Genomic DNA, 56737 nt, shown 5'->3' on the forward strand with positions numbered 1-56737 from the left:
CGGGCATCGTGCTGTAACCGGCCGGAAAGGAGCCTTGTATGGACTATCGACCCATGCGCCTGCTGGTGCTGGACGTAGACGGAACCCTCACCGACGGGGCCATCTATATGGGCCCGGACGGGGAGATGTGCAAGCGCTTTTCCGCCAAGGACGGCCTGGGGCTCAAGCTGCTTCAGTCGGCGGGGGTGGAGATCGCCATTCTCACCGGTCGCCGCAGCCGGATCGTGGAAAACCGGGCCGCCGAACTGGGCATTGCCCGCGTGGTGCAGGGCATCTCGGAAAAGCCGGCTGCCCTGCGGCAGCTGGCGGCTGAAACGGGAGTTTCGCTGACGGAAACCGGCTATATGGGGGACGATCTGAACGATTTGTCCGCCATGTGCCTGTGCGGCGTGCGGGCCTGCCCCGCCGATGCAGCCCCCGAGGTACGGGAAATCTGCCAGTTTGTGTCGGATTTCCCGGGCGGACAGGGGGCGGTGCGCCAGTTCTGCGAGGCCTGGCTCAAATCCGCCGGCCTGTGGGAGACGGTCAGCCCCCGCCCGGTCAGCGCCCAGTAAAGAAAGAGAAATGCAGCGCTCTGCCAAAGGCAGGGCGCTATTTCTTTTTCCCTGTAACTATGGTATACTGTCAATATCCACGACCTTAAGGAGAATCCTGCGGATGAACCGAGTTTTGTCTGTCTGCAAGCGGTATCGCCGGCCGCTGGGCATCGCCTTCCTGGCGCTGCTGTGCCTGGGCATACTGGCTTGTATATGGCTTACGGCAGTGCTGCCTGCCCAAAGCAAGAGCCAGAGCGTCAAGCTGAACGATCAGTATGACCAGAGCCTTGCTCTTACCGAGCCGCTGACCCAGACCTTTACCACCGACCGGCCGCTGGTGGGCCTGGGCTTTCAGATGCGGGCGGAGGGTACCTGTGCCGGAACACTGCATCTGGAACTGTACAACGACGATACCGGCGAATTGCTGAGCATCAGCACCGGTGATCTGGCCTATCTTGTGCCGGACGGATACACCGTGATGGGGCTGGACACGCCGGTAGCGGCAGGCACTGCCGAACGTTACCGGCTGGTTCTGACCGCTGAGTACACCGATGGCAGCGCACAGGCCACGGTGGGCTTCGGCACGGACGGCCTGGATGGAACGCTGTATCTGGGGGATACCCCTGTGTCCGGCAGTCTGGCGCTGCTGGCCGTTACCGAGCAGATCGGCGGTTTTGTGTCTGCCTATTTCTGGGCGTTCGGCCTGTTGGCCACCGCGCTGATCTGTCTTTACGCGACGGCAGTTACCGGGCCGCGGCCCTGGCCGCTGCACCGGCTGTGCTTTGTGCTGGTACTGGCGTTCGGGCTGCTGTTCACCATGCTGCTGCCCCCGTATTCGGTGCCGGATGAACAGTATCACATCAACCAGGCGTTTACCCTGGCCTCCCGTATTTCCACCCACCTGGCGCCGGACGGTTATCCCATCGGCGCGGTGCCCATCCAGGAAACCTTCCGCCGGGCCACCGACCAGGGCCCGCTGCTGCAGGATGCCAACACCACCGTCTTTACCTGGCGGGAATATCTGCGGCAGCTGGATTCCAGAAGTGATGAAAAGCTGGGTCAGATCGTTTGTTATAATGAGCTGCAGGCCAGTTCGGACAATACCCTGTACCTGGTCAGCGGGCTGGCGGTGCTGCTGGGCTATATGCTGCATCTGGGCTTTGCCCCCACGCTGCTGCTGGGGCGGCTGGCCAATCTGCTTGCCTTTGCCCTGCTGACAGCCTGGGCAGTCAAACGGGCGCCTTTCGGCAAACGGGTATTCCTGGCCGTTGCGCTGCTGCCCATGACCCTGCATCTGGCTGCCTCTTTCAGTCGGGACAGCCTGCTGCTGGGGCTGGTGTTTGCCTTTACCGCCCTGGTACTGGATGCTGCCTGGGGCCCGGCTGAGCGGATTCGCCCGGTGCATCTGGCGGCGCTGGCGATATTGCCGGTGCTGTTTGCCCCGGCCAAGATGGTGTATCTGCCCCTGGCCGCCCTGGTGCTGCTGATTCCCGCTGCCCGCATCGGCCGGCGGGGGAACTGGTTCAAAGCGGGCGTGCTGGTGTTGGCAGTATTGGCGTTCTGCCTGTCGCCCACCAACCGGCTGACGCTGGAAGGAATCTGGACCACCGATATCTCCAGCGTGTCCGCCGCACCGGCGGATGCGCAGCCCGAGCAGACTGTCTCTCCCGCGCCGGAATCCACAGCGCAGTCTGTGACAGAACCGGAAGCAGAAGCCGCGGAACCCGATGCAGCCGAAGAGGAACCGTCTGCGGAGAGCGGCCCCACCCAGGGGCTTGTGGCTGAGCAGGACAAGGCCACCTACAGTGTGAGCTACATTCTGCACAACCCGGGCACAACCCTGAAACTCTTTGTAAATACTCTGCTGGAGAACACCGATCACTATATCCGCAGCCTGGTGGGCGGCAGCCTGAGCTATTACACCCTGGATCTGGCCTGGGGCTGGGTGCTGGTGCTGTACGGCCTGCTGGCGGCAGCGCTGCTGGGCGGGGGTTCCCCGATGCCGGCGCGGGCCCGGCTCTGGACAGGCCTTTTGTGCCTGTTCTGCCTGGGGCTTACCGTAGGCGGCTGCCTGGTCTGGACCCCGATCTATTACACCACTCTGTACGGATTGCAGGGGCGGTATCTGCTGTGTTTCCTGCCTGCGGCGCTGCTGGCGCTGCGGCCGGCACAACCCCGCCTGGCTGCGGGCAGCGCCCATGGCCTGGTGCTGGCGTTTGTGCTGGTGGACGCGGGGGTGCTGCTGAATGTATTTCTTGCGGTGCTGGCCCGGTAAACGGGTGCATAATAAAAGGAGAAATCTATGTTCGATTATCTTGACGTACCGGTGATTATTCCTTCCCTGGAACCGGACGACCGTCTGCCCACCCTGCTGGGGGAAATGAGGCAGGCGGGCATCCGCCGCATCCTGCTGGTGGACGACGGCAGTTCCCAGAGCTACCGGCACTATTTTGACGAAGCGGAAGAGCAGGGCTGCACGGTGCTGCGCCATGCGGTAAACCTGGGCAAGGGCCGTGCGCTGAAAACTGCCTTCAACCATTGCCTGAACGTCTGGCCGGATGCCCCCGGCGCCATTACCGCCGATTCCGACGGGCAGCACTCGGTGCCGGATATTCTGCGCTTCATGCAGGAAATGTGCGCCCATCCGGACAGTCTGCTGCTGGGCTGCCGGGATTTTGACGACGCGGGTGTGCCGTTCAAAAGCCGGTACGGCAATAAAATCACCTGCTTTATGTTCCGGTCTCTGTGCGGGGTGTCGGTCAGCGATACCCAGACCGGCCTGCGCGGCGTGCCCACCACCTTTATGCGCCGGCTCATGAACGTGGCGGGGGAGCGGTTTGAGTTTGAGAGCAATATGCTCATCGAGACCAAGGACCGGCTGCCCATCCGGGAACTGCCCATCCAGACCATCTACGATTCCAAGGAGAATCACACCTCCCATTTCCACCCGCTGCGGGATTCCGCCCGTATCTATGCCATCTTCGGCAAGTTTTTGTTCTCCAGCCTGTCTTCCAGCGTGCTGGATCTGGCGCTGTTCACCCTGTTGATCTGGCTGCTCAAACCCTTGTTTGCTGACCCGAAAATGGCCATCTTTGCCTGTACTGCGCTGGCCCGGGTCTGCTCGGCCACCTATAACTATTACCTGAACCACCGGGTGGTGTTCCACAGCCAGGCCGGGCACAGGCAAGCCGTGGTCCGCTACTTTATCCTGGCGGTGATCCAGATGCTGGCCAGTGCCGGTCTGGTAAGCCTGATTACGGTTACACTGCTGGGCAATCCGGTGGGCGCGGAACTGCCGGTCAAGATTGTGGTGGATATGGTGCTGTTCTTTATCAGCTTCCAGATCCAGCGGGAGTTCGTCTACAAGAAAAAAGCCTGACAGCGCGAAAGGAGGCCCGCAGCGGTGACCATCTGCTTTTTCTCCGCCCAGTATCTGCCCACTGTGGGCGGCGTGGAGCGGTATACCTTTAACCTGGCCCGCCGGGTCGTGGCGGCCGGGCACACCGCTCTGGTGGTCACCAGCGCGCTGCCGGGCCTGCCCGAGGAAGAGACCGACGAGTATGGCATCCGCATCCTGCGCCTGCCGGTCTGGCCGCTGATGAACGGCCGGTTCCCGGTGCTGCGTCCCGGCCGCCGGATGAAAGCGCTCACCCGCAAATTGTGGAAGCAGCCCATCGACCTGTGCCTCATCAATACCCGGTTTTATGTGAGCAGTCTGTACGCGGCGTACCAGTGCCGCCGCCGCCGGATCCCGGCTGTTCTAGTGGATCACTCCACCGGCCATCTGCCCATGGGCAATGGGCTGCTGAACGCCGCCGGCGCCTGCTACGAGCATATGGCCGCGGCTTTCCTCAAGGCCTGCCGGCCCCGTTTCTTTGGGGTCAGCCAGGCGGTCTGCCGCTGGCTGGCGCACTTCGGTATCCAGGCCGAAGGCCAGCTGTACAATGCGGTGGACCCGGCGGAGGTGCGCGCGCTGGCCAATGCCCCCGACCGGGTGGACTGGCGCGAAAAGCTGGGCCTGCCCGCCGATCAGAAGCTGGCGGTCTATCTGGGGCGTGTTATCCCGGAAAAAGGGGTGGCCGAACTGATCCGGGCTTTTTCCGCCGCCGCGCCTGCGGGCTGCAGCCTGGTGGTGGCCGGCGACGGCCCGCTGCTGCCCCGGCTGCGGGAGAACTGCCCGTCCGGTGTGTACCTGGCAGGTTCGGTGCCCTACGCTCAGGCCATGCAGCTGCTGGCCCAGGCCCAGCTGTACTGCCTGCCCACCTACTACGCCGAGGGTTTCCCCACCACCTTTCTGGAGGCGGCGGCCTGCGGCTGTCCCATTCTGACCACCCGCACCGGCGGCAGCGATGAACTGCTGCCGGACGAGCGGTACGGCGTGCAGCTGGACGGGGTAGAGGAGACAAGCCTGGCAGCAGCGCTGACCCGCTGCCTGACGGATGAAGCCTGGCGGCATCAGGCGGCCCGCCTGACCGGGCAAAGGCTGGAGGAGCGGTTTACCTGGGACGCGGTGACCGCCCGGCTGCTGGAACTGGCCGGCACAAAATGACCCGTTTGCAAAAGGAAGGGAAAGTATGGCAAAGTTATTGATCGTGATTCCCGCTTTCAACGAGCAGGAGAACATCGTGCGGGTAGTGGATGACCTGGTTGCCCGCTATCCGCAGTATGATTATGTGGTGATCAACGACGGCAGCCGGGATCACACCGCGGCCCTCTGCCGCCGCCACGGGTACCGGATGATTGACCTGCCGGTAAACCTGGGGCTGGCAGGCGCATTCCAGACCGGCCTGCGTTATGCCGCCGAAAACGGCTATGACTGCGCGCTGCAGTTCGACGCGGACGGTCAGCATCGGCCCGAGTACATCCAGCCCATGCTGGACAAGCTGGAAGAAGGGGCCGATATTGTAATAGGAAGTCGATTTTTAACTGTGCGTAAACCCAAAAGCCTGCGGATGCTGGGCAGTTATCTGATCAGCTGGGCTATCCGGTTGACCACCGGGCAGGCCATCTGCGATCCCACCAGCGGTATGCGGATGTTCAACCGGGCCATGCTGGAGGAATTCAGCACCAACCTGAACTACGGGCCGGAGCCGGATACCATTAGCTACCTGATCAAAAACGGCGCCGTTGTGCGGGAGGTTCAGGTGGAGATGGGGGAACGCACCGCCGGCAAGAGTTACCTGAACTTTGTGCGCAGTGTGGAATATATGACCAAGATGGGCCTGTCGATTCTGCTGATCCAGTGGTTCCGCAAACGGGATACCGACAGCCCCTATGCTGAAAGGAGCGTGTAAGCAATGTTGGGGATCAGTTGGCAGATCCGCCTGGTGCTGGTGCTGGGCAGCCTGATAACGGTGGCGTTTGTGCTGCGCCGGGTGCGGCAGGCCCGCATGCAGATCGAGGACAGCATCTTCTGGCTTCTGTTTGCCTTTTTCATGTTTATCCTGAGCCTTGTGCCGCAGGTGGCCTATTGGGTGTCGAATGTATTCCGTTTCCAGAGCCCAATTAACGTTGTGTATCTTGCTATCATATTTATACTGTTTGTAAAACAATTCTTTATGAGCATTCAACTCAGCCAGATGGATTCCAAGATACGGGCCCTGACCCAAAAGGTGGCACTCAACGAGGAAAAGATCGAGCGGGAAAAAGACGATTTGTAATGCGGCCGCAAATGTGGTATACTGATTTAGATACTTTAAACCGAGATGGAGCGTGATGAGAATGGCGTTTGAACCCAAACTTACCTATAAAGGCCGTCCCCTGGTCCGCAGCAAGAATGAGATCTACTACGGCAGCCTGAGCGATCCCTATGTGGTGTTCATGCAGGTGCTCACCACCAAAGAGGAAAACGGCGTGCAGGTAGCCGATAAGATTCATGTGGTGCTGCTGTCCACCAACGCTTCCAAGCCCCTGCCGGAGCGCATCATGAAGCAGAGCTCCAAAACCGGGCTGTACACCGCCCTGGAGATCGGCACCATGTGGCTGGAGCGCGCGCTGAAAGAAGAACCCGCCAAAAAGTAAACAAGTGCCTGAACAAACAGAAAACACCCCTGAGATGCCATGCATCCCAGGGGTGTTTTGCTGTGCCGGCTCTTTAGGATAAGACAGAAAGAACAACCATAAAAAAGCTTCTTCCTTTACACAGGCAAAGAAAGAAGCTTTTTCAATATGTTGTCGTGATACGGAAGAATCAGGAGGGCAGAGAACTTTCCGGAAGAGGAGTGCCGTTTTTCAGGTATTCATCCCGCCGGGCCAAAAACAGCCGGGTTTCAATCCAGCGGGTATCCGGGTCGAACCCCCAATCACTCAACAGCTGGCGGCTGCTTTCATCACTGCCCCAGAACAGCAAATACTCATACTGATAACAGATGGTGTCCAGATCCAGAGGCCCGTCCTTGTCCACCCAGAAATAAAGGGTGTCGGTATTGAAAACATAGCGGGCAACAAATGTGTCTGCCCAGGTATCCACCGGGGTATCGCCAGTGTATATTACGTATTTGGCCCCATCCGGAAGCCCGTATTCCTGTTTGAACTCCAGCCAGGGAATCTGTTCGCTCTGATCATAACCGGAGCGATTGTAAAATTTACCAAATCCACCCCACGTGTTGATGAAAGCAAGGCAGAGAACTACGGCAACAGCGGTTTCACCCCACCGGAAAGCCCTCTTTTGTGAGGTGGGGCAGCTTGCCAGATACAGGATTCCACCCCCGCCTGCAACCAGCAGGGAAAAGGTAAGAGAATACCGGCCGATGCTGGCCAAAACCAGCATTTCCGCAACGGGCATCGAGAAGATGTAAGTAAAAGCCAGGCCAACGGTATAAATAGCGGTTCCGCCAAGCGCCGCACAACAGGCAATGGCAGCCTGACCGCCGCGAATCCGCCCGCTGCGCCACAAAATCACGGCCAGAATGCAGACGGCCAGGGGGACAAACCAGTACAGTACGTTCTCGTAGTGGGAGAAATCCTGCCAGTAGGCAACAAAAGACTGCCAAAACTGCGCCAGGTCTTCCGGAGATTTGGCGGCCAGATTGGCCTGGTAGGCAGCAGCATCCACGGCATGTTTGCTTTCCATCCCATCCGGATAGACCAGACGGATATGCTGCCCCCACAAATACCACAGAACTGTGGGAAAAGCCAGAGCGGCCACAGCATCTGCGGCACGGCGGCGCAGGGATGTATGAGGCTTCCACAGAATGGCCAGGATCAGCAGACCGGCCAGTATTGCCAGAAAGACACCGCTGTTTTTGGTTATGGCCAGAAATCCAAGGATAGGTGCGGCAGCAACCGCGGCCAGTTCCGGACGGCTGCTTCTGCGCTGAGCAATTGCGGCGGCGATTGCCGCTACACCCAGCATGGTCAAAAGACCGTCCACCATTAATGAGCCATATACAAGGCCACAGCTCAAAGGAACCAGTGCCACACCGGCCGCGATGAACCCCTGGGCCCTGTTCTTTGCCAGAGCGGCCACCGCAAAGGCACAGGCCACAGCCAACAGCGCCTGCGCCATCAGCATGGTGCCGTCCGAAGTGCCTACAAGGTTGCAGTAAAATTTGATCCACAGAGCCGTAGCGGGAGGATAGTCGAGATACTCCACGGCGGTAGTGGCGGTATTGGCAAGGTGGCCGGTGGAAATCAGCCGCTTTGCCACGATGCCCCAATGGGCAAAATCGTCGTGTCCCTGAAGAAGAGCACCGCGAAAACGCAGGATCGTCCAACCCCAGCACAGGGTGAACAGGATCATGGACGGGCGCAAAAAGGACGTCAGAACCGTGCGGAACCGGCGGACCAGCGCAACAATCAAAATAGCAAGACCGCCCAGATAGAGCACAATCTGTACAGGCATCAGCACATTGAGCAAGCCTGCCAGATACAGGATGCAGCCAATGCTGCAGAAGCTGACAACCGGCGTCAGGGCAACAGGCATGTTCATATACTGATTCAGCCACAGCCACCATCCAGCCATGCACAGAAAAAACAGACCGGCCCGGACCAAGGGAAGAATAGCTGACATGATACACCTCATTCAAACGAACTTAAAACAGCGCGGGCACTGCTTGCACCCGCGCTGTATACAGGAACCTGCCGTATCAAAAACAGGTTCTTATTCCTCGGTGTCCGCGTCGCAGCACTCGCACTCGCCGTCGCAGCTCTCGAACTCGATCTCAAAGTCCGCGCCGCAGTTGGGGCAGCTCAGGTCGCCGCCCAGCAGGGTGTCCTCATCCACCACGCAGGTCTCGCCGCAGTTGGGGCAGGTGAGCTCGTAGGCGGCATCCTCGCCGTCCTCGTCGTCCTCATCCTCGTCCTCGTCGCCGTACACGGCGCTCTCCAGATCGTCCATATCCTCGTCGATGGCGTCCAGCTCATCGTAGGCCTGCTCCAGATCCTCGTACACCTGGTCCATATCGTCGTCCAGCTCGGTGACCTTGGCGCACAGATCGTTCAGCAGATCGGCCATGGCGGCCAGCACCTTGCCCTCCTTGCTCTCGGTGTCCAGCTGCAGGCCCTCCATCAGGCCCTTCAGGTAGGCGGCTTTCTCTTTCAGTTCCATAGTCGTTACCTCCTGCGCGCACAGCGCGCTGTTTGTGTACAAAATAAAATCGGGGCGGCGGCGCCCGGCCGCCGCCCCGGATCTGCAAATGGGATCAGGCGCGCTCCATATACTCGCCGGTGCGGGTATCGATGCGGATCATATCGCCCTCGTTGATGAACAGGGGCACACGGATCTCAGCGCCGGTCTCCAGCTTGGCGGGCTTCAGGGTGTTGGTGGCGGTGTTGCCCTTGAAGCCGGGCTCGGTCTCGGTGACCTGCAGCACCACAAAGTTGGGAGCCTCGATGCCGAACACGTTGCCCTTGTAGCTCAGCACCTTGACCATCTCGTTCTCCTTCACAAACTTGAAAGCGTCGCTCAGGTCATGCTCGTTCAGGGGCAGCTGCTCGTAGGTCTCGGTGTCCATGAAGTAGTACAGATCGCCGTCCTGGTACAGGTACTGCATCTCACGCCGCTCGATGAAAGCGGTGGGGAACTTGTCGTTGGGGTTGTAGCTCTTCTCAGTCACAGCGCCGGTGATCACGTTCTTGGTCTTGGTACGCACAAAAGCCGCGCCTTTGCCGGGCTTCACGTGCTGGAACTCCACGACCTGGAGCACGTTGCCGTTCTCTTCAAAGGTGACGCCATTGCGGAAATCGCCAGCAGAAATCATAAATTGAATCCTCCCAAATATCGTATAAAGTCTAGCGCTTTGGCATATCTACAAATATTTTACCTGATGCACAGGCATTTTTCAACCCTTTCGGGGCAGAAATGCCGGGTTTTTGCGCCAAAGCGGCCGGGTGTTGACGCAGTGCGCCGCGCTGGGGTAAAATGGAAAGGCCGGGCCGCCCGTCGGTGCGGCCCATCCCGGATAAGGAGAGAACCCGCGCCTATGCTGTTCAATTCACTGAAATTTGCGGCCTTTTTCCCGGCGGTGACGCTGGGATATTTTGTGCTGCCCCACCGGCTGCGGGCGGTATGGCTGCTGGCGGCCAGCTACCTGTTCTACATGTGCTGGAACCCCCGCTACGCCCTGCTGATGCTGGCCAGCACCGCCGTTACCTGGGCGGCAGGCCTGGCCATGGAACGCACCGCGCACCGCAAAGCCGTGCTGGCCGTGTCGCTGGTGCTGAACCTGGGTATTCTGTTCATTTTCAAATACGCCTCCTTTGTGCTGGACAACCTGAACGCCGCGCTGGCGGTGTTCGGCAAGGATCCGGTGCTGGGCGGCTTTTCGGTGCTGCTGCCGGTGGGCATCAGCTTTTATATCTTCCAGGCGGTGGGCTATACCATCGACGTATACCGCCGCCGCCTGCCCGCCGAGCGCAGCTTTTTGTATTATGCCCTGTTTGTGAGCTTTTTCCCCCAGCTGGTGGCCGGCCCCATCGAACGCAGCACCAACATGCTGCCCCAGCTGCACGAGAAGCACCGGTTCGACTATGAACGGATCAAGTCCGGCCTGGTGCAGATGCTGGGCGGCTATCTGGAAAAGATGGTCATTGCCGACCGGCTGGCCCTGCTGGTGGATGCGGTCTGGCAGCAGGAATCCCCCGGCGGCGCGGCGGCCTGGCTGGCGGTGTTCTTCTTTGCGCTGCAGCTCTACTGCGACTTTGCCTCCTACAGCGACATTGCCATCGGCGCGGCCCGGGTGATGGGCTTCGACCTGATGCGCAACTTTGACAGCCCCTATCTGGCCCCCACCCTGGGCCAGTTCTGGGACCGCTGGCACATCAGTCTCTCCAAATGGTTCCAGGATTATCTCTATATCCCGCTGGGCGGCAGCCGCAAAGGCCTGGCGCGCACCTGCGTCAATCTGCTGATCGTGTTCCTGGTCAGCGGCCTGTGGCACGGCGCGGCCTGGACCTTTGTGCTCTGGGGCGCGGCCCATGGTGTGTACAGCGTGATTGCCCGGCTCACCGCCGCCCCCCGCGCCCGGCTGCGGCAGCGGCTGGGCCTGCCCGCCGGGCTTCACCGGGTGCTGAGCACCATCTGGGTGTTCTTCTTTGTCAGCCTGACATTGGTGCTGTTCCGGGCGGACAGCCTGCCCGCCGCCGGGCGGATGTTCGCCGGGCTTCTGCGCTGGGACACCCCGCTGGACTGGGCCGCCCTGGGCCTGGACAAGCCGGACTTCGTTGTGGCGCTGGCGGCCATCGCGGTGCTGTTTATCTTTGACCTGCTGCGCGCAAAGGGCGGCCCGGTGCGGGATCGGTTCCTGGCCCGGCCGCTGTGGGTGCAGTGGCCGGTGCTGCTGGCCGGCCTGCTGGCGCTGGCGGTGTTCGGTATGTATGGCGAGGGCTATGTGGAACAGCCCTTCATCTATTTCCAGTTCTGAAAGGAGGGCGCCCATGCTGCGCAATCTGCCCCGGCCGCTGCGTCTGGCCGCCCGCCTGACGGCGTTCTGTCTGTTGGCGGCGCTGCTGCTCTGGTACGCCGACGCAGTGCTCACCGAAAAAACCAGCACCTTCTGGGGCCTGTACGACGAGCCCCGGGATACCATTGATGTGCTGTATGTGGGCGGCAGCCATGCCAATGCCGCCATCTCCCCGCTGCAGATCTACGAGCAGCAGGGCTTTACCGGCTATGTGGCCTACAGCTGGAGCCAGCCCATCTGGACCAGCTACCACTATATCAAGGAAGCCCTGAAAACCCAGAGCCCCCAGGTGGTGGTGCTGGATACCTTCGGGTTGGTTTACGGCAATACCTATATTGAAGCGCCGCTCATCGACGCTACCAGCGACCAGTTCAGCCCGCGCATCAAGCCGGGGCTGAACCGGCTGCTGCTCACGGTGGCCATGAGCCGCTGCCAGGTGACACACAAGCCTTTTTATCAGTACAACTCCCTGCTGCAGTTCCACACCCGGTGGAAATCCCTCACCGCCGAGGACTGGACCTGGCCCTTTGTGAGCCATGCCAGCCCGGGCAAGGGGTTCGGCCCCATCTACACCACCGAGGTATTCAGCCAGAGCCAGCCCGCCGCCATCACCGAACAGGCAGGCTACGCCCCGGCGGAGGAGTATCTGTATAAGATCATTGAACTGTCAAAAAAAGAGGGCTTCCAGCTGGTGCTGATGGACCTGCCCTATATCACCACCGAGACCGAGTACGGTATCTACGCCCGGGCCCGGCGCATCTGCGAGGAGAACGGGGTGCCCTACATCAGCTATCTGCTGGACGACACCGCCGCCGAGGCGGGCTTTGACTACGCCACCGATATGGCCGAACACGCCCACGTGAACTACAAGGGCGCGGCCAAGCTGAGCGCCCACCTGGGGGCCTGGCTGGCGGAGCAGTACGACCTGCCCGATCACCGGCAGGACCCGGCCTATGCCTCCTGGAGTGAGCTGGCGGCGGCGGAGCAGAAAGACCTGCAGGACGGGGATCTGTCCATGACCCACGATCCGCTGGAGCTGCTGCAAAAGGCCCTGGACGAGCGGTACCTGCTGGTGGTGCAGACCCAGGGAGACCTGACCGGCGCGGACGGCGCCGCCGTGGCGGCCGCTTTCGATGCGGTGGGGCTGGACGGCAGTATCTTTGCCAGCTCCACGGCCCATGCTCTGTATGTGTTTGAGGGCGGCGAGATGCTGTACGGCCAGGTGGCCGAGGGCGAAACGCTGGCCTATACCTGGACCGACGGCACCCATACCGTGGAGGCCGACAGCCGCCCGGACAGCGCGTCCTGCCGGCTGGACGGGGAGGAGATCGGCCGCAACCGCCCCGGCGTGAACATTGCGGTGGTGGACCGGGAAACCGGCGAGCGGGTACAGAGCATCAGTTTCAGCACCCTGCACGACTACGCGGCCTATACCGCCTGAGCGGAATAAACCGGCCCCGGGCCGGTGACAGATAAGGAGAAAAACGTCTATGTGGTTTTACGACACAACCGTCTATCAGATCTACCCGCTGGGCCTGTGCGGCGCGCCCGCGCAGAATGACGGGCAGACCGTGCCCCGCATCCGCCGTCTGGAGGGCTGGGCGCAGCACATCGCGGCCTTAGGCTGCGGCGCGGTGCTGCTGAATCCGGTGTTCCAAAGCGACGCCCACGGCTATGACACCCGGGATTACACCACCCTGGACTGCCGCCTGGGCACCAACGAGGATCTGGCGGCGGTGTGCAAGGCGTTCCATGAGGCGGGGCTGCGGGTGCTGCTGGACGGGGTGTTCAACCACGTGGGCCGGGGCTTCTGGGCCTTTGAGGATGTGCGCCGCAACCGGGAGGCCAGCCCCTACAAGGATTGGTTCCACATTGATTTTGGCGGCAACACCGACAAGAACGACGGCTTCTGGTACGAGGGCTGGGAGGGCCACAACGACCTGGTCAAGCTGAACCTGCGCAATCCGGCGGTGGTGGAGCATATCTTCTCCGCCATCCGGGGCTGGGTGGAGCAGTTCGGCATTGACGGCCTGCGGCTGGACGTGGCCTACTGCCTGGATCTGGATTTCCTGCGCCAGCTGCGCCGGTTCACCGATACCCTCAAGCCGGAGTTTGCCCTGCTGGGCGAGGTGGTGCACGGGGATTACAACCGGTGGATGAACGACGAGATGTGCCACTCGGTCACCAACTACGAGTGCTACAAGGGGCTGTATTCCAGCTTCAATTCCATGAACATGTTCGAGATCGGGCACAGTCTGGCCCGGCAGTTCGGACCGGAGCCCTGGACCCTGTACAAGGGCCGCCACCCTTATTCCTTTGTGGATAACCACGATGTGACCCGCATCGCCAGCATCCTGACAAATCCCGCCCATCTGCCGCTGGTCTATGGTGTGATGTTCGGTATGCCCGGCGTGCCCAGCATCTACTACGGCAGCGAGTGGGGGATGCAGGGGAACAAGACCCCCGGTACCGACGCGCCCCTGCGTCCGGAGGTGGAGACCCCGCAGCAGGGCGCGCTGTACGAGGCGATTGCCGCCATGGCCAAGGCACGCGCCTCCAGCGAGGCGCTGCGCTACGGCAGCTACCGGAACGTGGTGCTTACCAACAAGCAGATCATCTTTGAGCGCCGCACCGATGCCGAGCGGGTTCTGGTGGCGGTGAACGCCGACGCCGAGCCCTGGACCGCCCATTTCGACGCGGGCTGCGGCCAGGCTCAGGAGCTGCTCACCGATACGCTGCACGATTTCGGCGGCGGCAGCACCCTGCCCCCCTACAGCGTGCAGTTCTGGAAGATGGAACGATAAAAGACCAATATGGGGGAGACAACGTCTCCCCCATACCCCCGGGAAATCGCGGGCCGGAATTCTCCGGCCCGCAGGATGGGGGGCTGGGGGACTGGTCCCCCAGATCGGCAAAAGAAAAGGGACACGCGTTGCAGCGTGTCCCTTTTGTCTTTACAGCAGCGCTTCCACCGCGTCGGCGGCGCCGTCCAGATAATCGCCCTCGAAGGCTTCGATCACGCCCTGGTCGGCGTTCTGGGCCAGCCGGGGATCGATGGGCATTTTGGCCAGCACCTTCAGCCCGTGCTTCGCGGCTACCTCGTCCACATGGCTCTCGCCAAAGACGCTGATTTTCTTGCCGCAGTCCGGGCAGGTGATGTAACTCATGTTCTCCACGATGCCCAGGATGGGAATATTCATCATCTCGGCCATCTTGACCGCCTTGGTCACGATCAGGCTTACCAGCTCCTGCGGGCTGGCCACCACGATGATCCCGTCCACCGGCAGGGTCTGGAACACCGTCAGCGGCACGTCGCCGGTTCCCGGAGGCATGTCCACAAACAGGAAGTCCACGTCCTTCCAGATGACCTCCTGCCAGAACTGCTTCACCGCCCCGGCGATCACCGGGCCGCGCCAGACGACCGGGTCTTCCTCGTTGTCCAGCAGCAGGTTCACGCTCATCACGTCGATGCCGGTGCGGCTCTTGATGGGCCAGCAGCCGTTCTCATCCGCCATGGCCCGGCCATGAATGCCGAACAGCTTGGGGATGGAGGGGCCGGTCACGTCCGCGTCCAGCACGCCCACCGCGTAGTCGCGCCGGCGCATCAGGGTGGCCAGCATGGCGCTGGTCATGCTCTTGCCCACGCCGCCCTTGCCGCTCACGATGCCGATCACCTTTTTGATGTGGCTCAGCTGATGGGGCGGCTCATGCAGATCCTGGGGTTTATTCCGGCTGGAGCAGTTGGCCGAGCAGCTGCTGCAGTCATGGGTACATTCGCTCATGGTTCTTCTCTCCCTTTTTATGCATTGGGTCTTTCTTTTCCGGCCCTGCGGCCGGGGAAAACAGGATTATACCCGGGCCACAAACCCGGTCACCAGGGATTCCAGCACCTTGGCACGGCGGTTGGCCGTTTCAATTACCTCGTCCCCGTCCAGCTTCTTGTTCTCAACGCCGGCGGCCATGTTGGTGATCAGGCTCATCGCCACCGTGGGCAGCCCGCAGTGGGCCGCCGCAATGGCTTCGGGCACGGTGCTCATGCCCACCGCGTCCACCCCCAGGGTGCGGAATGCCCGGATCTCCGCCGGGGTCTCGTAGCTGGGGCCCATGTATCCCAGATATACGCCGGTGCGCAGGGTCACGCCCTGCTCGGCGGCTACCTGGGCCAGCAGCGCCCGCAGCGCCGGATCGTAGGCGGTGGACATGTCGCAGAACCGCGGCCCTACGCTCTCGTCGTTGGGGCCGGTCAGGGGATTGGCCCCCATAAAGTTGATGTGATCCTCGATCAGCATCAGGTCGCCCACCGAGAAATCCAGGTTCACGCCGCCGGCCGCGTTGGTCAGCACCAGGGCACGCACCCCCAGCGCCTTCAGCACCCGCACCGGGAAGGCAATCTCCTGCATGGTGTGGCCCTCGTAAAAATGCAGCCGCCCCTGCATGCAGATCACCCGCTTGCCGGCCAGCATGCCGGCCACAAACCGCCCGGCATGGCCCGGCGCCGTGGAGGCCTTGAAGCCCGGGATCTCGCCGTAAGGCAGGTACACCGGCTGCTCGATCCGGTCGGCCAGGCCGCCCAGGCCGCTGCCCAGCACGATGGCCACTTCCGGGTCAAAACCCAGCCGCTGCCGGATAACGGCGGCCGCTTCGTCTATCTTTTGCCGCATAAACAGGCTCCTTTCCCGCTTCGCCGGAATCCCGGCGTTTGTATACCGCTTTAGTATACCACAAAGCGTTCCCGGTTACAATCCGCCGCCGCACAGACAGCAAATGTGAAAATTCGTGGTTTTTTGCCGGTCTTTTGATCCGTTCGTCAAGGGGCGGTTTACAGTCCGGCCCTGATTTTGTATAATAATGAGAAAGGCCCGCCCAATCGGGTCTTGCAAAGCGGAGCCCGCAGCGGCCCGCAGGGGAGGCGTTACCAACTATGTCTCAGGATCGCAGACCGTCCGGCGCACCGCCGCGCCGCATGCAGCTCAGTCCGGCCGCGCGCCGTGCCGCCGCGGCCCGCCGCCGCAAGCGTATCCGCCGCAACCGCATCCTGTTCGGCCTGGCCGTGCTGGCGGTGGTGCTGGTGGTCGTGCTGGGGGTGCGGGCATTGTTCTCGCTGGCAAAAGGCAAACCGGACGGCAGTTCGGTGCCGGAATCCTCTTCCGGCAGCGCCGCCGCACCCACACCCACACCGGCGGCCTCCACCAGCGTGGACTTTACCGACGCGCGGATGATCCTGGTCAACAACAATATGGGCCTGCCGGAAGGCTACACCGTAGAGACCCAGACCGCCGACGAAAGCACCGGCAAGCAGCTGCAGACCGAGGCGGCCCAGTCCTTCGCGGCCATGCAGGCCGCCGCCAAACTGGACGGCGTCAGCCTGATCCTGCAGTCCGGTTACCGGTCGGTGGAATACCAGCAGGGATTGTTTGACCAGCAGGTGGAAAAAATAATTAAAACGGGAGAAAATGAGGAAGAAGCAATAATCAAAGCTCAAGAAGTAGTGGCAAAACCTGGCCATTCCGAGCACAGCACCGGCTATGCCGCCGATATCCTGACCGACAGCTACCGGGTGATGGACTCCGGCTTTGCCGAAACCGACGCCTATACCTGGCTGACCGAGCATGCCGCCGAGTACGGTTTTATAGAACGTTACCCGAGAGATAAAAAACCAATTACCGGCATTACTTTTGAGCCTTGGCACTGGCGGTATGTGGGGGCGGAGAACGCCGCCGAGATCAAAAAAACCGGCCGATGCTTGGAGGAATTCTGGGCCCTTTACGGCAGCGATGCCGGTGCCGCTTCCTCGTCGGAAAGCGGGTCGGGATCGTCGGATTTCGGTTCCGGTTCTGACGCCGGCTCCGCTTCGTCCGCCGCCTGATCCCTGCGTTTTTCCCAAACGCCGGTGTGTCATACCCCGGCGTTTTTGTCCTGCCGGAAAAAACGAATCAATCTTTTTACCGAGGAGCATTTATAAGTGGAACGTATTATGCTGGCGCCCGGCGTGTATCTGAACACGATCGAAGCGCAAAAATTCAACCGCTGCAGGATCAGCCTGCATTTCCGGTTCCCGGCCAGCCGGGCCCGTGCCACGGCCCATGCCCTGCTGCCGCTTGTGCTGGACCGGGGCTATGCCGATTGCCCGGATATGACCGAGCTTTCCCGCCGGCTGGCCGCCCTGTACGGGGCTGACCTGTCGGTCAACCTGATCGCCAACGGCGCCGACCGGATCCTGTCGGTGAGCATCAGCGGCATCCGGGACGCGTTCGCCCTGGATGGGGAGGATCTGACCGCCCAGTATGCCGCCATTGCCCTGGGCGTGGCGTTCCGTCCCTATCTGGTGGACGGCTGCTTTGACACGGAAGCGGTGGAGATCGAAAAGGACAAGCTGAAAAAGCGCCTGCAGGCCGAAATCAACGACAAGCGGCTGTACTGCATCCGGCAGGCCCGCCGCAAGTTCTACGGGGACGCGCCGGAGGGCATTGAGCGGGACGGTTACCTGGAAGAGGTGCCCGGCCTGACCCCCGCCGAGCTGTACGAAGCCTACCAGGAGATCCTGCGCACCGCCACCCTGGACGTGATGGTGCTGGGGGCTGACCCGGCGGCCATCTGCGTCCAGCTGGAACAGGCCATGGCCGGCATCGAGCGGGCCCCCGCGGCCCTGGCCGGCTTTACCGCCCAGCCCCGGGCCCTGCCCCGGCATTTCGTGGAAAAATTGCCCGGCGTGACCCAGGCAAAGCTGTGTATGCTGTTTACCAGCGCCGCGCCGCTGGAGGTGGAGGAGATCGACGTCTGCCGCCTGGCCATGAGCCTGTTCGGCGGGTCCGACCGCAGCCGCCTGTTTTTGAACGTGCGGGAAAAGCAGAGCCTGTGCTACTACTGCGGCTCCAGCCTGCAAAGCGCGGTGGGTTGCATGACGGTGGACAGCGGGGTGGAACCGGACAAGGCCGAAGAGGCCCAGGCCGCCATCCTGGCCGAGCTGGACCGGCTCTGCGCCGGCCCCATCGAAGAGGAAGAGCTGGAGGACTGCCGCCGCGGCCTGCTCAACGGGCTGGAATCCCTGGCCGACAGCCTGTCCGGCCTGGAAAACTGGTATTATATGGAGATCTGCCGGGGCGGCGAGGTGCGTACCCCCGCCCAGTCCGCCGCCCGGCTGCGGGCGGTAACCCGGGAACAGGTGCGCGCGCTGCTGGCCCGGTTCAGCTTCTCGGTGGCCTATCTGGTCACCAGCCCGGAAGGAGGCGCCGACCATGCGTGATCTGACCCAGGTGCTGCAAAGCGCCGCCGCCTGCGAAAGCAAGGTGCTGCCCAGCGGGCTGACCCTGCTGGTGAAACCCATGCCCGGCTATAGCGGGGCCCATGTGATCTATGCCACCCGGTTCGGTTCCACCGACGCCAGCTTCACGCTGGACAAAAACGACGGGCGCGGCCCGGTGCGGATCGACCTGCCCGCCGGTGTGGCCCATTTCCTGGAACACAAGATGTTCGAGAGCGAGGAGGGGGACGCTTTCGCCCTCTACGCCAAGACCGGCGCCAACGCCAACGCCTACACCAGCTTCGACCGCACCAGCTATATCTTCACCGCCACCGGCAAGATCGACGAGAGCCTGGACGTGCTGCTGGGCATGGTGGGCAAGCCCTACTTTACCGAAGCCACCATCGCCAAGGAACAGGGCATCATCGGCCAGGAGATCAGGATGTACGACGACAGCGCCGATTGGCGGCTGCTCACCGGCCTGTGTCAGTGCCTGTACGCGAACCATCCGGTGCGCAGCGATATTGCGGGCACGGTGGAGAGCATTGCCCAGATCACCCCGGAGATGCTCTACGCCTGCACCGACGCTTTCTACCAGCCCGCCAACATGGTGCTGGCGGCAGCGGGCAACATCACGATGGAACAGCTGGAAGCCGCCTGTGCCCGCGCCGGGCTGAACGAGCCCCGGCAGCCCTACCCGGTACAGCGCATCCTGGCAGAGGAGCCCCTCACCCCCGCCCGGGACCGGATGGAGTTCTCCATGCCGGTGGCCAAACCCTGCATCGGCATCGGCTTTAAGGAAGCCCCCCTGCCGGACGGGGTGGCGGGCCTGCGCGGCCGGGTGATCTGCGATTTGCTGACCGAGCTGATCGTGGGCGGGACCACCCCGCTGTACCGCCGCCTGTATGACGAGGGGCTGGTGAACCCGGAATTTGACGGCGATTTCCTGTCGTTGGACGGCTGCCTCTGCTTTGCCTTTACCGGCGAGAGCGACGAGCCCGAGCGGGTGCGGGAACTGCTGCTGGATGAGATCGACCGGCTGCGGGCCGAAGGGGTGGACGAGGAACTGTTCCGCCTGAACAAAAACCGGATGTACGGCGAACTGATCCAGGACCTGGAGCAGATCGAAGACACCGCCGGCGCGATGGCCAGCTGTTTTTTGCATGGGCATACCGTGTACGATGAACTGCAGACCCTGGCCGGCCTGACCAAACAGGATGTGGACGAGGCGCTGCAGACCATGCTCAGCCGGGACCGCTGCGCCAGCGTAATCATCCATCCCACGGAGGTAGACCGATGACCAATCTTGTGGAATTTCCCGGCCTGGGGCTGGAACTTACGATCAACCGGGTGGCGTTTACCATCGGGGATATGCCCATCTACTGGTACGGTGTGATCATTGCCGCCGGTCTGCTGCTGGCGGTGGCGTTCGGCATGCACTACGCGCCGGACTTTGGCATCGACAAGGACCGGTTCATGGATGTGATCCTGATCGGCGGCGTGCTGGCCATCGTCTGCGCCCGGGCCTATTATGTGATCTTTGCTCCCTTTAAATATGAAAGCCTGTGGGACATGATCAACCTGCGGGACGGCGGCCTTGCCATCTACGGCGCGGTGATCGGCGCCGCGGTGTTCGGCGGGCTGGCCTGCCGCTGGCGGCATCTGCCCCTGCTGCGGGTGTTCGACGTGGTGGGCATGGGCTTTCTGATCGGACAGGGCATGGGCCGCTGGGGCAACTTCTTTAACCAGGAAGCCTTCGGCACCAACACCACCCTGCCCTGGGGCATGTACAGCGCCGCCACCCAGAGCTATCTGGAGCGCACCCAGGCTGAACTGGCCGCCCAGGGCGTGATGGTGGATCCCACCCTGCCGGTGCATCCCACCTTTTTGTACGAGAGCATCTGGTGCTTTGTGGGGTTGGCCCTGCTGTGGCGCCATATGAAAAAGCGCCGCTTTGACGGCGAGCTGGCCCTGTGGTACGCTGCCTGGTACGGCGCGGGCCGGTTCTGGATCGAGGGCCTGCGCACCGACTCCCTGATGACCCCCTTCTTCGGGCTGCGGGTCAGCCAGGTGGTGGCGCTGGTCAGCGTGGTGGTATCCCTGATCCTGCTGGTTGTGCTGCGCCGCCGGTTCGCCGGGCGGGAATACCGTATCCCGCTGGCGGTGGACCTGACCAAACAGGCTGCCTGGGCCCGCGCCTGGAAAGCCCATACCGGTGAAGAGTGGGTTCCCGCCGAAGCGGACAGCCTGCCCGCCTCGGCCAGCCACGCGGAGTTTGTGGCGGCCACCAAACAGATGAACGATCGGTTCGATCTGAGCCGCATCGAAGCGGCGGTAAAGGAGTGGCAGGCCGCCCAGGCCCCGGCCGAAGCCCCTGCCCCCGAAGAGCCGGAAGGAGAGCAGAGCGATGGCGGCACGGATCATTGACGGCAAAACGCTGGCGGCCCAGGTGAAAGCCCGGGTGCGTGACGGCGTGGAAGACTGCAAGCGGCAGGGCGTGGAGCCCTGTCTGGCGGTGCTGCTGGTGGGGGACGACCCGGCCAGCGCGGTGTATGTGCGGGGCAAGGCCAGGGACTGTGAGGAATGCGGCATCCGCAGCCTGGTGGAGCGTCTGCCCGCCGACACCACCCAGGAAGCGCTGCTGGTCCGGCTGGCCCAGCTGGCCGCCGACGACAGCGTGCACGGTATTCTGGTGCAGCTGCCTCTGCCCGCCCATATCGACGAGCGGGCGGTGATCAAGGCCATCCCCCCGGAAAAGGATGTGGACGGCTTCACCCCGGTAAACGTGGGCCGCATGATGATCGGGGAGACGTGTTTCCTGCCCTGTACCCCCGCGGGCTGCATGGAGATGCTGGACGCCGCCGGGGTGGACCCGGCGGGCAAGCGGGCGGTGGTGATCGGCCGCAGCAACATCGTGGGCAAGCCTGCGGCCATGCTGCTGCTGGCCCGCAACGCCACCGTGACCATCTGCCACAGCCGCACAAAGAATCTGGCAAAGATCTGTGCTGAGGCCGACATCCTGGTGGCGGCGGTGGGCCGGCCCAAATTTGTCACCGTCGACATGATCAAGCCCGGTGCGGCGGTGATCGACGTGGGCATCAACCGGGACGAAAACGGCAAGCTGTGCGGTGACGTGGATTTTGCCGCCGCGGCCGAAAAGGCCGGCTGCATCACCCCGGTGCCCGGCGGCGTGGGGCTGATGACCCGGGCCATGCTCATGGTCAACACCCTGCAGGCGGCCCGCAACACCCTGTAATTTTCCGCGGCAGGCCCGGCAGTACCGGGCCTGTTCGCTTCTTTCAAGGAGGTACGCCTGTGAATTTGTCCGATAAGGCGCTGCGCCGTCTGACCCTGGCCGCGGCGGTGGTGTTCCTGGTGCTGGCTGCCGTGGGCTGCACCGGCCTGCTCTGGTACGATGAGCAGTTTTCCGCGGTGCTGGCCCGACACTCCTGGGGAGAACTGATCTCCCTCACCGCGCAGGATGTGCACCCGCCGCTCTACTACCTGATCCTGAAAGCCCTTTGCATGCTGCCGGACGCACTTTGGCCGGGGCTGTATACCGTCTGCTGCCAGGTAGTCAGCCTGCTGGCCTATGCTGGTGCGCTGCTGGCGGCCGGGCTGTGGGGCGGGCGGCTGTTCGGCGCCCGCACCGGGCTGCTGGCGGTGGTCTGCCTGGGCTGTATGCCCTCGGTCATGGACTACGCCACGGAAGCCCGCATGTACAGCTGGGGCCTCTTGTTTGTTCTTCTGGGGGCGCTGTGCGCGGTGGAATGGCTGCATGCGCCCCGCCCGGTCTGGGTTGTGGGCACGGGGCTGTTTGCCGCGGCCAGCCTGTATACCCACTACTGGGCCGGGGCGGCAGCAGGTATGTGCCTGTTCTGCCTGGCTGTGCTGGCGCTCATCCGGCGTCAGCCGCGCCGCTGCGCCGGGCTGCTGGCCGCCGGCGTGGGGGCGCTGATTCTGTTTGCCCCCTGGGTGCCGGTTCTGCTGAACCAGATGGGCGGCACGGCCTCCGAGGGGGAAACAGTGCCCCTGTCGCTGTATCTGATCCGGGGCTATCTGGAATTTCTGTTTTCCAGCGGCTGGGGCCCGCTCACCCTGCTGAATCTGCTGGCAATCGCCGCGGGAGTGGCTGCTTTCGGGCTGCGGGGGCGGGCGGACGGCCCGGCTGCCGAAGGGTTTGCCCTGGCGGCGGCCGCCGGCCTGACCCTGCTGGTGGGGATGGCGGCCCAGCAGCTGCTGCATCCCACCCGGGTGATTTTCCAGGGGCGGTACCTGGTGCCGGCCCTGGGGCTGCTCTGGCTGGGGGTGGCGGCGCTCTGGGGCCGCTGCCTGCCCCGGGCGCTGGCGGCCGGCGTGCTGGTTGTCTGCCTGGCCTGCGGTGCGATGAATACGGCGGAGCTCTGGGCAGAAGCCGGGCAGGAACGTACCGAATATGCCCGTCTGACCCAGGCCCTGGCTGCGGTGGAGCCGGGGGAACCGGTGCTGGCGGATAATTATTATCGTGCGGCGTTCGCAGCCTGTTACCTGCCGGACAGCCCGATTGTCGGCCTGAGCGGGGAATGGGAATTCCGCATCCGGATGTTCGGCCTGCAGACAGAGGGGGAGGAGGACTGCCGCTGGCTGATCTGCGGAAGCTGGATACCGCAGGAAAAGCTGGATTCCATGGGGCTGACCCTGGCCGGAGAGGGAATATCCTTTACGGCCAAGGAAGACGAGTACCGCTTCCTGCCCCTGAAGTCGGCTCAGCCGTGACAAACCGCGCAAAACCGCGAAAAAATCCCGATTTTCCTCTTGCATTCGGGCGGGGCTTGTGGTATAGTATTAAAGCCGCATGGTCTGGGCTGATGAAAAGTGGTGCCCCGCACCCGCCCTTGCACCAGCGAGTCTCAAAGAAATGAGGATACCAACATGTACGCAGTTATCGTTACCGGTGGCAAACAGTACCGTGTGCAGCAGGGCGACACCATCTTCGTGGAGAAGCTGGCTGTGGCTGAGGGCGAGACCGTCAACTTCGACCAGGTTCTGGTCGTGGGCGAGGAAGGCAGCGCCAAGGTGGGCGCTCCTGTCGTGGACGGCGCTTCTGTTGTGGGCAAGGTCATCAAGAACGGCAAGGGCAAGAAGCTGAACATCATCACCTATCGCCCCAAGAAGGGCAGCGCCCGCCGTATGGGCCATCGTCAGCCCTACACCAAGGTGGAAATCACCGAGATCAAAGCCTAAAGAAGGAGGAAATGCACCATGGCACATAAAAAAGGCGTAGGTTCTACTAAAAACGGCCGTGACTCCGAGTCCAAGCGTCTGGGCGTGAAGCGTGCCGACGGTCAGTTCGTCCTGGCCGGCAACATCCTGGTTCGTCAGCGCGGCACCCACATCCATCCGGGTGAGAACGTGGGCAAGGGCAGCGACGACACCCTGTTCGCTCTGGTGGACGGCAAGGTCAGCTTTGAGCGCATGGGCCGCGACCGCAAGAAGGTCAGCGTCAAGCAGTAATCACAAGCGGAAAGGCCGGGCGCTTTGCCCGGTCTTTTTTGTCGAAAGGAGGCGCATAGCCTGTGGCAAGCAATTTCGTGGACGTAGCCCGCATCGTCATCAAGGCCGGCAAGGGCGGTGACGGCGCGGTAAGTTTTCACCGGGAAAAATTCGTGGCGGCCGGCGGGCCGGACGGCGGCGACGGCGGCCGCGGCGGCAACGTGGTCTTTGTGGCGGACGACAACCTGTCCACCCTGATGGACTTCCGCTATAAGCGCAAGTACGCCGCCGCGCCGGGCGAGAACGGTTCCGGCAGCCGATGCACCGGCAAAAACGCCCCCGACCTGGTGATCCGGGTGCCCCGCGGCACCGTGATCCGGGACGCGGCCAGCGGCCTGGTCATGGCCGACATCTCCGGCGACGAGCCGGTGGTGGTGGCCCGGGGCGGCAAGGGCGGCTGGGGCAACACCCATTTCGCCAGCCCCACCCGTCAGATCCCACGTTTCGCCAAACCCGGCCTGCCCGGGGAGGAGTTCGAGGTCCGGCTGGAGCTCAAACTCATCGCCGACGTGGGCCTGATCGGCTTCCCCAACGTGGGCAAGTCTACCCTGATCTCGGCCATCAGCGCCGCCAAACCCAAGATCGCCAACTACCATTTCACCACCCTGACCCCGGTGCTGGGCGTGGTGCGGGTGGGGCCGGAGGCCAGCTTTGTGGCCGCCGACATCCCCGGCCTGATCGAGGGTGCCAGCGAGGGCGTGGGCCTGGGCCATGATTTCCTGCGCCATGTGGAGCGCTGCCGTCTGCTGCTGCATGTGGTGGACGTGTCCGGCTGCGAGGGGCGCGACCCGAAAGAGGATTTCGAGCGCATCAACCAGGAACTGGTGAACTTCAGCGCCGAGCTGGCCCAGCGGCCCCAGATCGTGCTGGGCAACAAGTGCGACATCGCCACGCCCGAGCAGGTGGCGGAGTTCCGCGCCTATATCGAGGGCCAGGGCCTGGTGTTCCTGCCCATCTCCGCCGCCACCCGGCAGGGGCTGGACGGGCTGCCCGGCCTGGTGTACGGGCGGCTGAAGGATCTGCCGCCGGTGCAGGTCTACGAGCCGGAGTTTGTCCGGGATACCACCCCCGCCGATCCCCGCGCCTTTACCGTGGAGCAGGAGGACGAGCACGTCTGGCGGGTGGACGCCCCCTGGCTGGAGCGCATCCTGGAGGGCAGCGACGTGGAGGACTACGAGAGCCTGCAGTATTTCCAGCGGCAGCTGGGCGAGAGCGGTGTGCTGGATGAACTGGTGCGCCGCGGCGTGCAGGAGGACGATACCATCAAGATCGGGGAGTTTGAGTTCGACTATGTATTCTGATCAGCAGGCCAACGCCGGGCTGTTTGCGCCCGGTGACGGGGTGGATATCCACGAGCAGTCCCCTTTGAACCTGGCCTTTGTGGGGGACGGCGTGTGGGAACTGCTGGTGCGCCAGCGCCTGGTGGAGCGCACCCGCCTGCAGCCCGGGCGGCTGCACAGCGAGGCGGTGAAATATGTCTCCGCCAAGGCCCAGTTCCAGGCGCTTGCCCGGCTGGAACCCCTGCTGACCGAGCAGGAGCAGGCGGTGGTGCGCCGGGGCAAAAACACCAGCAAGGCCACCGTGGCCAAGCACGCCACCCCGGAGGAATACCGTGCCTCCACCGGTTTTGAAGCCCTGCTGGGCTGGCTGTTCCTGCAGGGGCGCGGCGAGCGTATCCGGGAACTGTTCGAGACCGTCTGGCAGGCGGGCGAGGCGGAAAAGGAATGATTCCCTCCGCCGCTTTTTCCAAAAAACGCAGCGCCCGCGATCGGACCGGTCCTCTCTGACCGATGCTGTCCGATCGCGGGCGCTGCTGTCGTTGATGAGAAGCTTACTTGTCGCGGCCGCAGCCCGTGCTGCGGGTGTTCATGCCGTTGGTGCTGCCGGTGGTCTTGTTGGTGCTGCGGGTACCGGTGCGGTTTTCGCCGTAGGATTCCTTCGGGTTCTGGCTGTTCTGGCTGGATTTCTGAGAATTGGCGCTGGTCTTGCGATTGTCCATTGTTGTTTCTCCTTTCAGGCGGGCGCTCGGTGCGGCCCGTCTGAGGATAGTGTTGCCCCCAAACGGGCGGATATGCAAAAGGAAGGTGGTTTTTTCTGGCAGGCGAGTACTTCTATGAACGGGAGCGGGCGCTGCTTGGTTCCCGGTTTGATGCGCTTCTCACCCCCGCCGCCGATCAGGCGGCCCGCGGGGTTACGGTCAACACCCTGCGGTGCACGACACAGCGGTTTGCCGCCGGATGCGGGCTGCCGCTGCGGCCCTCGCCCTTCTGCCCGGCCAGCTATTTTGTGGATCTGCCGGACTTCCATCCCGGGCGCCATCCCTATCACCACGCCGGGGCTTTTTATTCCCAGGAGCCCAGCGCCGCCGCCCCCGCGGCCCTGCTGGATGTGCAGCCCGGCATGAAGGTGCTGGATACCTGCGCCGCCCCCGGCGGCAAGAGCAGCCAGCTGGCCGCCGCCCTGCAGGGGCAGGGGCTGCTGGTCTGCAACGAGTATGAAGCGGGCCGGGCCTCCATCCTGCGGGGCAACCTGGAACGGATGGGCGTGTCCAACGCGGTGGTTACCAACGAGGACACCGCCCGCCTGGCTGAGGCGTTTCCCGCCTTTTTCGACCGGGTGCTGGTGGATGCCCCCTGTTCCGGCGAGGGGATGTTCCGCAAGGAGCCCCAGGCCCTGACCCAGCACAGCGAGGCGCTGGTACGCCAGTGCGCCGCTTTGGGGGCGCAGATTCTGGAAAACGCCGCCCGGATGCTGGCCCCCGGCGGGCTGCTGGTCTACTCCACCTGCACCTTTGCCCCGGAGGAGGACGAGGGCCAGGTGGCCGCGTTCCTGGCCCGCCATCCGGACTTTGCGCTGGAAAGCTGCGGCGAAGCCTTTGGCAGCCCCGGCGAGGAAAACCGCACCGGCGGGCTGCCGCTGGATGTGAGCAAGGTGCGCCGCATCTGGCCAAGCCAGGGGGGCGAGGGCCATTTCATGGCCCGGCTGCGCCGCCTGGACGGGCCGGAAACCGCCCCGGTGCGCCCGGCAAAATCTGCTCCGATCTGTAAAGAATGGAGCGTTTTCGCCAAAGAGTATTTTTTGGAGCTGGCCGACCGCCCGGCAGTGCTGCGGGGGGACAAGCTGTTTCTGCTCCCCGCCGTGCCGATGCCCGCCGCGGCCCAGAAGCTGCGCATCCTGCGGGCCGGGGTGCTGGCGGGCACGGTGCGCAAGGGCCGGTTTGAACCGGAACATCATCTGTTCACCGCCTTTGGCACCCTGTGCAAAAACCAGCTGAATCTGCCGCTGGCGGACGAGCGGGTGCAAGCCTACCTGCAGGGGCATCCCATCCCTGCGCCCGAAGCCGGGAACGGCTGGTGCGCGGTTCTGGTGGACGGCTACCCCCTGGGCGGGGCCAAGGTGAGCAGCCAAACCGCAAAAAACCACTATCCAAAAGGTTTGAGGCTGCTGGGAGCGGTTGAAATCGGCTCCGGGCTGTGATACACTATATTAGTTAAGACACTATTGGCAGGCATGCCTGCCCAGAACGCCCCACGGGGCAGATAAACAGGAGGATTTCCATGTCGGGACACAGCAAATGGAATAACATCAAGCGTAAGAAGGAAAAGACCGACGGCCAGAAGGCCAAGGTTTTCACCAAGGTAGGCCGCGAGATCTCGGTGGCCGTGCGTGAGGGCGGCGGCGACCCCAACTCCAACGGCAAGCTGCGCGACCTGATCGCCAAGGCCAAGAGCCTGAACGTGCCCAACGACAACATCCAGCGCATCATCAAGAAGGCTGAGGGCGGCGAGAAAGACAACTACGAGCCCATCACCTACGAAGGCTACGGCCCCTGCGGCATCGCCATGATGGTGGAAACCCTGACCGACAACCGCAACCGCACCGCGGCCAACCTGCGCCACTACTTTGACAAGTTCGGCGGCAACCTGGGCAACATGGGCTGCGTGTCCTTCATGTTCACCCAGAAGGGCGTGATTGTGCTGGACGGCGAGGGTCTGGACGAGGAAAAGACCATGGAAGACTGCTTCGACGCCGGCGCCGAGGATTTCGACATGGGCGACGACGTGGTGGAAGTGACCTGCGCGCCGGACGATTTCAGCACCGTGCGTCAGGCTCTGGAGGACAAGGGCTACAGCTTTATTTCCGCCGAGGTGGAGATGGTGCCCTCCACCTACAGCGCCATCACCGACGAGGACAACCAGAAGCTGATGGCCAAGCTGCTGGACGCCCTGGAAGAGGACGACGACGTGCAGAACGTCTGGCATAACCTGGAGAACGAGGAAGATCTGGACCGCTGATCGCGTCCAACCACAAAGGAGGGTTGCCTGTGAGCGCAGCTCAGATGGTGTGCCCGTTCTGCCTGTCCAAGACCCAGGCGGGGCGCGCAGCCTGCCCCTTTTGCGGCAAAAGCTTTGAAAATCATAACCCGCCCGAGGCGCTGCCGTTCGGTACCGTGCTGGGCGACCGGTATACCCTGGCCCAGCATCTGAACACCGACGGCGAGGGTATCCTCTACGCCGCGGTGGAGAACACCGCCGGGCTGCGGGTGACCATCAAGGAGTATCTGCCGGTCACACTGAGCCAGGGCCGCAACGAGGCCGGCGAGGTGGAACCAAAATCCGGCAGCGAGGTGCTGTTCAAGACCACCCGCATGGATTTTGCGGACCTGTACCGGGCCATTCAGCGGATCACCCCGGCCACCGGTCTGGTGGCGGTGCTGGACGTGCTGGAGGAAAACCAGACCGTCTACGCCGTTACCGAGCAGATCCAGGGCACCCCGCTGTCCGAGTATCTGTCTCTGCGGGCCAGCGTGCTGCCTCTGGCGGAAGCGCGCAGCCTGATGCAGCCCATCATGGAGGGCGTGGCCGCTCTGCATAAGGCGGGCCTTGTGCACCGGGGCGTCTGCCCGGAGAACATCCTGCTCACCGAGGGCGGCGTGGCCCGCCTGTGCGGGTATGCCACCCTGGGCCTGCGCCGGGCGGGCAGCGAGCTGAAACCCCAGTTGTACGACGGCTATTCCGCCCCGGAGCAGTACAAGCCCCAGGAATTTGAGGGCCGCTATACCGATGTGTACGGCCTGGCGGCGGTGTTCTACCGCCTGGTCACCGGCGCGCAGCCGCTGTCGGCGGTACAGCGCCAGGTGCGGGACAGCCTGCCCCCCGCCTCCCGGGCGGAGAGCGGCGTGCCGGGTTATGTGTCCTCCATCCTGTCTGCCGCCATGCGGCTGGTGCCGGCCGAGCGCATCCAGACCGTGCCCGAACTGATGGGCGCGCTGGCCTCGCCCACCGCCGCCGACGCGCTGATGGGCCGGGAGAAAAAGGAGCCCAGCCTTACGCTGAACACCCGGCACCTGCTGGCCCTTGCACTGGGGATCATTGCGGTACTGGCCATTGTGGTGGCGATGCTGCTGATAAACCGGAACGGGCATACCCGCCCCCCGGCAGACAGCAGCCAGCCGGAAAGCACCAGCCAGCCCCAGGAGACTACGGTTACCATCCCGAATTTCGTGGGCCTGCCCTACAAATCGGTGCAGAACAACACCGAGTACGCGGCGCAGTTCCTCTTTACGCTGGAGGAAGATTACAGCTCCGAGTATGAAGAGGGCGAGATCATGGAGCAGAGCCCGGAGGCCGGTACGGTGGTCACCGAGGAGAAACCGGTGATCAAGCTGACCGTCAGCAAGGGTGCGGAACTGATGGAGATGCCCAATATCATCGGCTTTACCCGGGAGAATGCCGAGCAGGAACTGAACAGCCGGGGCATCCGGTTCAGCCTGCTGATGCTGGCCAACAACGGCGAGTACGCGGCAAACTGCGTGGTCAAAACCGATATCCAGCCGGGTGAAAAGTTCGACCTGGAAACCACGATCGTAAACGTGTATATCGCCCAGGAGCCCGCCGCACCGGCCACACCGGCCCCCACGGCGGCACCTACCCCGGAGCCCACGGCTACCCCGGCGCCATCGCCCGGCCCGACCCCCGCGGAACCCTGAACAAACAAAGAACTGTCCCCGGCAGAAAACCTGCCGGGGACGGTTTTTCTCTGTCTTACGCAAACAAGCGGCCCGGAGATGCATCTCCGGGCCGCTTAATTTGTGGAAAAATCAGCTGCGCAGGGTCACGCCCATGGCGTCCAGCTTTTTCAGAATTTTGCGCACGGCGGCGTCCACTTCCTCGTCGGTCAGGGCGCGGTCATCCGCGTGGAAGGTCAGGGTGAAAGCCAGGCTCTTCTTGCCTTCGCCCAGCCGGTCGCCCCGGTAGATGTCGAACAGCGCGGTGCCGGTCACCAGCTTGCTGGCATCCCGCATGCAGGTCTCGATGTCGCCGCAGGCCACCGCTTCATCGCACACCAGTGCCAGGTCGCGGCGCACAGGGGCGAACTCGCTCAGCGGCTTGTACCGCACCAGGCTGGGCACGCAGCTGGTGAAAGCTTCCCAGTCCAGTTCCGCCAGATAGATGTTCTGGCCGGCCTTCTCGTCCTTGGCGATCTTCAGCTCAGCGGTCACATCGTTGGCCAGCTTACCGAATACGCCGATCTTCACGTCGCCGCACCACACCGAAGCGGTCATGCCCGGATGCAGCCAGCACACGTTGTCCCGCTCATACCGCAGCTGTACGCCGAAGGCTTCGCCGATGGCCTCCATCAGGCCCTTTACGGTGAAGAAGTCCTCCTCCGGGCCGAACACGCCCAGGCAGAGGGTCATGCGCTCCTTGGGCAGCTCGGTCAGGGGCAGCTGCTTGGGCAGGTACACATTGCCCATCTCGAACAGGCGGCCGGCGCCGTTGCCCTTTTTCAGGTTGTCCACGATCACCTTGAGCATGGACGGGGCCAGCAGGGTGCGCATGATGGACAGATGCACGCTGATCGGGTTCAGAATGGGGATCACCTTGCGGGCCGGGTCATCGGCGGGCAGGTGCAGCGCGTCCAGATCGGCGGGAGAGTAGAACGCCAGGGTGGAGGCCTCGAAGCAGCCCTGCCCGCAGAGCAGCCGTTTCAGCTTCATCTGGGCTTTCTGGGCCGCGTTCAGGCCGCCGGTGGTCACCGCCGCAGTCTTCAGGAAGGTGGGGGTCAGCTTGTCGTAGCCGTATTCCCGGATGACCTCCTCGGCCAGGTCGGGATAACCCTCCACGTCCTCCCGGTAGCGGGGGGCGGTCACGGTCCAGGTGCCATTGTTGTCTTCCACGGTGAACTCCAGCCGCTGCAGGATCGCCTTCATCTCGTCGGCGGGCACCTCGATGCCCAGCACGCCGTTGATCTGGGCGGGGGTGGCGGTCACCACGGTGGGGGCGGGGGTATTGTCCCCGCCGCAGTCAAAGCAGGTGGGGGTGATGTCGCCGCAGTCCAGCTCCTGGATCAGGTGCAGCGCACGGCGCAGACCCAGTTCGGTGCTGTACTGATCCACGCCCTTTTCGTACCGGGCGCTGGAATCGCTGTTCTGGCCCAGGGCGCGGCTGGTCTTGCGCACGCTGTCCCGGGCGAAGGTGGCGCATTCAAACAGCAGCTGGCGGCTGTCGTCGCTGATGCCGCTGTTCAGACCGCCCATCACGCCGGCCAGAGCCACCGGCTTTTCCTCGTCGCTGATGACCAGGTTGTTCTCGGTCAGGGTGAACTCTTTCTCGTCCAGGGTCACGATCTTCTCGCCGGGGGCGGCGCGGCGCACGGTGATGTGGCGGCCGGCTACCTTGTCCAGGTCAAAGGCGTGCATGGGCTGGCCGATCTCCAGCAGCACATAGTTGGTGATATCCACCACGTTGCTGATGCTGCGCAGCCCGGCCAGCGCCAGGTTGCGGCGCATCCACCGGGGCGAGGTGCCGGGGCGGATGTTGCGCACATAGTGGGCCAGGTACCGGGGGCACAGGTCCGGCGCATCCACCTGTACGCGGATGCTGTCGTCGCCCTCGGCGGTGACGGTGTAATCGGTGGCGGGCATCTTGAGCGGCTTGCCCAGCAGGGCGGCCACCTCCCGGGCCATGCCCAGGATGGACTGGCAGTCCGGCCGGTTGGAGGTGATGGACACGTCAAAGATGGTGTCGTTCAGACCGGTCACCTCGCAGATGTCCGCGCCCAGCGGGGTGTCCTCGGGCAGGATCAGCAGGCCGTATACCTCGGCGCCCGGATACAGGTCCTCGGTCAGACCCAGTTCCTGGCCGGAGCACATCATGCCGTTGCTCTCCACCCCGCGCATCTTGCGCTTCTTGATGGTGATGCCGCCGGGCAGGGTGGCCCCGTCCAGCGCCACCGGCACCTTGGCGCCCTCAAAGATGTTGGGCGCGCCGGTGCTGATCACCAGATTGCGGCCGTACTCGTCGCCACAGTCCACGGTGCAGACGTGCAGGTGGTCGGTGCCCTCCTGCTTTTCCATATGGGTGATCTGGCCCACCACGACCCGGGAGATCCCGGCGGAGAGCTCGATCCGTTCCTCTACCTCAAACCCGCAGGAGAACAGGCGCTTTTCCAGCTCCTCCGGGGTGATGTCGATGTCTACATATTGCTTCAGCCAGCTGTAAGGCAGTTTCATGGTATGGCGCCCTCCTTATTCCTGGAACTGCCGCAGAAAACGCAGGTCGTTCTCGAACAGCAGGCCGATGTTGTTGATGCCGTATTTGAGCATGGCGATACGCTCGATGCCGATGCCGAAGGCGATGCCGGAGTACACGTCCGGGTCGATGCCGCAGTTCTCCAGCACCTTGCGGTTCACAACGCCGCCGCCCAGCACCTCGATCCAGCCGGTGCCCTTGCACAGGGGGCAGCCCTTGCCGCCGCACTCGCAGCAGCTCACGTCCACCTCCACGCTGGGTTCGGTGAAGGGGAAGTAGCTGGGCCGCAGGCGGGTGTGGGCGCTCTCGTCAAACAGGGCCTGCACCAGCTTGTCCAGCATGCCCTGCAGGTCGCACAGGGTGATGCCCTTGTCCACCACAAGACCCTCCATCTGGTGGAACATGGGGCTGTGGGTGGCGTCGCTGTCGCTGCGGAACACGCGGCCCGGCACCAGCACCTTGATGGGGGGCTTTTCCGCGTCCATGGTGCGGATCTGGCCCGGGCTGGTCTGGGTGCGCAGCAGCAGATCGTCGGTCACATAGAAGGTGTCCTGCATATCCCGGGCGGGATGGTTGCGGGGCACGTTCAGGCGGGTGAAGTTGTGGTCGTCGTCCTCGATTTCGGGGCCCTCGTACACCTCAAAGCCCATCCCGGCAAACACGTCGATGATCTGGTTCTTTACCAGGGTGATGGGGTGCAGGCCGCCCAGCGCACGGCGCTTGGCCGGCAGGGTGATGTCCACCGCCTCGGCGGCGTTGCGCCGGGCCAGTTCCGCGGCCTCGATGCGGGCGGCGGCGGCCTCGTAGTCGGCGGTCAGCTTGGCCTTGCACTCGTTGATGATCTTGCCGGCGGCGGGGCGCTCTTCGGGGGCCACGTTGCGCAGCTCCTTCATCAGGCCCGCCACCTTGCCGTTCCGGCTCAGGTACTCCTGCCAGAAAGCGGCCAGGCTCTGCCGGTCGCCGGCCGCGGCCAGAGCCGCGCCGGCCTGGGCGGTCAGCTGGTCAATGATCTGTTGCATATTGGTTCTGCTCCTTCCGTTTGGCCGCCGGTGGGGCGGCGTGTTCGGGCGGGGGAGTAAAACAAAACGGCCCCGCCCCTGTGCATCAGGGACGAAGCCGGTAAAAGCTCCGCGGTACCACCCGGATTTCTGCTCAAAACACCTCGAGCAAACACTCGTTGTCCCGGTAACGGGGGAACCCGTCCCCGCCTACAAGCGCACAGCGCCTTCAGCCGGGCCGCTCAGAAAGGAACTTCGCCGCCGTTCACCGCAGGGCCCTTGCAGCCGGGAGGCCCCTCTCTGTGCCGGGATACGCACGGGTACTTTCTTTCGTCAACGCGTTTGACAAAGCCGATTATAGCACGGTTTTGCGGGATTTGCAAGGGGGGCGGCGGCTGTGGTATACTGGCAGAAAACAAAAGGAGGCGGCGGTATGATTCTGGGGATTGGGGTGGACACGGTGCGGATTGCCCGGCTGGAAAAGAGCCTTGCCAGCCCGTCTTTTATGGAAAAGGTGTTCGGCCCCGGGGAACGCGCCCTGCTGGAGGCCACCGCGCCTGCCCGCCGGGCTGAGCGGGCGGCGGGCTGCTGGGCCGCCAAGGAGGCCTTTCTGAAAGCGGCCGGGCGGGGCATCGGCGGTTTTGCCCTGGCCGAGATCCAGGCGCTGCGCCGCCCTTCCGGCGCGCCCTATTACGAGCTGAGCGGTGCCGCGGCGGCCTGGGCGGCGGAAAATAAGGCCGCGGTGCACCTGTCCATCACCCACGACGGGGGCGCGGCGGTGGCCTTTGCGGTGGCCGAGACGGTATAAACCCTCGCCCGGCCGGGCATACTCTCCCTGACCAAAACTTTTCAGGGAGGGTTTCGTACATGGAAGTACATCGCGGAGAGGTCTTTTACGCCGATCTGAGCCCGGTGGTGGGCTCGGAGCAGGGCGGCATCCGCCCGGTGCTGATCCTGCAGAACGATATCGGCAACCGGCACAGCCCCACGGTGATCGCGGCGGCGATCACCTCCCGGCAGGACAAAAACCGCCTGCCCACCCATATCGGGCTCAAGGCGGGCCGGGGCGGCCTGACGCGGGACAGCATCGTGCTGCTGGAACAGATCCGCACCCTGGACAAGCGCCGCCTGCGGGAGCGGGCAGGCCGTCTGGACCCGGAGGATCAGCAGCGGGTGGATCAGGCGCTGGGGGTAAGCGTAGGCCTTACCACCAGCTGAACACAAAAGGGGCGCGCCGCCGGTTGGCTGCGCGCCCCGATATTTTTATTCTTGGATCATCCTGTCGGCGGCCTTGTATACGTCGCCGCAGCCCATGGTGATCACCAGATCGCCCTCTTTGGCGTTCTCCTTGATATACTGCGCCGCGGCGTCCAGGCTCTCCACCACGATGGCGCCGGGGATCAGGGCGGCCAGATCCTCCGACTTCACGCTGCCGTCATCCACCTCGCGGCTGCCCATGATGGGGGTCAGCACCACCCGGTCGGCCCGGCTCAGCACCTCGGCAAACTCCCGCAGCAGCGCGCGGGTACGGCTGTAGGTGAAGGGCTGATGCACCGCCCACAGGGTGCCGGTGGTCAGTTCCCGGGCGGTTTTCAGGGTGGCCCCCACCTCGGTGGGATGGTGGGCGTAGTCGTCCACCACCATGGCGCCGTTTACCTCGCCCTTGATTTCAAACCGGCGGCCCGCCCCGGTAAAGTTGGCGGCGGCAGCCTCCGCATCGCTGGGGCACAGGCCCACCAACGGCACGCAGGCGGTCATGGCCAGGGCGTTGTAGATATTGTGGTAGCCGGGCGCGCCCATCTTGATATGGGCATAGGGTTCGCCAAACTCCAGCACGTCGAACTCATAGAAACCGGGTTTGTACTCCCGCACATTCTCGGCCTTGTAGTCCGCATGCTTGCGGATGCCGAAGGTGCGCACATCCCGGTCGATGCTGTTCATCACCTGCATGGTATTCTCGTCATCCGCATTGACCACCACGGTATGGCTGGCCAGCAGCGCAAACTTGCGGAACGCCATCTTCAGGTTGCCCATGGTGCCGTAGCAGTCCAGATGGTCATTGTCGATGTTCAGAATAACCGAGACGGAGGGCGCCAGCCGCAAAAAAGTTTCGGCAAACTCGCAGGCTTCCACCACGATGTTCTGGCCGTTGCCAGCCTTGCCGTAGCCATGGATCAGCGGCAGCTTGCCGCCGATCACCGCCGCCGGGTCCCGCCCGGCCAGTTCCAGCATGGTGGTGATCAGGCTGGTGGTGGTGGTTTTGCCGTGGGTGCCCGCCACACAGATGCTGCGGGGGTACAGCCGGCTTACATAGCCCAGCATGACGCTGCGCTCCACGCAGGGGATGCCCCGCATATCCGCCTCCTGCAGCTCCGGGTTATCCTCGTGAATGGCGGCGGAGTACACCACCATATCCGCGCCCAGCACGTTCTCCGCAGCATGGCCCATATATACATGGATCCCCATGGCCCGCTCAGAGTCGATGATGGTGCCTTCGTTCACGTCGCTGCCGGTGATGGTATACCCCTTGGACGCCAGAATCTGCACCAGCGGAAACATGCCGCTGCCGCCGATGCCGATGAAATGCAGGCGGGATACCCCCGCCAGAAGGTCTTTATTGAACCCGCTCGTAATCGCCATTCCCACAAAACCACCTTTGGCCATGTATTGGCAGGAAGCCGCCTTTTGCGGACGCTGCTGCCTGTCTTGTATCTCATTATATAATTATTTTGCACAAAAATAAACACTCCGAACAAATTTTTGCTATAATGGTAACTACACCGCCGCCGTCAGGCGGCTTTATTCCACGGAGGTGATCCCATGCCTGAATCCGCCCGCGCTCCCGTTTGCCTGCCGCAGGGGTTCTGCACCCATACCGGCAGCCAAGGCCCTGTGCTGGGCTGTACCGGGGCTCCCGGCCCCTTTTTTTCCGACGATCCGATGCGTGCTCTGCAGCTGGTGCGTCTGGCCGCCGAGAGCGGCTGCGCCGCTGAATGGGACTGCTTTGCCGCCGCCATGGATGCGGCCCCCGCTCTGGTTCATGCCGACCCGCTGGCTGTGCGGGATGAGCTGAACCGCGCCCTGACCGGTCTGTGCCCCCAGGCGCTGGCCCCGCTGGTGCAGGCGGGCGGCCTGCGCGGGGTGGGCATCCGGGGCTGTGCCTGCCTGCATCCGCTGGCCCAGGCGCCCAGCGGGCTGCTCAGTCGCTGGTGGCTGTTTCTGCGGCTGTGCGGGGCCGACGCCGAACAGGCAGCCCGCCGCATGAAGCTGGGCCAGACCTTCTGTCAGGACTATGCCCGGCTGGATGAATTGTTCCGGGCCGGCCCGCCCGCCGACCGGCTGGCCCTGAAACGCTGCCTGGCGGAAGGCGCACCCCTGCCCGCCGAGGAGATGGCCGCGCTGTTCAGCCTGCTGGCCCCCGGCTGGGAGCCGATTGTTGCCCTGTACCGGGAACTGCTGGACAGCCGGGAGCCCTTCAGCCCGGATCAGCTGGCAGTGACCCAGGCCGAACTGATGGCCGAGGGGGTCAGCGCCCGCAAGGCAGGCAAGGTGCTGTCCATGCTGCTGAAAGTAGTGGTGGAACAGCCGGAACTGAACGTGGCCCCGGTGCTGCTGCAGCTGGGCCGCAGCCTGGCCCGCTTTATCTGAATCAAACGGCAAAAACGCGCCGCGGAAGCTTTTCCGCGGCGCGTTTTTTGCACCGTGCGCCCATCCCGGGCATAGCATGGGGCATACGCGGACGGGGGGATGAAGATGAACAGGCGATTTGTGGTGCTGGGGCAGGATGCGCGAATGCAGGCGGCCGCGGCGGCGCTGGCCGAAGCGGGCTGCACCCTGCTGGATCCGGTTTGGACCGAACAGGCGGACTGCGTGGTATTGCCGGTGCGGCTGGAAGAACGCTCGCCGGAACTGGCGCTGGCACTGGCGCTTGCCCGGCCGGACGCCCGGCTTCTGGGCGGGGCGGTGAGCCCCGGGGCGGCGGCCCGGGCCCGGGCGGCGGGCTTTGCCCTGCGGGACTATATGCAGTGGGAAGAACTGGCGCTGCTCAACGCCATCCCCACCGCCGAGGGCTGTCTGGCCCTGCTGCTGGACGGGCGGCGCACCACCCTCTGGGATTCGGATCTGCTGCTGCTGGGCTATGGCCGGGTGGGGCAGGCGATCGGCCGCCGGCTGCTGGCGCTGGGGGTACGGGTGACCGCAGTGGATGGCAACCCGGCCCGCCGGGCAGCGGCCCGGGCGGACGGATGCCGGGCCCCGGCGGCGGAACAGCTGGCAGCCGCCGCACAGGGGGCGGATACCGTGGTGAACACCGTGCCCGCCCCGCTGCTGGACGAATCCCTGCTGGCCCGGCTGGCACCGGGTGCCCGGGTGATCGAACTGGCGGGCCATGGAGCGGCCGATGCAGAGGCCGCGGCCCGTCTGGGAATTCAGCTGATCCCGGCGCCCGGCCTGCCGGGAAAATGTGCGCCGGTCACGGCGGGGCGGTTCATAGCCCGGGCCGTGTTGTCCATACTGAATCAGGCGGAACAAGAGGAAAGGAGATAGCAACGATGGAACAACAACGGACGGTGGTGTTTGCCATGTGCGGCAGCTTCTGCACCTTTGACAAGGTGATCGTGCAGGTGCGCCGCCTGGTGGAACAGGGATTTCGGGTGCTGCCGCTGATGAGTTTTGCCGCCGCCGGGATGGATACCCGGTTCGGCACCGCCCGCGGCTGGAAAGACCAGCTGCGGCTGATCACCGGGTACACCCCCATTGAGACGCTGCAGGAGGCGGAGCCCCTGGGCCCCAAAAACATGGCCGATGCCATGATCGTGGCCCCCTGCACCGGGGCCACGCTGGGGCGGCTGGCAAACGGCATCAGCGACACCCCGGTGACCCTGGGGGTAAAAAGCATGCTGCGGGGCGGCAAGCCCATCGTGCTGGCGGTAAGCACCAACGACGGGCTGGGGGCCAGCCTGGTCAACCTGGGCACCCTGCTCAACCGCAAGCACTACTATCTGGTGCCGGTCAGCCAGGACGCGCCGCTGAAAAAGCCCACCAGCCTGCAGAGTGACTTTGCCCTGCTGCCGGACGTACTGGAATGCGCTTTGCGGGGCCGCCAGTTCCAGCCGGTGCTGCTCAGCTGAAAACAGCCGGGGTGCCTCTGCATCCCGGCTGCTGCTTTGTTATATCCCGACGCACACAAGAATCCGCCGTTCGGTCACGATCCAGCCCGCCGGGCGGTCGTGGTGTTCGGCGGGCAGAAAGGGCGCCACCAGCGCCTCGGGGCAGAGTACCGCCGCCGGCGCGGCACAGCGGGCCAAAAAACGGTCGTAGTAGCCGCCGCCCCAGCCCAGCCGGGTTCCGTCGGCCGCGGCTGCCAGGCAGGGCAGCAGGATAAGGTCAATGGCCTCCGGCTCAGCAGCGGGGGAACCGGCGGGCGGCTCCAGAATGCCGTAAGCCCCCGGTACAAGCTGTTCTACCTTATCCACCCGCACCGCCTCCATCCGGCCGGGGCCGGTCACCCGGGGCAGGTACAGCGCCTTGCCGGCGGCCAGGGCCGCTTCCAGAATGGGGCCGGTGTCCGGTTCCCGGGCCCCGCCGCAGAAAGCAAACACCGCCCTGGCCTGCTGCCACAGGGGCCAGCCGGTCAATTGTCCAGCCATGCCGATGCCCAGCGCCCGGCGCTGTCCGTCGGTCCAGCCGGTGCGCAGCTGCCGGGCCGCGGCGCGGGCGGATGCTTTATCAGAAAATCCCTGCATGATCGGTCCCTCCTATACCGGCCAGTATACCAGCCGGGAACCGTTTTGGCCAGTAAAGATGAATTTTTTGCCGGAATCTTGCCCTCTCTGCGCCGGTAGCGTATAATAATACAGTTATACAGAAACAATCGCCGAAACGGCGCTGCGATAAAAGAGGAACCAACGTGATCAAAAAAAGACTGTTTTGTACCCTGGCTGCCCTGCTGGCGGCGGCCGGTTTGTGTACCTCCGTGCTGGCGGAAGACGCGCCCCCCGCCACCCTGGGGGATGCCTATGTGGTGATGGACGTGGACACCGGCCAGGTATTGCTGGCCAAAAATGCCGATGTGCGCCATTATCCGGCTTCGATTACCAAAATCATGACCATGGGCCTGGCGCTGGAAAAGGCTCAGGGCAATCTGGATGTGGACCTGACGGTCAGCTATGACGCGGTGCACTCGCTGTACGGTACCGAATCCAGCCATATCGCCCTGATCGAGGACGAGCAGGTCAAGCTGGAGGATATTCTGTATGGTGTGGAGATGGCCTCCGCCAACGACGGGGCCAACGTGCTGGCCGAGTACATCGGCGGCAGTATCCAGGGCGGGGTGGACGCCATGAACGCCCAGGTAGAGGAACTGGGCCTCACCGGCACCCATTTCACCAGTCCCCACGGTTTGCAGGATGAAAACCACTATACCACCGCCTACGATATGGCGGTGATCACCCGCTGGGCGCTGACCCAGCCCCAGTTCACCACCATCTTCGGCCGCGCCGAGACCTGGACCATGGAACCCACCAACAAGCAGTCGGAGCAGCGGCAGTTCTCCATCAGCGACTGGATGCGGCTGGGCGGCAAGTATTACCGGGAATATGCCAAGGGCAGCAAAACCGGTTTTACCAACGAGGCCAAGAACACCATGGTCACCTACGCCGAGCAGGACGGCATGCGGCTGATCTGTGTGGTGCTGGGCTGCCCCATGAAATACGACAAGTTTGCCGACGAGTGCGCTTTGCTGGACTACTGCTATGAGAATTTCTCCCGGGTGGAGTACACCGCCCCGGCCCAGACCCTGCAGGTGCCGGTAACCGGCGGCGGCGGGGAACTGGGCACCATCTCGGTGACTCCGCCCAGCGGCACCGTGCTGCTGCACAGCGCCGTGACCGCCGATCAGCTGCAGTTTGACTATGAGCTGCCCGCCCAGTATGTGCTGGGGGCGGAGTTTGCCCCCCGGGTGCACATCACCCTGCCGAACAGTGTCACCGCCCAGTCCAACGATCTGGGCCGCCTGGATCTGGACAGTACCGGTCTGGAAGAACTGCTGGAGAACAGCACCTATGTGATGAAGCCCTCCTTTGCCCAGAGCCTGGCCGATGGTCCGGGCCTGAGCCTGGGGGCGCTGCCCGCGGCGCTGGCGGTGCTGGCCGCGGCGCTGGTGATCGGCTGGCTGTGGTGGCGCCGTCAGGAAAAGCTGCGCCGTCGCCGGCAGGCGCGTCAGCGGCTGCAGGGGGCGGGCAAGCCCTCGCCCAGCGGCTGGGACCAGCCGGTAAACCGCACCGACAACGGCCATCCGGTGCGCACGCTGCCCCGGCGCTGAACCTGCCCTTGCCCCGGGCCGCGGAATGCTGTATACTATATCTATGTACGGGCTTTTTTTCGGCGCGCCGCACAGGCGGGCCATCAAAAACAGGATATGAGGTGTGAGTATGTCGAAATTCACCTTTACAAAAACCGAACTGCCGGGCGTGCTGGTTATCGAGCCCACCGTCTATGGGGACGCCCGCGGCTACTTCATGGAAACCTACCAGAAGGACGAGTTTGCCGCGGCCGGCATCGACCGGGAATTTGTGCAGGACAACCAGTCCAAGAGCCGCCGGGGTGTGCTGCGCGGCGTGCATTTCCAGAAGGAGCACACCCAGGGCAAGCTGGTGCGTGTGACCCTGGGCGAGGTGTTTGACGTGGCGGTGGACTGCCGCCCCAACAGCCCCACCTTCGGCAAGTGGACCGGTGTGATCCTGAGCGCGGAGAACAAAAAGATGTTCTATGTGCCCGAGGGCTTTGCCCATGGGTTCCTGGTGCTAAGCGATGAGGCGGAATTCTGCTACAAGTGCACCGATACCTACTGCCCCTCCGCCGAGGGCGGCATCCCTTACAACGACCCCACCGTGGGCATCCAGTGGCCGGACTGCGGCTGCGACTACCTGCTCAGCGACAAGGATAAGCTGCACACCCCCTTTGCGCAGCAGAGTTTCGAATACTTTGAAAGGTGGTAACCGCCTGTGGCCACGCTCAAAAGCTATTTCAACGGGTTCTGGCGGTACCGCTACCTGCTGTATAACCTGATCAGCCGGGACTTCAAGCTCAAATACCGCCGCAGCGTTCTGGGTGTTGCCTGGAGCGTGCTCAACCCGCTGCTCATGATGCTGGTCATGTGGGCGGTGTTCGGCGGGCTGTTCCCGGATCTGCGGGGCGGCAATATCGTCAACTATCCCATCTTCCTGCTCTGCGGGCAGCTGCTGTTCAACTTCTTCCGGGAGTCCACCACCCTGGCCATGTCCAGCGTGCTGCAGAACGCCCCGCTGCTGCGCAAGGTCTATATCCCCAAATACATCTTCCCCCTGGAAAAAACCTGCTTTGGTTTTGTCAACTGCTGCTTTTCTTTCATCGCGCTGGTGCTGGTGATGCTGTTCACCCTCAGCCCGGTGCATTTGACCCTGCCGCTGGCCATCTACCCGCTGCTCACCCTGTTTGTGTTCAGCCTGGGTGTGGGGCTGGTGCTGGCCACCATGACCGTCTTTTTCCGGGACGTGATGCACATGTGGGAGGTATTCACCACCGCGCTCATGTACTTCTCCGCCATCTTCTACGATCCGGAGATGATGAGTGGCTGGGTGCAGCAGTTCATCAAGTTCAACCCGATCTACTGGTATATCACCGGTTTCCGCCGGGTGGTCATCAACGGCGAGGGCCTGTCGCTGAGCATGATCCTGGTCTGCGGCGGCTGTGCCGCGGCGGCGCTGGCGTTCGGGCTGTTCGTGTTCAAGAAAAACCAGGACAAGTTCGTCCTGTATCTGTGAGGGGTTCCCGATGGAGAACAATCAGCCGATCATCTCGGTGGACCATGTGTCCATGCGCTTCAACCTGTCCAAGGAAAAGCACGAGAGTCTGAAAGAATATTTTCTGGCCCTGGCCAAAGGCCGGCTCCAGTTTGATGAATTTTATGCGCTGCGGGATGTGTCCCTCAAGGTCATGCCCGGCGACTTCTACGGCCTGATCGGCCTGAACGGCAGCGGCAAGAGTACCCTGCTCAAGGTGATCAGCGGCGTGTACAAGCCCAGTTCCGGCACCTGCCGGGTGGGCGGCACCATCGCCCCCCTGATCGAGCTGGGCGCGGGCTTCGACATGGACCTGACCGCCCGGGAGAACATTTACCTGAACGGCACCGTGCTGGGCTTCACTCCCAAATACATCGACTCCAAGTTTGAGGAGATCGTGGAATTCAGCGAACTGCGGGATTTCCTGGACGTGCCGCTGAAAAACTACTCCAGCGGTATGGTGGCCCGCATCGCCTTTGCCATCGCCACCATCACCAAGCCGGACATCCTGATTGCCGACGAGATTCTGTCGGTGGGCGACTTTTTGTTCCAGCAGAAATGCGAGGCCCGTATGCAGCGGCTCATGAGCGGCGGCACCACCGTGCTGCTGGTGAGCCACTCCATCGAGCAGATCGAGCGCATGTGCAACAAGGTGGCCTGGATCGAAAAGGGCCGGGTCAAGATGGACGGCCCCGCCGCCGAAGTCTGCGCCGCCTACAAACAGACCACAAAGTAACCGATAGCCAAGGGACCCCCGTTCCCTTGGCTGTTTTTGAAAGGAGCATCCTTCATGCCCGACAAGGAACCTCTGCCCGCCGACGTGGCCCGGGCGGATTCCCCGGCCGCCATGGCCCGCCGCCTGGCCAGCCCCGCCCACATTGCCCAGCTCTGCGGCTGGTGCGCCCGGGTGGCCCGGGAGGAGGGGGCCCAGGCCCTCTGGCGGGAGATCGACTTCCGCCTCCGGCTGGCTTTGCACAAGGACACCTGGCGCTACCGGGCCGACCTGCCCACCCGCCGTCAGCTGCGCCGCCAGAAAGCCGCCGGGGTGCCGGGCGGCCCCACCATCAGCGTCTGTGTGCCGCTGTACAACACGCCGGAAAAATTCCTGCGCCAGCTGATCCGCAGCCTGCGCCGTCAGAGCTGGCCCCACTGGCAGCTGGTGCTGGCCGACGCCTCCGACGCCGATCACCCTGTCCCCGGCCGCATCGCCCGCAAAGCCGCCGCCCGGGACAGCCGCATCCTCTATACCAAATTGGAAGAAAACGGCGGCATCTCGGTGAATACCCGGGCCGCGCTGGCCCTGGCCACCGGGGACTGGGTCTGCCTGGCCGACCACGACGACCTGCTCTATCCCAACGCCCTGTATGAGGTGGCCCGCCGGGCCGCCGACGGGGCGGACCTGGTCTACTCCGATGAGATCGTGCTCAGCGCCGACCTGCGCCATCTGGTGGACTATCACTTCAAACCGGATTTCGCCCCGGACTATCTGCGGGGCTGCAACTACATCACCCATCTGGCGGCGTTTTCCCGCCGGCTGCTGGACGCGGCGGGCGGCGGCCCCGACCCGGCCTACGACGGCGCCCAGGACTATGACCTGCTGCTGCGCCTGACCGAGCGTGCCAAAAAGGTGACGCACATCCCCCAGGCGCTGTATATCTGGCGCAGCCATGCGGGTTCCACCGCCCAGAGCATCGAGGCCAAGCCCTACGCCCTGGCGGCGGGCTGCCGGGCTATCCAGGCCCATCTGGACCGGGTAGGCCTGGCGGGCACGGTGCAGTCCATCCCCGGCTGCCCCGGGGCCTATGAGGTGGACTACGCCCTTATCGGCCACCCGCTGATCAGCGTGCTCATCCCCAGCAAGGACCATGTGGAGGATCTGTCCCGCTGCCTGACCGCCCTATATGACAAGGCCGGGTATGACAATTTTGAGGTCATCGTCATCGAGAACAACTCCACCGACCCGGCCACCTTTGCCTTTTATGAGGAAGCCGAGGCCCGCTGGCCCCGGCTGCAGGTGGTCACCTACCAGGGGCCGTTCAACTTCTCGGCCATCAACAACTTCGGCCGCCGGTTTGCACACGGCGAACATCTGCTGCTGCTCAACAACGACCTGGAGCCCCTTACCGACCGGTTCCTGGATCGGATGCTCCAGTTCAGCCAGCGGCCGGATGTGGGCTGTGTGGGCGCCAAGCTGTTCTATCCGGACGATACCATCCAGCACGGCGGCGTGTTTCTGGGCATCGGCGGCACCGCCGGGCACAGCCACAAAAGCCATCCCCGCGCCTCGGCGGGGGATCTGTACCGGCTGGCCGTGCCCCAGAATCTCATGGCGGTCACCGGGGCCTGCCTGATGGTCAAAGCCTCGCTGTACGACGCCTGCGGCGGCCTGGACGAAAATCGCTTTGCGGTGGCCTACAACGACATTGACCTGTGCCTGAAGCTGTGGCAGCAGGGCTACACCAATGTGTTTACCCCCTTTGCCCAAGGCTATCACTACGAGAGCAAAAGCCGGGGATTGGACACCACCGGCGAAAACGCCCGCCGCTACGAAAAGGAAAAAGCCGCCTTTATCGAAGCCTACGGCGCACTTATCCAGAAAGGCGACCCCTACTACAACCCCCATTTTAACCTGCTGTTTGAAAACTACGGCCTGAAATGACCCCAAGGAGGAACCCATGAACCAACGGATCAAGCGCATCCGGGAACTGTTCGGCTATGCCTGGCAGCTGCTGCGGCAGGACGGGCCCGGCCCCATGCTGCGGCGGGCCGCGGGCTTTTTCCGCCGCCGTTTCCTGGGCAAAAAGGCCCGGTATCTGCCCAAGAAAGCGGTGCTGGAAGCCCAGCGGAACCATCCGCTGCCCGGGGCGCCGGTCATCAGCATCTGTGTGCCGCTGTACAATACGCCGGAGAATTTCCTGCGCCAGCTGCTGGACAGCCTGGCCGCCCAGACCAGCCCCGCCTGGCAGCTCTGCCTGGCTGACGCCTCGGACGAGGCCCACGCCCGGGTAGGGGAGATGGTGCGGGCCGCCCAAAAGGCCGACGGCAAAGGCCGCATCGCCTATGTGAAGATTGAGAACAAGGGCATTGCCGCCAACACCAACGCCGCTGCGGCGCTGGCCACCGGGGAGTATATGGCCCTGGCCGACCACGACGATATTCTGGCGCCCCACGCGGTCTGGACGGTGCAGCAGGCCATCCTGCGCACCGGCGCAGAGTTTCTGTACAGCGACGAGGCGCTGTTCCGTAGCAGTCCCCGCCGCCCGATCACCGGGCATTTCAAGCCGGACTACGCCCCGGATTACCTGCTGGCCTGCAACTACATCTGCCATCTGGCAGTGATGAAAAAAAGCCTGTACGACGCGGTGGGCGGGGAGCGCAGCCTCTGCGACGGCGCCCAGGATCATGACCTGTTCCTGCGGGTGCTGGAACAGATCGAACCGGACAAGATCTGTCACATTCCCCATGTGCTCTACTATTGGCGGGTGCACGCCGGTTCCACCAGCGGCGGCGTGGAGGCCAAGCCCTATGTGTCCGCCGCCGCCCGCACCGCCCTGGAGGAGCACCTGGCCCGCATCGGGCGTAAAGGCCGGGTGGAGCCGGGGCTGTTCCCCAGCACCTACCGGGTGGTCTGGCAGCTGGACGAAAGCCCGCTGGTGAGCATCCTGATCCCCAACAAGGACCACACCGAGGATCTGGAAAAATGCCTGGCTTCGGTCTACGGCAAGACCGAGTACCCGAACTTTGAGGTCATTGTCATCGAGAACAACTCCACCGACCCGGCCACCTTTGCTTATTATCAGCAGCTGGAAAGCAGCCGCCCCAACTGCCGGGTGGTGCGGTACGAGGGCGGGTTCAACTTCTCCGCCATCAACAACTTCGGCCGCCGGTTCGCCAAAGGGGAGTATCTGCTGCTGCTGAACAACGACGTGGAGGTGCTGAATGGCGGCTGGCTCACCGAGATGATCAGCCAGACTGCCCAGCCCGGCGTGGGGGCCTGCGGGGCGATGCTCTATTACCCGGACGATACCGTGCAGCACGCGGGCATCATTACCGGCCTGGGCGGCTACGCGGGCCACAGCCACAAGTACCGGCCCCGGGGCACCAGCGGGTATATGTTCCGCATGGCCACCGTGCAGGACTTTTCCGCCTGCACCGCCGCCTGCCTGTTGGTGCGGGCTTCGGTGTATGACGCGCTGAACGGCCTGGACGAGGGCTACGCCGTGGCCTTCAACGACGTGGACTTCTGCCTGCGCATCCGCCGGGCCGGCTGGCGCATCGTCTGGACGCCCTATGCGGAACTCTATCATTATGAGAGCAAGAGCCGCGGCCTGGACGAAAAGGACAAGGAGAAAAAGGCGCGCTTTACCGGTGAACAGAAGCGCCTGACCGACCGGTTTACCCGGGCGGCCCTCATCGCCGATCCCTATTACAACCCCAGCCTGACCCTGGACCGGGAGGACTTTTCCGAAAGCGCCGACCTGCGCAATTTGCAGGAAGAACCAATGCCCCATTGACGGTTGGGCTTGGATGGTTCAAAACGATTTCCTGCACCGGGAACCGACTGCCTGAATAGCTGCGGTGCGGTGTATAAAGCAACGGTATCAGAAAGGAGCAAAGCCATCATGGAGAGCGAGAAATACAAGCATATCCAGCTGGGAAAAGGGGATGTGGGGCGCTATGTGCTGCTGCCGGGCGACCCGTTCCGCACCGATTTGATCGCCCGTTATTTTGACGAGCCCCAGCTGGTGGCCCACAACCGGGAGCACAAAACCTGGATCGGCAAGCTGGACGGTGTGCCGGTCGCGGTGACCTCCACCGGCATGGGCGGACCCTCGGCAGCGATTGCGGTGGAAGAACTGATCCGCTGCGGCGCGGATACCTTTATCCGGGTTGGCACGGCAGGCCCCGTCCGTTGCCCGGAGGACTGCGACCGGTACGACGGCGTGATCGTGACCGGTTCGGTGCGGGATGAGGGCACCACCGTGCAGTATGTTCCAATCGAATATCCGGCCATTGCCAACCGGCATGTAGTGGAGGCTCTGGTCCAGGCAGCCGCCCGGAAAGGCCTGCACTATGCGGAGGGCATTTCGCAGTCGAAGGATTCGTTTTATGGGGAACTGGATCCGGCCTGCTCACCCGAGCAGGCACGGCTGCTGCAGCGCTGGGAAGCCTGGCAGAAGAGCGGTGTAATGTGCTCGGAGATGGAGTGCGCCGCCCTGTTTGTGGTGGCAGCGCTCCGGGGCTGCCGGGCGGGCGCGATCATGAACTGGGGTGATATGGACAAAACCATCCAGACCGCCTGCGACGCTATCCGGCTGCTGATTGCTGCTGCCGATCAGGCAAACGGCTGACTGTAAAACAAAGAACGGCCGCGCATCCTTTTACCGGATGCGCGGCCGTTTTATTGGTTTGTTACGATTCGGCTTCCATATCCCGGCTGGCCACCAGATCGGCGCCGGTGCCCAGCAGGTTGGGGATCAGCACCTGGCCGCAGGTCACCGGGGCGGTCAGCCGCACCTTGGCAATCTCGTCCATGGCCGCGAACAGCAGCGATTTGGGGATCGCCTGGCTGGTTTTGACCGGCATGCGCGGGTAGATGCCTCCCTCGATGCACACGGTACTGGTCAGCATACGGGTGGGGTTGCTCAGTTCATTTTTACCGTATTCCGCGCCGCGGGGGCAGCTGTTGCCGGTTACGGCGTAGCCGTTTTCTTCGTCCACCTTCAGATGGCAGCCCTTGGGGCATACGATACAGATCAGTTCTTTCATGCCCTTACACCTCCCGAATGCTCAAAGTCAGCGGGCCCTGCGCCTGCTTCAGCAACTGGGGCGGCAGTGCCACCCGTTCCATCTCGCCGGGCGCCATATGCTCCCGTTTGAACCGGGCGATGGTCTTGCCCGCCGCGTCGGTGGCCAGAATCTCGGCCGCGTGGGTCACCCGGTTTACCCGGAAGAACACCTCCGCCGCTTTTGCCAGCGCTTCCACCCGCAGATGCTGGGGCACTGTGTAGCTTACCCCGTCACCGGCGGCCAGTTCCAGCACCGGTCCTTCCGCCTGGATGCCCTTTACGTAGGCGGCAGCTGCCGCACCCGCCCGCTCGCTCTCGGCGGACACATAGTCCACCAGATCGTGTACATGCACCACGTTGCCGCAGGCAAAGATGCCCGGCGCGCCGGTCTCCATGTTTTCATATACCACGGCACCGTTGGTGCGCCGGTCCATTCCAATGCCGGCCTGGCGGGTCAGTTCGTTTTCCGGGATCAGGCCCACACTCAGCAGCACCGTATCGCAGTCAAATACCATTTCCGTACCCGGTACCGGACGCCGGTCAGGGCCCACCTGGCTGACGGTGACCTGTTCCACCCGGTCGTGACCCTTGATGTCGGTGATGGTGTGGGACAGATACAGAGGAATGCCGAAGTCCTCCAGACACTGCACAATGTTCCGGGTCAGGCCGCCGGAGTAAGGCATCAGCTCCACGCAGGCCAGCACCTTGGCGCCCTCCAGGGTCATGCGGCGGGCCATGATCAGACCGATGTCACCGGAACCCAGGATTACCACCCGGCGGCCCACCATGTAGCCTTCCATATTCAGATACCGCTGGGCCGCGCCCGCAGTAAAGATGCCCGCGCCCCGCTCGCCCGGGATGCTGATGGCGCCCCGGGTGCGTTCCCGGCAGCCCATGGCCAGCACGATGGCCTTGGTTTCCAGCACCATATAGCCGTCTTTGCCGTTGATGGCGTGCACCTGATGGGGGGCACCGTCCTGTCCCGGCACGATCTGCAGTACCATCGAGTCCAGTTTGACCTCCACGCCGGTCTCCCGGAGCATCTTGATATAGCGCCCGGCGTATTCCGGGCCGGTCAGTTCTTCCTTGAACCGCTGCAGGCCAAAGCCGCTGTGGATGCACTGGTTCAGAATGCCGCCCAGCTCCTTGTCACGCTCCAGCACCAGAACGCGCTGCACCCCTTCGTCCCAGGCCTTGCAGGCCGCCGCCAGCCCGGCGGGGCCGCCGCCTACTACGATCAGATCATACATCGGCTTTTCCTCCCATCTTGGTCTTTTCGGTCAGGATATAGGTGCCCGCCTGATCCAGCAGCACGTCGGCCTGATCCAGCCCCAGCTCCCGGGCGATGATTTCCTGCACGCGGGGGCCGCAGAAGCCTCCCTGGCACCGGCCCATGCCCGCATTGCAGCGTCGCTTGACGCCATTGATGCTGTACGGCGGGATCGGGCTGTGCAGCGCGGCCACGATTTCACCCTCGGTGATGGTCTCGCACCGGCAGACTACCCGCCCGTAGCGGGGATCTTTCTGGATAAGGGCGTTCTTTTGCTCGGCACTCAGATTCTTGAATACAATGTGTTCCCGGCTGTCCACAAAATCCGGATCCGGCTCCAGCACCAGGCCCCGGTCGCTCAGCATGGCCGCGGCCAGTTTGGCAATGGCCGGTGCACTGGACAGGCCCGGGCTCTTGATGCCGGCCAGATCAATGAAGCCGGGATAGGTTTTGCTTTCTTCAATGATAAAGTCGCTGCGGGTGGTGTTGGCTCGCAGACCCGCAAAGTTGCGGATGTTCTGCCGCCAGTCCAGCCCGGGTACACTGCGGGCAGCCTTGGTACGCACATCGGCCATGCCGGCGGCGCTGTTGCCCAGATCCCGCCGGTCTTCCACGTTTTCCGCATTGGGGCCGCAGATCAGATTGCCGTGCACTGTGGGGGCCACCAGTACGCCCTTGCCCTCCGGCCCGGGGCACTGGAACACCACATGTCCCACCCGGCTGCCTTCGGCTTTGTCCAGCAGATAGTACTCGCCCCGGCTGGGCAGAGTGCGCCAGTCGGTGGGCTCCAGCAGATTGTGCACCCGATCGGCGTCCACACCGGCGGCGTTCAGCACAAATCGGGCGGCGAATTTGCCCTCCGGGGTCTGAATCTCAAACCCGCCGGGAACCGCTGTGATCCCGGTCACCGGGCAGCTGCGGTATAGTTCCACCCCGCCGCGCACTGCCGTTTCAGCCATGGCGATGGCAAAGCCCCAGGGATCGATCACCCCGGCGCTGGGCGCCAGCAGGGCACCGCAGACCTCTTCGCTCAGCTGCGGTTCCAGGGCGCGGGCCTCTTCGCCGGAAAGCAGACGCAGCCCGGGCACACCGTTCTGGCAGCCCCGGTCATACAGCGTTTGCAGGGTGGGCAGCTGTTCGGGGGTAAAGGCCACCACCAGCGACCCGACCCGCTTGAAGGGAACCTGCAGCTTTTCGCATATTTCGCCGGTAAGCCGGTTGCCCTCCACATTCAGCCGGGCCATCAGGGTGCCCGGTTCCGGATCGTAACCGGCGTGGATAATGGCGCTGTTGGCCTTGGTGGTACCGGCGGCAATATCGTTGGCCGCCTCCAGCACCGCCACCCGCAGCTTGTAGCGGGCCAGCTCGTAGGCCGTGGCCGCGCCTGTCACGCCGCAGCCGATGATGATGACGTCATACATACAGTAACCTCCCAAATCAGTGATAAACGGGCAGCAGGATCACGCGAAAAATAAAAAAGAGCAAAGCAAAACAAAGCCCGAAAAGGGCAATGTTCGCTTTGCTCTCAAACTCAACAAGCGATCTGTTTTGTACGATTTTTTCCATTATAGCACACCTCCCGGTATCCCGCAAGAGGGGCGCGGCAACCAATGGCTGCCGCGCCGGGAGGGAATGCAAAAACGTCAGATAAGGTAGGTCAGTGTGTTGGTGCAGGAGGCAACCGCCACGACAGTACCCATGATCAGACCACCCAGATAAGGGTTCTGTGTTGCTTTGTAGATCTTGCGGGAAACAAGAGCAGCAAGCGGGATATACACAATGATCGGGAACAGCCAAATACCGATGATCGGGCCGCCGAAATCATACGCTTCGGTAATGAGATAACCGGTGGCAAAGAAATACCCATACTGGATGATGCACATCACAATGGGGGCCAGGGCCACAGCGCCGCACTGGATGAGAGTGTTGACCCACTCGTGTTTGCCGATTTTGCAGTAGTTGAAGCTGTTGACCGAAACGGACAGCGCCACATAGTATACCAGATAGAAAAGCAGGAACTTCGCGGTAACGCCCAGCTTGGCAACTTCAAAAGCACGGATGGTAACGACCCACAGGCGGAAGTCAACCTGGAAGAAGTAGTCGGCCAGGAAAACCAGCCCATAAGCAGCCACAACAACCAAAAGCGCCAGCAGAATTGTTTTGCCCAGTTTGGCAAGAGGCATCTTAACGCCGCGTTCGGTCAGGTCCAGGCCATGTTTTTTATTGTATACATTGTAGGACACAGCCATTACCAGAATGGTGAACAGGCCGCACAGCAGAGTCCATACGGCGATATAGAAGGTGGCGGGCTGATTGAAGAAAGCGGGCCGGTTGCTGTTGCACCACCGATACAGGGCCGGATAAGTAATGAATGCAAATACAGCGCCAGCGGCCAAACCGCCCCAGAACCAGCCATTGCCAGCTCCGGTGGGGGTAGGCAGCATCGTGGCTGCGCCGTCTTTGGCTTTCAGGGAAGCAAAGAAGGGAGCGCGCAGCATAACGATGGCGAAGTTTACGATGAACATGAAGAAGCCAATCAGGCCTACCAGGTTGAACACGGCCTTGATCTGCCAGATCTGGTTGCCAGAATCCAGTTTGATGGGGGCGTCAAGAGCGGCGTCGAAGAACTCCACGCTGGAGGCGACTACGCTCTTGGAGAAGTGTGCCCAGGGATGGATGATTTCCGGATCATAAATTACACGGATGGCCTCCTGGCCGTCGATTTCCTGTGTATACATGGTATAGCTGGAGCGTTCGGGCTGGCCGGTAGGATCTGTGCCGAAATACAGGAAAGATTGGGCAGTAGCCTGGTGAATATAATCGCGGGGGGAAGAATAGCTGCCGTCTTCCAGCCCGGCGCCATGCATGAATTCATCGTATTTGCAGGCTACAACACCAGCGTCACGGCTGCCGAACATGTTGAAATAGGTGTCATCCGCCGTCACATAGATACGGCGCTTGCCGGTGCCGCCGATCATGGTGTTTTCTTCCGTATAGATGGGATCATTGGAAACCAGCAGGCAGGCGGCAATCAGCTGGGTTTCCGCTTCGTTGTCCAGGAATACCGCTTCGCGGGAAGCCTGCGCACCGTTGGAATGGCCGGTCACGCCGATGCGGCTGGCATCCACATAGGGCAGATCTGCCAGAAGTTTGACCGCGTCGTACATGCCGTTGGCGTTGTGCTCAGGATTCCACCAGGTGTTTTCCGCTACATCGTCCGAGTCGCCATGACCATACATATTAATGGACATAGTGACGAAGCCGCGGCGGGCGTATTCGATGTAGTTCAGATCCTGCATTTCCTTGTTGTTGTACCAGCCATGGCTGCATACAATAGCAGGAGCCGGGGTTTCAGCGGTTGCATTTTCCGGAATCAGCAGCAGGGCGTTGAGTTTTACACCGGACTCTGTCTCCCAGGAAATTTCCTTGACGGTGATGGAACCGAAACCGCTTTGCACAAAACTGGCGCCGACGGCGCTTATCAGGCAAAGTACCAGGGCGATACACAACCAGAATACCGCAGTGCGTTTTTTGCGACTTTTCATGTTTCTCCTCCCGTGTTTGTGATGAATTGCGTTCCTCTCCCGATAGATGCAGCCATGCCCTGCGCACTGACATGGCTGCATCTTTATGCGCCGAACATGAAAAAAGACGCAAAGGCACATATCGAATTGCCTTCACGCCCGCTTTCGCATCTCCGGAGCATTTTGTTGTTTTCATACTACCATCTTGCCCAGTTTCGCGTCAATAGGCAAAAGTAAATTTGTAAAATGTGTGCATAATCTGGCGTTTTGTTTGTCGAAAAAGCTGTTTTTCTGTTCAGCTGCTTTACTTTTTGTGGCGAATCTGCCATAATACTCTTGTCCGGTAGAGTGTGGGAGCGGGGCGAGCTGCGGTTCGCCCCGCTCTTTTCAACTGTTTATTTTTTATCAATCTTGCGCCGGACAGGGAGTGTGGAACGTGGAGGATATCCAATCCAAGAAACAGCGTCTGCTGGACTGCCCGGTGATTGCGGCGGTCAAGGACGAAGCAGGCCTGCAGCAGGCGCTGCAGAGCGAATGCGAAGTGATCTTTCTGCTGTTCGGTACAGTGCTCAGCGTGGCGGGCCTGGTGCAGCAGGTTCAGGCGGCCGGAAAACTGGCCATCGTGCATATTGATCTGGTGGACGGCCTCAGCCAGCGGGAGGTAGCGGTGGATGGTCTGGCACGGATGTGCGCGCCGGACGGCATCATTTCCACCAAACCCACGCTGGTGCGCCGGGCGCGCCATCTGGGGCTGCTCACGGTACAGCGGGCGTTTATCCTGGATTCACTGGCGCTGTCCAACCTGCCTGCCCAGCTGGGTGTGGGCAAACCGGATTTTATTGAGATTTTGCCCGGCATTATGCCGCGGGTGATCGCGGAAATCACCCAGACTACCTCCACACCGGTGATTGCCGGCGGCCTGATTAAATACAAAGAAGAGGTTATGGCGGCCATGCGTGCGGGAGCGGCGGCGGTGTCCACCACCTGCCCGGCGGTCTGGGCTATGTAAATGTTGATTCAGCGCCCGGCGCGGCGCATATCCTTGCCATCTATAATTAAAGGAGGCGTTCCACCGTGAAAAAATATGTGATCGCCCTGGATCAGGGAACCACCAGCAGCCGCTGCATTCTGTTTGACGAGCATCAGAACATTGTGCAGATGGCCCAGAAAGAGTTCACCCAGCACTATCCCCACCCCGGTTGGGTGGAGCACGACCCGATGGAAATCTACTCCAGCCAGTATGGCGTGCTGATGGAGGTGCTGGCCCAGAGCGGGGTGGCGCCGGAGGAGATCGCCGGTATCGGCATCACCAACCAGCGTGAAACGGCCATTGTGTGGGACAAGGAGAGCGGCCGCCCGGTATACAATGCGATTGTGTGGCAGTGCCGCCGTACCGCTGCCCTTTGTGAGGAACTGAAGGCGGATACGGAATTTACCAACTATGTAAAGGAGCGTACCGGCCTGCTGGTGGACGCCTACTTCTCCGGCACCAAGATCCAGTGGATTCTGGACAATGTGCCCGGCGCCCGGGAAAAGGCCGAGGCGGGACAGCTGCTGTTTGGCACAGTGGATACCTGGCTGATCTGGAAGCTGACCGGCGGCGCGGTGCATGTGACCGACTACACCAACGCCAGCCGCACCATGCTGTACAACATCCGGGACCTGTGCTGGGACGAGACCATCTGCCGCCGGCTGAACATTCCGATGAGCATGCTGCCCTCGGTGCGGGGGTGCAGCCAGGTCTACGGCTATGTGAACATCCAGGGCGTGGAGGTGCCCATCGCGGGCATTGCGGGTGACCAGCAGGCTGCGCTGTTCGGCCAGACCTGCTTTGAACCCGGCGAGGCCAAGAATACATACGGAACCGGCTGCTTCTTGCTGATGAACACCGGCGACACCATGTATCAGAGCAAAAACGGACTGCTTACCACCATTGCCATCGGCATTGACGGCAAGGTGCAGTACGCGCTGGAAGGCAGCGTCTTTGTGGGCGGTGCAGTGGTGCAGTGGCTGCGGGACGAGCTGCACCTCATCACGGAAGCCTCCGATACAGAATACTTTGCCAAGAAGGTCAAGGACAGTGCCGGTGTTTATGTGGTGCCCGCCTTTACCGGTCTGGGTGCGCCTCATTGGGATATGTACGCCCGGGGCGCGATCCTGGGCCTGACCCGGGGCGCGGGCCGCAACCACATCATCCGGGCCAGCCTGGAGGCCATTGCCTACCAGACCGGCGACGTGCTGCAGGCCATGGAAGAGGATACCGGGATTCGCCTGCGGGAACTGCGGGTGGATGGCGGCGCATCCGCCAACAACTTCCTGATGCAGTTCCAGGCGGACATTGTGGGCCGTACCATCCGCCGGCCCATGATCCGGGAGACCACGGCTCTGGGTGCGGCCTATCTGGCCGGCCTTGCTACCGGCGTGTGGAGCAGCCTGGACGATATCCGCGCCCAGTGGACGCTGGATAAACTCTACGAGCCTGCCATGCCCGAAGAGCAGCGGCAGCGCCTGCAGGCCGGCTGGCAGAAAGCCGTGCAGCGCGCCAAGGACTGGGCAGAGGACTGATACCCTGCATACTCGAATTTTCGCAAATAATTGAGAGGGGGCCGCAAGGCCCTCTCTTTTTGTCTTGTTCCGCTTGGTTTTCAGCGGAAAAACACCGGATTCGGAGCGGCTTGTATAAAATACAGAGAAGAAATCTGTGGAAAGCGCTGGAATTTGTGCGGCAAAACAAATCGGGAAAAAATGATTGACATTTATAACATGTTCGCTATAATTGTTCTATGGCGAACTGTTTGACAGGAAACAATATTGTGCCGAAGAAAACTCCGGCACACGTACAGAGAGGCAGGACAAAGAGATGGAAAAAATTCTCGGCATTCAGCTGATCCGGATTTCCACCATGATCCGCCGGGAGCTGGACAACCAGGCCGACGGGAAAATGCTGCACAAAGCCACCGGAGGAAACGGGTGGATCATGAAATATCTGGCCCGCAACGAGGACCACGATGTGTACCAGAAGGATATCGAAGAGCATTTCTCTGTTACCCGGTCCACCGTGTCCAAGGTGGTCAAACTTATGGAAGAAAAAGGGCTGATCCAGCGGCTTCCGGTGCCGGGAGACGCGCGGCTGAAAAAGCTGGTACTTACCGAGCAGGGGCGGGCGGTGCACCAGATGGCAGACGCGAACATGGTTCGCATGGAAGCCCGGCTTGCCAAGGGATTCTCCGACGAGGAACTGGAGCAGCTGTTTGACTTTCTGCAGCGCCTGCAGGAAAACCTGAAGGAATGACCGGTCTGCCCTGCGGGGCATATCGGCATAAGCAGATTGTTTGATCTACAACATTGTTTCCGACGGAAACAGTTCGACCTGAAAGACCCGGCTGCGGCCGGTCCGTATGAAAAGGAGGATTCGACATATGATCAAAAAGCTTGCCGCCTCCATCCGACAGTACAAAAAAGTATCCGCGCTGGCAATGCTTTTTACCGTATTGGAGGTGGGGCTGGACATTCTGATCCCCCGCGTCATGGCGGACCTGATCGATAAAGGCATCGACTAGGGCAACATGAACGTGGTGCTGGGATACGGTGCGG

The 56737-nt window shown here is 62.8% G+C and carries 54 protein-coding genes, 1 pseudogene and 1 other annotated feature (2 of these 56 only partly in view); of the genes and pseudogenes, 40 read left to right on the top strand and 15 right to left on the bottom strand.

The genetic code is table 11. The features are described 5' to 3' along the window. From B5E65_RS06365 to B5E65_RS06400, 8 genes are all read left to right on the top strand, one after another. Positions 1-17: the final stretch of a KpsF/GutQ family sugar-phosphate isomerase gene (locus tag B5E65_RS06365; protein ID WP_087170930.1), read on the top strand. The gene continues 958 nt to the left of window position 1, outside the view; 17 of the gene's 975 nt are visible here — the last part of the coding sequence; its start codon lies beyond the left edge, outside the window; the stop codon is at positions 15-17. A gap of 21 nt (positions 18-38) precedes the next feature. After that, the gene (locus tag B5E65_RS06370; protein ID WP_087170931.1) at positions 39-554 is read left to right on the top strand and encodes a KdsC family phosphatase; all 516 of its coding nucleotides are present in this window, start codon (positions 39-41) and stop codon (positions 552-554) included. 103 nt (positions 555-657) lie between these two features. Next, positions 658-2811 (top strand): DUF2142 domain-containing protein, encoded by a 2154-nt coding sequence (locus B5E65_RS06375; protein ID WP_158098532.1) that lies wholly within the window; start codon positions 658-660, stop codon positions 2809-2811. Between the two features lie 27 nt (positions 2812-2838). Continuing rightward, positions 2839-3915 (top strand): glycosyltransferase, encoded by a 1077-nt coding sequence (locus B5E65_RS06380; protein ID WP_087170933.1) that lies wholly within the window; start codon positions 2839-2841, stop codon positions 3913-3915. A gap of 24 nt (positions 3916-3939) precedes the next feature. Further along, complete coding sequence (locus B5E65_RS06385) at positions 3940-5085, top strand: glycosyltransferase family 4 protein (protein ID WP_087170934.1); 1146 nt, start codon at positions 3940-3942, stop codon at positions 5083-5085. 25 nt (positions 5086-5110) lie between these two features. After that, positions 5111-5830, top strand: coding sequence for a glycosyltransferase family 2 protein (locus tag B5E65_RS06390; protein ID WP_087170935.1), 720 nt, complete (start codon positions 5111-5113; stop codon positions 5828-5830). 3 nt (positions 5831-5833) lie between these two features. Then, on the top strand, positions 5834-6196 hold the full coding sequence (locus tag B5E65_RS06395) for a DUF2304 domain-containing protein (protein ID WP_087170936.1): 363 nt from the start codon (positions 5834-5836) through the stop codon (positions 6194-6196). Between the two features lie 61 nt (positions 6197-6257). Further along, complete coding sequence (locus tag B5E65_RS06400; protein WP_087170937.1) at positions 6258-6557, top strand: hypothetical protein; 300 nt, start codon at positions 6258-6260, stop codon at positions 6555-6557. A 169-nt stretch (positions 6558-6726) separates the two neighbouring features. Here B5E65_RS06400 and B5E65_RS06405 read toward each other — a convergent pair whose 3' ends face one another. The 3 genes from B5E65_RS06405 to efp form a co-directional block, all read right to left on the bottom strand. Then, positions 6727-8547, bottom strand: coding sequence for a hypothetical protein (locus tag B5E65_RS06405; protein WP_143402981.1), 1821 nt, complete (start codon positions 8545-8547; stop codon positions 6727-6729). Between the two features lie 90 nt (positions 8548-8637). Beyond that, positions 8638-9084 carry a CD1247 N-terminal domain-containing protein gene (locus tag B5E65_RS06410; protein WP_087170939.1) on the bottom strand — a complete coding sequence of 149 codons (447 nt, stop codon included), beginning with the start codon at positions 9082-9084 and terminating at the stop codon, positions 8638-8640. 94 nt (positions 9085-9178) lie between these two features. Further along, the gene (gene efp / locus B5E65_RS06415; RefSeq protein WP_087170940.1) at positions 9179-9736 is read right to left on the bottom strand and encodes an elongation factor P; all 558 of its coding nucleotides are present in this window, start codon (positions 9734-9736) and stop codon (positions 9179-9181) included. Between the two features lie 222 nt (positions 9737-9958). On the opposite strand from efp, the gene B5E65_RS06420 reads away from it, so the two are divergent. From B5E65_RS06420 to B5E65_RS06430, 3 genes are read left to right on the top strand one after another with little or no spacing between them, the layout of a single operon-like run. After that, on the top strand, positions 9959-11398 hold the full coding sequence (locus B5E65_RS06420; RefSeq protein WP_087170941.1) for an MBOAT family O-acyltransferase: 1440 nt from the start codon (positions 9959-9961) through the stop codon (positions 11396-11398). Positions 11399-11411: 13 nt separating this feature from the next. Continuing rightward, positions 11412-12878 (top strand): hypothetical protein, encoded by a 1467-nt coding sequence (locus tag B5E65_RS06425; RefSeq protein WP_087170942.1) that lies wholly within the window; start codon positions 11412-11414, stop codon positions 12876-12878. A gap of 49 nt (positions 12879-12927) precedes the next feature. Further along, positions 12928-14241 carry an alpha-amylase family glycosyl hydrolase gene (locus B5E65_RS06430; protein ID WP_087170943.1) on the top strand — a complete coding sequence of 438 codons (1314 nt, stop codon included), beginning with the start codon at positions 12928-12930 and terminating at the stop codon, positions 14239-14241. Between the two features lie 150 nt (positions 14242-14391). Here the strand turns inward: B5E65_RS06430 and B5E65_RS06435 are convergent, their stop codons facing one another. Then, entirely contained in the window at positions 14392-15219 is an 828-nt protein-coding gene (locus B5E65_RS06435) for an Mrp/NBP35 family ATP-binding protein (RefSeq protein ID WP_087170944.1), read from the bottom strand. Positions 15220-15285: 66 nt separating this feature from the next. Continuing rightward, positions 15286-16104: a purine-nucleoside phosphorylase gene (locus B5E65_RS06440; RefSeq protein ID WP_481810353.1), complete on the bottom strand. Its 819-nt coding sequence runs from the start codon at positions 16102-16104 to the stop codon at positions 15286-15288. 254 nt (positions 16105-16358) lie between these two features. Between B5E65_RS06440 and B5E65_RS06445 the strand changes: the two genes are divergently transcribed. The 10 genes from B5E65_RS06445 (at position 16359) to B5E65_RS06490 (ending at position 25937) form a co-directional block, all read left to right on the top strand. Then, positions 16359-17303, top strand: coding sequence for a M15 family metallopeptidase (locus B5E65_RS06445; RefSeq protein WP_087170946.1), 945 nt, complete (start codon positions 16359-16361; stop codon positions 17301-17303). Between the two features lie 96 nt (positions 17304-17399). Continuing rightward, positions 17400-18680, top strand: a complete 1281-nt coding sequence (locus tag B5E65_RS06450; RefSeq protein WP_242957494.1) for a M16 family metallopeptidase — start codon at positions 17400-17402, stop codon at positions 18678-18680. Then, positions 18673-19977: an EF-P 5-aminopentanol modification-associated protein YfmH gene (gene yfmH / locus B5E65_RS06455; RefSeq protein WP_087170947.1), complete on the top strand. Its 1305-nt coding sequence runs from the start codon at positions 18673-18675 to the stop codon at positions 19975-19977. The genes B5E65_RS06450 and yfmH overlap by 8 nt, the downstream gene beginning before the upstream one ends. Further along, a complete protein-coding gene (lgt, locus tag B5E65_RS06460) occupies positions 19974-21104 on the top strand; it encodes a prolipoprotein diacylglyceryl transferase (protein ID WP_087170948.1) in 1131 nt (376 codons plus the stop codon). The genes yfmH and lgt overlap by 4 nt, the downstream gene beginning before the upstream one ends. Beyond that, a complete protein-coding gene (gene folD / locus B5E65_RS06465; RefSeq protein ID WP_087170949.1) occupies positions 21085-21933 on the top strand; it encodes a bifunctional methylenetetrahydrofolate dehydrogenase/methenyltetrahydrofolate cyclohydrolase FolD in 849 nt (282 codons plus the stop codon). Before lgt ends, folD begins: the two co-directional genes overlap by 20 nt. A 59-nt stretch (positions 21934-21992) precedes the next feature. Further along, positions 21993-23432, top strand: a complete 1440-nt coding sequence (locus B5E65_RS06470) for a glycosyltransferase family 39 protein (protein WP_087170950.1) — start codon at positions 21993-21995, stop codon at positions 23430-23432. Between the two features lie 156 nt (positions 23433-23588). Next, complete coding sequence (gene rplU / locus B5E65_RS06475) at positions 23589-23900, top strand: 50S ribosomal protein L21 (RefSeq protein WP_087170951.1); 312 nt, start codon at positions 23589-23591, stop codon at positions 23898-23900. Between the two features lie 18 nt (positions 23901-23918). After that, a complete protein-coding gene (gene rpmA / locus B5E65_RS06480; RefSeq protein WP_087170952.1) occupies positions 23919-24170 on the top strand; it encodes a 50S ribosomal protein L27 in 252 nt (83 codons plus the stop codon). A 62-nt stretch (positions 24171-24232) separates the two neighbouring features. Next, complete coding sequence (gene obgE, locus B5E65_RS06485; protein ID WP_087170953.1) at positions 24233-25510, top strand: GTPase ObgE; 1278 nt, start codon at positions 24233-24235, stop codon at positions 25508-25510. Next, the gene (locus tag B5E65_RS06490) at positions 25500-25937 is read left to right on the top strand and encodes a Mini-ribonuclease 3 (RefSeq protein ID WP_087170954.1); all 438 of its coding nucleotides are present in this window, start codon (positions 25500-25502) and stop codon (positions 25935-25937) included. Before obgE ends, B5E65_RS06490 begins: the two co-directional genes overlap by 11 nt. Positions 25938-26040: 103 nt before the next feature. Here B5E65_RS06490 and B5E65_RS16180 read toward each other — a convergent pair whose 3' ends face one another. Beyond that, positions 26041-26208, bottom strand: coding sequence for a hypothetical protein (locus B5E65_RS16180; RefSeq protein ID WP_158098533.1), 168 nt, complete (start codon positions 26206-26208; stop codon positions 26041-26043). 95 nt (positions 26209-26303) lie between these two features. Between B5E65_RS16180 and B5E65_RS06495 the strand changes: the two genes are divergently transcribed. From B5E65_RS06495 to B5E65_RS06505, 3 genes are all read left to right on the top strand, one after another. Further along, positions 26304-27686, top strand: coding sequence for an RsmB/NOP family class I SAM-dependent RNA methyltransferase (locus B5E65_RS06495; protein WP_087170955.1), 1383 nt, complete (start codon positions 26304-26306; stop codon positions 27684-27686). Between the two features lie 80 nt (positions 27687-27766). Then, entirely contained in the window at positions 27767-28504 is a 738-nt protein-coding gene (locus tag B5E65_RS06500; RefSeq protein ID WP_087170956.1) for a YebC/PmpR family DNA-binding transcriptional regulator, read from the top strand. A 29-nt stretch (positions 28505-28533) separates the two neighbouring features. Continuing rightward, complete coding sequence (locus B5E65_RS06505; protein ID WP_242957495.1) at positions 28534-30198, top strand: protein kinase domain-containing protein; 1665 nt, start codon at positions 28534-28536, stop codon at positions 30196-30198. 111 nt (positions 30199-30309) lie between these two features. Here the strand turns inward: B5E65_RS06505 and pheT are convergent, their stop codons facing one another. Next, positions 30310-32724: a phenylalanine--tRNA ligase subunit beta gene (gene pheT / locus B5E65_RS06510; RefSeq protein ID WP_087170957.1), complete on the bottom strand. Its 2415-nt coding sequence runs from the start codon at positions 32722-32724 to the stop codon at positions 30310-30312. A gap of 15 nt (positions 32725-32739) precedes the next feature. Further along, the gene (pheS, locus tag B5E65_RS06515; RefSeq protein ID WP_087170958.1) at positions 32740-33762 is read right to left on the bottom strand and encodes a phenylalanine--tRNA ligase subunit alpha; all 1023 of its coding nucleotides are present in this window, start codon (positions 33760-33762) and stop codon (positions 32740-32742) included. Between the two features lie 84 nt (positions 33763-33846). Next, positions 33847-34087 (bottom strand) — a binding site (T-box leader). 87 nt (positions 34088-34174) lie between these two features. Here pheS and B5E65_RS06520 point away from each other — a divergent pair. Together B5E65_RS06520 and B5E65_RS06525 are read left to right on the top strand one after the other, a co-directional pair. Next, positions 34175-34549 (top strand): holo-ACP synthase, encoded by a 375-nt coding sequence (locus B5E65_RS06520; protein ID WP_087170959.1) that lies wholly within the window; start codon positions 34175-34177, stop codon positions 34547-34549. Between the two features lie 59 nt (positions 34550-34608). Then, positions 34609-34959: a type II toxin-antitoxin system PemK/MazF family toxin gene (locus tag B5E65_RS06525; RefSeq protein WP_087170960.1), complete on the top strand. Its 351-nt coding sequence runs from the start codon at positions 34609-34611 to the stop codon at positions 34957-34959. 45 nt (positions 34960-35004) lie between these two features. Here the strand turns inward: B5E65_RS06525 and murC are convergent, their stop codons facing one another. Beyond that, a complete protein-coding gene (gene murC / locus B5E65_RS06530) occupies positions 35005-36381 on the bottom strand; it encodes a UDP-N-acetylmuramate--L-alanine ligase (protein WP_087170961.1) in 1377 nt (458 codons plus the stop codon). A 180-nt stretch (positions 36382-36561) separates the two neighbouring features. Here murC and B5E65_RS06535 point away from each other — a divergent pair, with 180 nt between their 5' ends. The 3 genes from B5E65_RS06535 (at position 36562) to B5E65_RS06545 (ending at position 38870) form a co-directional block, all read left to right on the top strand. Next, on the top strand, positions 36562-37389 hold the full coding sequence (locus B5E65_RS06535; RefSeq protein WP_087170962.1) for a hypothetical protein: 828 nt from the start codon (positions 36562-36564) through the stop codon (positions 37387-37389). A 105-nt stretch (positions 37390-37494) separates the two neighbouring features. After that, a complete protein-coding gene (locus B5E65_RS06540) occupies positions 37495-38286 on the top strand; it encodes an NAD(P)-dependent oxidoreductase (protein WP_242957496.1) in 792 nt (263 codons plus the stop codon). A gap of 5 nt (positions 38287-38291) precedes the next feature. After that, positions 38292-38870: a dipicolinate synthase subunit B gene (locus tag B5E65_RS06545; RefSeq protein WP_087170964.1), complete on the top strand. Its 579-nt coding sequence runs from the start codon at positions 38292-38294 to the stop codon at positions 38868-38870. Between the two features lie 39 nt (positions 38871-38909). Here the strand turns inward: B5E65_RS06545 and B5E65_RS06550 are convergent, their stop codons facing one another. Beyond that, entirely contained in the window at positions 38910-39485 is a 576-nt protein-coding gene (locus tag B5E65_RS06550; protein ID WP_087170965.1) for a 5-formyltetrahydrofolate cyclo-ligase, read from the bottom strand. A gap of 164 nt (positions 39486-39649) precedes the next feature. Between B5E65_RS06550 and B5E65_RS06555 the strand changes: the two genes are divergently transcribed. The 7 genes from B5E65_RS06555 (at position 39650) to B5E65_RS06585 (ending at position 47911) form a co-directional block, all read left to right on the top strand. Beyond that, a complete protein-coding gene (locus B5E65_RS06555; protein ID WP_087170966.1) occupies positions 39650-41062 on the top strand; it encodes a D-alanyl-D-alanine carboxypeptidase family protein in 1413 nt (470 codons plus the stop codon). Between the two features lie 109 nt (positions 41063-41171). Further along, complete coding sequence (rfbC, locus tag B5E65_RS06560; RefSeq protein ID WP_087170967.1) at positions 41172-41738, top strand: dTDP-4-dehydrorhamnose 3,5-epimerase; 567 nt, start codon at positions 41172-41174, stop codon at positions 41736-41738. A gap of 6 nt (positions 41739-41744) precedes the next feature. After that, a complete protein-coding gene (locus B5E65_RS06565; RefSeq protein ID WP_087170968.1) occupies positions 41745-42542 on the top strand; it encodes an ABC transporter permease in 798 nt (265 codons plus the stop codon). A gap of 10 nt (positions 42543-42552) precedes the next feature. Further along, on the top strand, positions 42553-43296 hold the full coding sequence (locus tag B5E65_RS06570) for an ABC transporter ATP-binding protein (RefSeq protein WP_087170969.1): 744 nt from the start codon (positions 42553-42555) through the stop codon (positions 43294-43296). Positions 43297-43350: 54 nt separating this feature from the next. After that, the gene (locus B5E65_RS06575) at positions 43351-45219 is read left to right on the top strand and encodes a glycosyltransferase family 2 protein (RefSeq protein WP_087170970.1); all 1869 of its coding nucleotides are present in this window, start codon (positions 43351-43353) and stop codon (positions 45217-45219) included. Positions 45220-45235: 16 nt separating this feature from the next. Then, entirely contained in the window at positions 45236-47074 is a 1839-nt protein-coding gene (locus tag B5E65_RS06580) for a glycosyltransferase (protein ID WP_087170971.1), read from the top strand. A gap of 108 nt (positions 47075-47182) precedes the next feature. Continuing rightward, on the top strand, positions 47183-47911 hold the full coding sequence (locus B5E65_RS06585) for a nucleoside phosphorylase (RefSeq protein ID WP_087170972.1): 729 nt from the start codon (positions 47183-47185) through the stop codon (positions 47909-47911). 61 nt (positions 47912-47972) lie between these two features. Here the strand turns inward: B5E65_RS06585 and B5E65_RS06590 are convergent, their stop codons facing one another. The 5 genes from B5E65_RS06590 to B5E65_RS06605 all read right to left on the bottom strand — a co-directional run bounded on the left by B5E65_RS06590 (position 47973) and on the right by B5E65_RS06605 (position 53164). Beyond that, positions 47973-48329 (bottom strand): DUF1667 domain-containing protein, encoded by a 357-nt coding sequence (locus B5E65_RS06590; RefSeq protein ID WP_087170973.1) that lies wholly within the window; start codon positions 48327-48329, stop codon positions 47973-47975. Positions 48330-48333: 4 nt separating this feature from the next. Then, entirely contained in the window at positions 48334-49599 is a 1266-nt protein-coding gene (locus B5E65_RS06595; RefSeq protein ID WP_087170974.1) for an NAD(P)/FAD-dependent oxidoreductase, read from the bottom strand. Then, on the bottom strand, positions 49592-51040 hold the full coding sequence (locus tag B5E65_RS06600) for an NAD(P)/FAD-dependent oxidoreductase (protein ID WP_087170975.1): 1449 nt from the start codon (positions 51038-51040) through the stop codon (positions 49592-49594). The genes B5E65_RS06595 and B5E65_RS06600 overlap by 8 nt, the downstream gene beginning before the upstream one ends. A 16-nt stretch (positions 51041-51056) precedes the next feature. Next, entirely contained in the window at positions 51057-51185 is a 129-nt protein-coding gene (locus tag B5E65_RS16705; protein ID WP_275532861.1) for a hypothetical protein, read from the bottom strand. A 77-nt stretch (positions 51186-51262) separates the two neighbouring features. Next, a complete protein-coding gene (locus B5E65_RS06605) occupies positions 51263-53164 on the bottom strand; it encodes an alpha/beta hydrolase family protein (protein ID WP_087170976.1) in 1902 nt (633 codons plus the stop codon). A 415-nt stretch (positions 53165-53579) separates the two neighbouring features. On the opposite strand from B5E65_RS06605, the gene B5E65_RS06610 reads away from it, so the two are divergent. The 4 genes and pseudogenes from B5E65_RS06610 to B5E65_RS06625 all read left to right on the top strand — a co-directional run. Further along, the gene (locus B5E65_RS06610; RefSeq protein ID WP_087170977.1) at positions 53580-54152 is read left to right on the top strand and encodes a glycerol-3-phosphate responsive antiterminator; all 573 of its coding nucleotides are present in this window, start codon (positions 53580-53582) and stop codon (positions 54150-54152) included. A 65-nt stretch (positions 54153-54217) separates the two neighbouring features. After that, positions 54218-55708 carry a glycerol kinase GlpK gene (glpK, locus tag B5E65_RS06615; protein ID WP_087170978.1) on the top strand — a complete coding sequence of 497 codons (1491 nt, stop codon included), beginning with the start codon at positions 54218-54220 and terminating at the stop codon, positions 55706-55708. A gap of 295 nt (positions 55709-56003) precedes the next feature. Next, a complete protein-coding gene (locus B5E65_RS06620; RefSeq protein ID WP_087170979.1) occupies positions 56004-56435 on the top strand; it encodes a MarR family winged helix-turn-helix transcriptional regulator in 432 nt (143 codons plus the stop codon). A 127-nt stretch (positions 56436-56562) separates the two neighbouring features. After that, positions 56563-56737: pseudogene (locus B5E65_RS06625) on the top strand (ABC transporter ATP-binding protein) (it continues 1571 nt past the right edge of the window).

Origin of the sequence: Gemmiger sp. An120 (assembly GCF_002160955.1) — a bacterium.
In the GTDB taxonomy this organism is placed as follows: domain Bacteria; phylum Bacillota; class Clostridia; order Oscillospirales; family Ruminococcaceae; genus Gemmiger_A; species Gemmiger_A avium.

Coding starts and splice junctions, on each gene's coding strand:
- B5E65_RS06370 (WP_087170931.1), top strand. CDS start 39: ATGGACTATCGACCCATGCGCCTGCTGGTGCTGGACGTAGACGGAACC.
- B5E65_RS06375 (WP_158098532.1), top strand. CDS start 658: ATGAACCGAGTTTTGTCTGTCTGCAAGCGGTATCGCCGGCCGCTGGGC.
- B5E65_RS06380 (WP_087170933.1), top strand. CDS start 2,839: ATGTTCGATTATCTTGACGTACCGGTGATTATTCCTTCCCTGGAACCG.
- B5E65_RS06390 (WP_087170935.1), top strand. CDS start 5,111: ATGGCAAAGTTATTGATCGTGATTCCCGCTTTCAACGAGCAGGAGAAC.
- B5E65_RS06395 (WP_087170936.1), top strand. CDS start 5,834: ATGTTGGGGATCAGTTGGCAGATCCGCCTGGTGCTGGTGCTGGGCAGC.
- B5E65_RS06400 (WP_087170937.1), top strand. CDS start 6,258: ATGGCGTTTGAACCCAAACTTACCTATAAAGGCCGTCCCCTGGTCCGC.
- B5E65_RS06405 (WP_143402981.1), bottom strand. CDS start 8,547: ATGTCAGCTATTCTTCCCTTGGTCCGGGCCGGTCTGTTTTTTCTGTGC.
- B5E65_RS06410 (WP_087170939.1), bottom strand. CDS start 9,084: ATGGAACTGAAAGAGAAAGCCGCCTACCTGAAGGGCCTGATGGAGGGC.
- efp (WP_087170940.1), bottom strand. CDS start 9,736: ATGATTTCTGCTGGCGATTTCCGCAATGGCGTCACCTTTGAAGAGAAC.
- B5E65_RS06420 (WP_087170941.1), top strand. CDS start 9,959: ATGCTGTTCAATTCACTGAAATTTGCGGCCTTTTTCCCGGCGGTGACG.
- B5E65_RS06425 (WP_087170942.1), top strand. CDS start 11,412: ATGCTGCGCAATCTGCCCCGGCCGCTGCGTCTGGCCGCCCGCCTGACG.
- B5E65_RS06430 (WP_087170943.1), top strand. CDS start 12,928: ATGTGGTTTTACGACACAACCGTCTATCAGATCTACCCGCTGGGCCTG.
- B5E65_RS06435 (WP_087170944.1), bottom strand. CDS start 15,219: ATGAGCGAATGTACCCATGACTGCAGCAGCTGCTCGGCCAACTGCTCC.
- B5E65_RS06445 (WP_087170946.1), top strand. CDS start 16,359: ATGTCTCAGGATCGCAGACCGTCCGGCGCACCGCCGCGCCGCATGCAG.
- yfmH (WP_087170947.1), top strand. CDS start 18,673: ATGCGTGATCTGACCCAGGTGCTGCAAAGCGCCGCCGCCTGCGAAAGC.
- lgt (WP_087170948.1), top strand. CDS start 19,974: ATGACCAATCTTGTGGAATTTCCCGGCCTGGGGCTGGAACTTACGATC.
- folD (WP_087170949.1), top strand. CDS start 21,085: ATGGCGGCACGGATCATTGACGGCAAAACGCTGGCGGCCCAGGTGAAA.
- rplU (WP_087170951.1), top strand. CDS start 23,589: ATGTACGCAGTTATCGTTACCGGTGGCAAACAGTACCGTGTGCAGCAG.
- rpmA (WP_087170952.1), top strand. CDS start 23,919: ATGGCACATAAAAAAGGCGTAGGTTCTACTAAAAACGGCCGTGACTCC.
- B5E65_RS06490 (WP_087170954.1), top strand. CDS start 25,500: ATGTATTCTGATCAGCAGGCCAACGCCGGGCTGTTTGCGCCCGGTGAC.
- B5E65_RS16180 (WP_158098533.1), bottom strand. CDS start 26,208: ATGGACAATCGCAAGACCAGCGCCAATTCTCAGAAATCCAGCCAGAAC.
- B5E65_RS06500 (WP_087170956.1), top strand. CDS start 27,767: ATGTCGGGACACAGCAAATGGAATAACATCAAGCGTAAGAAGGAAAAG.
- pheT (WP_087170957.1), bottom strand. CDS start 32,724: ATGAAACTGCCTTACAGCTGGCTGAAGCAATATGTAGACATCGACATC.
- pheS (WP_087170958.1), bottom strand. CDS start 33,762: ATGCAACAGATCATTGACCAGCTGACCGCCCAGGCCGGCGCGGCTCTG.
- B5E65_RS06520 (WP_087170959.1), top strand. CDS start 34,175: ATGATTCTGGGGATTGGGGTGGACACGGTGCGGATTGCCCGGCTGGAA.
- B5E65_RS06525 (WP_087170960.1), top strand. CDS start 34,609: ATGGAAGTACATCGCGGAGAGGTCTTTTACGCCGATCTGAGCCCGGTG.
- murC (WP_087170961.1), bottom strand. CDS start 36,381: ATGGCGATTACGAGCGGGTTCAATAAAGACCTTCTGGCGGGGGTATCC.
- B5E65_RS06535 (WP_087170962.1), top strand. CDS start 36,562: ATGCCTGAATCCGCCCGCGCTCCCGTTTGCCTGCCGCAGGGGTTCTGC.
- B5E65_RS06540 (WP_242957496.1), top strand. CDS start 37,495: ATGAACAGGCGATTTGTGGTGCTGGGGCAGGATGCGCGAATGCAGGCG.
- B5E65_RS06545 (WP_087170964.1), top strand. CDS start 38,292: ATGGAACAACAACGGACGGTGGTGTTTGCCATGTGCGGCAGCTTCTGC.
- B5E65_RS06550 (WP_087170965.1), bottom strand. CDS start 39,485: ATGCAGGGATTTTCTGATAAAGCATCCGCCCGCGCCGCGGCCCGGCAG.
- rfbC (WP_087170967.1), top strand. CDS start 41,172: ATGTCGAAATTCACCTTTACAAAAACCGAACTGCCGGGCGTGCTGGTT.
- B5E65_RS06570 (WP_087170969.1), top strand. CDS start 42,553: ATGGAGAACAATCAGCCGATCATCTCGGTGGACCATGTGTCCATGCGC.
- B5E65_RS06575 (WP_087170970.1), top strand. CDS start 43,351: ATGCCCGACAAGGAACCTCTGCCCGCCGACGTGGCCCGGGCGGATTCC.
- B5E65_RS06580 (WP_087170971.1), top strand. CDS start 45,236: ATGAACCAACGGATCAAGCGCATCCGGGAACTGTTCGGCTATGCCTGG.
- B5E65_RS06585 (WP_087170972.1), top strand. CDS start 47,183: ATGGAGAGCGAGAAATACAAGCATATCCAGCTGGGAAAAGGGGATGTG.
- B5E65_RS06590 (WP_087170973.1), bottom strand. CDS start 48,329: ATGAAAGAACTGATCTGTATCGTATGCCCCAAGGGCTGCCATCTGAAG.
- B5E65_RS06595 (WP_087170974.1), bottom strand. CDS start 49,599: ATGTATGATCTGATCGTAGTAGGCGGCGGCCCCGCCGGGCTGGCGGCG.
- B5E65_RS06600 (WP_087170975.1), bottom strand. CDS start 51,040: ATGTATGACGTCATCATCATCGGCTGCGGCGTGACAGGCGCGGCCACG.
- B5E65_RS16705 (WP_275532861.1), bottom strand. CDS start 51,185: ATGGAAAAAATCGTACAAAACAGATCGCTTGTTGAGTTTGAGAGCAAA.
- B5E65_RS06605 (WP_087170976.1), bottom strand. CDS start 53,164: ATGAAAAGTCGCAAAAAACGCACTGCGGTATTCTGGTTGTGTATCGCC.
- B5E65_RS06620 (WP_087170979.1), top strand. CDS start 56,004: ATGGAAAAAATTCTCGGCATTCAGCTGATCCGGATTTCCACCATGATC.